Here is a 55,874-nt window from a genome sequence, read left to right as displayed (position 1 = left end):
GCCCTGTTTCGGCAAATGGAGGGCGGGCCGCACGGTCAGGCGCACAACAGCTTTGCCGCCCCCAGCCCGCTCAGGTACCCCGCCCTCGCCGTCTATGATCCTTTGTTCTTCCTGCTCCACTGCAATGTCGACCGGCTGTGGACGAAATGGCAGTGGATCAAGCACCGCACGGACAGCTCCGACCGGCTCGCCTACAGCGACGGCACGCGCGCCGGCACCAAGCGCGGCGACACGATGTGGCCGTGGAATGGCATCCACGGCAATCCGCGGCCGCCGACTGCACCGGGCGGACCGTTTCCTCCGACCAGTACCACGCCGGCGCCGGGCCGCACGCCAAGGGTCAGCGACATGCTCGATGCGATGGCGCTCAAGGCGCCCGATCCGCTCGGCTTCGCCTACGACGACGTGCCGTTCCAGCTGCCGCCGACCGTGGTTGCAGGTCATGCCTAGCCTGACTACGTGAACCGAAGACGGCCGAGCCGAAGCGCCTCGAACGCGGAGCCATTGCGATGGACGTCGAACAATATCGAAGGGACTACGAAGCCCGATTGGCGGCGGCCGAGGCCGACACCGCGGCGGATTCTCGCTTGTTCTCGCTGCGGACGGCTCTCCCTGGCGCGCCGGTCGTGGACGCCACCACCCAGGCGCGGGGCCCGGATCTCGGTGCCCAGCTCACGATCCTGAGGAACGCCGAGGCACCGGCTGCGGCGCGGATGAACGCCCTGGACGAATTGCAGATCGCGCGGTTCTCCAGCGAAGGGTTCGACGCGCATCGCGCCGAATTTCTGCAAACCCTGCGCGACATCGCGCGCCCGGAGACGCCGGCGGAATTGCGCGAGAGCGCGCTGGCGACGCTGTCGGCGGAAAACGACGCCAGCGCCGAGGAGAAACTGCGCGCCGGGCTTTTCGACGACAAGCTGGCGCTGGTGTCGCCGCTCCGAGCGCTGCAGATTCTCAGCCTCAACGATCACGCCGACGTCGCGCCGCTGGCGGAAATAGTGTTTCGCGACACCGACGACCTCTCCACCAAGGAGGCCGCGCTGCGGGTGCTGTCGACCGATCCCAAGTCGCAGGACCTGCTGCAGGACGTGCTGACCGACAAGGATCAAGCGCGCAGCCTGCGGGCGTTGAGCGCGACCGGGCTGAACGTCCTCAATCCGGCGCGGTTCGCCGATGTCGCCAAGACGCTCGTCACCGATACCTCCGACTTCGAGGATATCCGCGCCTCGGCGCTCGGCGCGCTCGCCAACACCGCGCACGAGCCGCTGCGCGAGGACAAATCGTTCGTCGACGAGATCAGGACGCTCGGCGCGCAGAACGAACTCGGCAATCTCAACGCCGCCGCCAACCGCTTCCTGCAGCGATGACGGTGGCCGCGACGCCACCGATCGCGTCGAGCGAGGCGGGGTCGCTCGACGCCGGCTACGCGGCGATCGACCGGCTCCGCGCCGACCCGTCCGGACGCGACGCGTTGGTCGCGCTGCTGGCGGAGCAGTCGCCGCTGTTCGCCGGCCGCAGCAGCAACCAGGCGGCGCGGCTGCGCGGCTATGTGCTCGCCGCCTTCGAGACCTGCGGATTGCCGGACGCGGCGATGAGCATCGTCTGCGAGGAGCTGGAGAGCGGCATAGATCCGTTCGTCGTGGCCGCCGCCGCCCGGGCGGTCCGCTGCGCATCCACGACTCCGGCTGAACTGCCCGCGCTGCTGCTCGCGGCAATCCGCAGGCTGCGCGGCGCCGACGACGTCGTCACGCTCGCGCCGGCCGATGCGGCTGCGCCCGTGACCGTTTTGACCGAGCTGTTCCGGACGCTGCGCTGGCTCGGTCCGCGCGCCGCGGGGGTCGCGGCACCATTCGCCGAACTCTTGTCGCACGATCAGGCGATGCTGTCAGACACCGTGCGGCGCGAAGGCCGGCTCGCGCTCGGCGCGATCCGCAGCGCGGCGGAGTCGGCGCCGCCATCTTGCTGCGGCGCGCCGGCGCCGCTCGTGCTGCCGCACGACAACAGCGTACCCGCTGATGCCGACATCGATGTCGCCGCCATCGCATTACAGGACCAAGATGGCTCGGTCGCAAGCTTCGGCGAGATATTTCGCGGCCGGCCGAGCGTGCTGACGTTCTTCTACACGCGTTGCGCCAATCCCAACAAATGCTCGCTGACGATCCAAAAGCTTGCGCAACTGCAGACGCTGATCGCAGAGGCCGGCCTCCCCGAGGTCGTCAACGTCGCCGCGATCAGCTATGATGGCGCGTTCGATCTGCCGCATCGGTTGCGCACCTATGGCGAGGCGCGTGGAATGCGCTTCGACCGGTTCAACCGCATGCTGCGGACCATCGGCGATTTCGAGCCGGTGCGGCGATGGCTCGATCTCGGCGTCGGCTACGGCGCCACCACGGTCAATCATCATCGGCTCGATCTCGTTGTACTCGACCGCAGCATGCGCTGTGTCGAGCGGATAGCACGCAGGCAATGGAACGAGCACGAATTGTTTGACATAATCCGTCGCGCGCTTCGTAACGACGGAAATGTGCAGACCTGATCGAGAGGCGATCGCCGCTTTGGTCGACGAGGCGACGCCGCCGGACGTGCGGCGGATGCGAGCGCAGGCGGCGTAATCGCGACGCGCCGGCCTCAGGCCGCCTCGCCTGCGCCCAAGTCGCGCGCGGCTTCAAGCGTTGCGGTCGACCGTGGCCGATTGCGCGACGGCCTTCTGCATCGCGGCGATGGCGGCGTCGAGTTCGGCGCGGGTGTATTGCGGCGTGGCGCCGGAGCGCGGCGTCCATTCGCTTTGCGTCTTGGCGGTGTCGGCGATCTCGACCTTGCCGCCGAGCAGCCTGGCGTAGGTCTCCGCCCGCCATTGCGCCAGCGCCGGGCCGGCCAGCGACGGCTCTTCGAGACCGCTGACGGCGGATGCGGCGGCGCCGCTCATCTCGGCGATGCCGCCATTGTAAAGCTTCGCCACCACCTGATTGCCGACCTTGACGGTGGCGTAGACGTCGTCCGGCTCGTTGTCGGAGCGGCCGTGCGGCGCCGTCTCCTGCTGCTGCAGCCAGATCCGGGCGACGTCATCGACTTCGGCGGACGTCGCCTTCCGGACCGCTTCCGGATGCGCCTTCATCAGATCGGCGAAGCTGTACACGTCGCCTTCGAAGCTGATGCCGCTGCTGGCGGTGGACCTCTCCGACACCGCCTTCGTCACATGCGCATACGGCGTCAGCACATGGCCCTGTCGGTCGGTGATGTTGTTCATGGTGCGCGCCCCATCGCAGATTCGCTCTGGAAATGAATTGCAAACTTCGCGCCACGAAGAAGCCTTGTCCGATCAACACGATCGCGTGGCGCTCCCGGCCGGCATCGCGGCGCAAATTGCCGGTGGCGGCAAGCTTTTCCTATTCCTATGGCGAAGCGCGATGGTCGCGCGCCGGATTGGTATGGTTCTGATCGAACCTTGCGCCGACATGCGATAGATTGCCGGCACCAAGCGAGCGCCCGCGGATCGCCGCCGCGGGCGGCGCCGGAACAGATGGAGAGCAGCCATTTCCGACCCGATCGACTTCCTCAAGACCCGCCGTTCCGTGAAGCCGCGCGAGATGACCGGGCCCGGCCCCTCGCCCGAGGAGCTGGAGACCATCCTCACCATCGGCGCCCGGGTGCCGGATCACGGCAAGATCGCGCCGTGGCGCTTCATCGTGTTCGAAGGCGAGGCGCGGGCGCGCGCCGGCGAAGTGATCGCGCAGGCGTTCGCGCGCAACAAGACGGACGCGACGCCGGAGGAGATCGCGGCGGAGCGCGGCCGGCTCAGCGAAGCGCCGCTGGTGATCGCGGTCGTGAGCGCGCCGAAGCCGCATCCCAAGGTGCCGGCCTGGGAGCAGGAACTGTCCGCCGGCGCGAGCTGCATGAACATCGTCGCCGCAGCGACCGCGCTCGGGTACGGCGCCAACTGGCTCTCGGGCTGGATCGCCTATGACCGCGACGTGCTCGCCGGCCTCGGATTGAAAGACAACGAGAAGCTCGCCGGCTTCATCCACATCGGCACCCGCACCCGGGCGAACGAAGACCGCCCGCGGCCGGCGCTGGCGGAGATCGTGACGCGGTTCTGACATTTCGCCGACGCGCGCAGCAGGATTGATCGGATCGCGCTTCGTCCGTGCGCGACCGATCTGCGATCAGCCGATCCGCGCCGATCAATCCCGCACCGCCGATCAATCCCGCACCGTTGCGAAGGCGCCGGTCGCGGCATCGACCATGCAGCAGGCCGAGGCCCAGCCGGCGCGCCCGCCCCATTCGACCTCGCACCACGGCGCGCCCACACCGTCTTCGGAGCTGCGGCAGCGCCCGAGCTGGATGCCGGACGCACCGGCCGGAATGGAGAACAAGGCCGGGTGACCCGTGCCCGGGCCGGCGCGCACATAGAGGATGCCTTGCGACACGCTGCCGAGCACGCGGAACACAGGCCGCGCACGCGACTTTGCTTGAGGCGGTGCGGCCTCGTCGCGGCGTGTCTCGACGATCGATCGGCTCGAGACCCAGCCGGTGCGGCCGCGCCATTCGACCTCGCACCAAGGATGGCGGCCGCCATCATCCGGCGCACGGCAGTTCCCCTTGGAGTCGCCCGTGCTGCCAGCCGGAATCGCAACCACGATCGGATGACCCGTGCCGGGCCCGGAGCGCATGTTGAGGATGCCTTCGGAGACGCTATCGAGCACGCGGAAACCCCGGCGCGGCGGCGGCGACGACGAGATCGAGGGCGACGGATTCGGCGCCGTGACCGGCTCGGCCGGCCTCGCGGGTGAAAGCCCGGGTGACTCCGGCGGCGCGACCGCGGCTGTCTGAGGAGACGTCGGCGCGGCGGCCGCAGCGGCAGCCTGGCCGGAGAAATAGAAGTCGCCCTGGATCGGCGACGACGACAGCCACGGCTGCTGAGCGCTGGCGGTCGCCTTTTTCACGGCCAACCCGACGCGGTTGAAGGTCTGAAAGATGTCGAGCCCCGGCCGCGTCATGATCTCGGCCAGGGCCCGCGTATAGGGACTGTGGCCGTCGTCGCCGTCCTGGGCGACGTTGCCGGGCTGGGTCGCGTAAGAAATCAGCGTGCCCTCGGGCGCCTGCATCTGCGCCAAACCGCCGCCGGCGGCGCGCAGCCCCCGACCACCGAACGGGTTGTTGCGGCAGGCGTCGAGCAGGACGATGTTGAGCCGCGTGCCGGCACTCTCCATCTGCCGCAGCACCAGCCCGACATCGAGCATCTGGAAATCGACGTCGGCCTCGCGCGTCGGGTTGGCGCCGACCGGCACCAGATAATTGACGCCACGAATCTGCACGCCATGGCCCGCATAGTAGAACAGCCCGACATCGGCGCCGGCGGCGTCGCGGCCGAACTGCTGCACCAGCGTGTCGAACCGCGCCTTGTCGACGTCGAGCTGCGCGCCGCCACCGACAAGCCTGAAGCCGAGACGCCTCAACGTCTCGACCATCAGAGCGGCGTCCTTGATCGGATTGTCGAGGGCGGTGACGTGACGATAGGCAGAATTGCCGACGACCAGCGCAACCCGGGTCTCGGCCCAGGCCGCCGAACACGACGCCATCATGAAAAGCGCCAGCAGCAGCCGCACTGCCCGTTCCATCGCCGCGATCTCTCCTCACCGCCGGTGCGACGATAGACCGAACAGGGCCGGGCCGCCAATGCCCGCTCACGCCGCCTTTGATGCGGCGTGGCCGAACTTCATCAGCAGGCCGGCGATCTCCGCGGCCGGCCTTGCCGGGCTGAACAGGAAGCCCTGCACTTCGTGGCAGCCCTCGGCGCGCAGCGCGTCGAGCTGCTCGACGGTTTCGACGCCTTCGGCCAGCGTGGTGATGTTCAGGCTGCGGCCGAGGCCGGCGATGGCGCGCACGATGGCGAGGCAATCCGGGCGCTCGGTGAGATCCTTGACGAAGGAGCGGTCGATCTTGATCTTGTCGAACGGGAAGCTGCGCAAGTAACTGAGCGACGAATAGCCGGTGCCGAAATCGTCCATCGAGATCCGCACGCCGAGGCTGCGGAGCTGATGCAGCGTCGCCAGATTGGCCTCGCTGTCGGCGAGGAACAGCGACTCGGTGATCTCGAGCTCGAGCCGGCGCGGCGACAGCCCGGACTGCGCCAGCGCCGAGATCACCACCTGCACCAGATTGCGGCTGCGGAACTGCACCGGCGACAGATTGACCGCGATCTTGACGTCGTTCGGCCAGCGCGCCGCCTCGAGGCAGGCCTGCCGCAGCACCCATTCGCCGAGGCCGACGATCAGGCCGATGTCCTCGGCGATCGGAATGAAATCGGCCGGCGAGACCATGCCGCGCTCGGGATGGTGCCAGCGCAGCAGCGCTTCGAAGCCGCTGACGCGGTCCTCGGCGAGATCGATCAGCGGCTGATAGTGCAGATCGAACTCGCCGCGCGCGAAGGCGTGGCGCAGGTCCCGCTCCATGTCGCGGCGGCGCTGCGCCTGGCGGTCCATCTCCTTTTCGAAGAAATGATGGCAACCGCCGCCCGCCGCCTTGGCGCGATACAGCGCCATGTCGGCGCTGCGCATCAGCACGTCGCAATCGTCGCCGTCGCCCGGCGCCAGCGCGATGCCGATCGAGGCGCCGATCACCACTTCGAGCCCGTCCATGTCGTAGGGCGCGCTGACGAGCTCGATCAGGCGCGCGGCGACATCGCTGGCCTCGTTCGGCGAGGCCACCGACGCCAGCACCACGGCGAATTCGTCGCCGCCGAGCCGCGCCACCAGATCGTTGCCGCCGATCTGCGCGCGCAGCCGGTCGGCGACGCAGCGCAGCAGCCGGTCGCCCATCGGATGGCCGAACGAATCGTTGACGTTCTTGAACAGGTCGAGATCGATGCACAGCACCGCGACGCGTCCGCCGCCGCCGCGCGCCTGCTCCAGGGCCTGCTGCAGCCGCTCCTGATACAGCGCGCGGTTGGGCAGATTGGTGAGGCCGTCATGATGCGCCATATGGGCGATCTTGGCCTCGGCCTTGCGCCGCTCGGTGACGTCGACGACGGCGACCAGAAAGCCCTCGCGATCGTTGAAGACGACGCGGCGGCCGAAGGTCATCACCTGGATCTCGGTGCCGTCGGCCTTGAGGTGGCGCCAATTGCCGCCGGACTGATAGCTGTCGCCGACCTGCAGCAGGGCCAGACTGTGCGCGGCCCATTCGTCGCGCGGCCAGATCTCGCGCAACGTCATCCGCAGGAAGGCGTCGCGATCGTAGCCGTAATGCTGCACGGCGGCGTCGTTGACGTTGAGGAATTCGGTGGTGGCCGCGTCGAACACCCACATCGGCATCGGATTGCCGTCGAATAGCAGGCGGAACGATTCCTCGCGCTTCTTCAGCGAGGTGATGTCGGAAATCGTCAACGAGACGATGTCGCCGAACGCGGTGACGCCGAGGCTGAGATTGCGGTTGTCGGTGTCGATCGACAGCGAATCCTGGCCGCCGCTGTCGACCAGCGCCAGCAGGCGCGCCATCACCGCCGGCTCGCACAGGAAGTTCCGCCCGCCCGACAGCAGGCTCCATTGCAGCGCATTGACCGACTGCTGCAGCAGCGCCGAGGCGCCTTCGTTCAGATGCACGATCTGGAAATCGAACGGCCGGCCGTCGGAGCCGCGGATCGCGGTCAGCGACACGATGCCGTCGTCGGTCGACGAGAAGATCGCGTCGAGCAGATTGTAGCGCAGGCCGTCCTCGTTGACGTAGACGCCGACCAGCGTGTTGCCCCAGCGCGAGGCGGTCGGCAGCGCCAGCAGCACGTATTTCTGCACGATGCCGTCGCGCACGAAATGCGCCGTGCTGAGATAAGGCCGCTTGTTCTGCAGCGCGCTCGACGCCACCTGCACCAGCGCCATCGCGCAATCCGGCGACAGCGTGTCGAGCGGAATGTCCCAGCGCTCGTCGCCCAGCCATTGCTGGACGTAGCGGCCGGTGCGCGTCACACCCGGCCTCGCCACCGAGAGTTCCAGCAGCGCCATGTTGTCGGCGAGCCGGCCGAGGCTGCCGAGCATGACCTCCTCGTAGCTCGGCAACGCCTGCCCGGACTGGACCGCCGCATGCCATTTCCGCTGAAGCACAGCGAGGTCTGCGGAGAGCTGACTGGCCAGCTTCTCCCGTTTCATTCTGACGGCCGTCACGTATCGCGTCCCCGCGCCTCGAACATTCGGCCGCACTCGACGTGTTCCCGATTAAGACGATGTAAACGCCGCGCCGATTGGCCGCAAAACCGAGTATTATGAAGGTTTTATGTCGTCTGATGGTTAGTTCTCGTTAGGCTTTGACGGATGTGTCGCATTACCTGAAATCGAATCGCATTTTATTAGTTCTGATCGCAGAGCGATCCGGGACCGGTCGATAGCAATTGCAATTCGCGAGCCGGAGGCAATACACTCGCGGATGGCACAGACCGAGGGATCGCACGAACTCCTGCGCCGGCCGCTCGCCCGAGCGGCGCCCGAGGATCTGTTGTCCGCCGAGAACGACAGCCTCCGGCTGTTGCTGTCCCAGGCCAGGCTCGATGCCTGGGACTTGTATTCGCAGTCCAACGCCGATGCCAAGGCGAGCGCAGACGCTGACCAGCTTCACAAGCTGATCGTCGGCGAACTACATCACCGCATCAAGAACATGCTGGCGACCGTGCTCGCCATCGTCTCGCAAAGCCTGCGCGGCGTCACCGAGGCGGAGCACGCCCGCCAGGCGATCGAGGGGCGATTGATGGCGCTCGGCAAGGCGCACGATCTGCTGCTGCAGGAGCGCTGGAGCAACGCCGATCTCGGTCAGATCGTGCGCGGCGCCATCATGCCGTTCGACAATCCGCAGGCATCCCGGATCGCGATCGAGGGCCCGGATCTCAGGATGGCCTCCGGCGCCGTCATTGCGATTGCGATTGCGATGACGCTGAACGAACTCTGCACCAACGCGATGAAATACGGGGCGCTGTCGGCCGCGGACGGGCGTGTCGAGATCACCTGGACGCTCGATCCCGCGACGCAGGCGATGCAATTGAGCTGGTGCGAACGAAACGGGCCGCCGGCGCGCGTTCCGGACCATCAAGGCTTCGGCACGCGTCTGATCGAAATGCTGGGCAAGCAACTCAACGGCAAAGTGGCGCTCAGCTACGAGACCGCCGGTTTCGCCTATCGGCTGGATGCGCCGCTGGCGTCGCTGATGGCGACGCCGCAGGACTAGAACAATTCTGCTTTTGATGGAATCGGAGTTGGCTGTCCGAGGTCGCCGTCATCCTGAGGTGCCCGCTGGGCCGCGCTGTGCGCGGCGGCCGGATCTCACCACCGGACCCATGCGGCGACGCCGACCATCAGCATCAGAAACACCGGGACGAGAACCGGCGGCACCAGCCATTCGGCGAACGTTCGGTTCATGTCGTCTGTCCTTCGGGTTGAGCGCTGTCGGCGAATGTTTTCCAGGAGCGGCCGCAGGCGGTGCAATGCCACTCGTTGACCACCGCGGAGGCGGAATAGTTGGAGCGGCTGGGCGCGACCACGGCCTGGCCGCACACACAGGAATCGGTTCCGAGCGGATTGGAGCGTCGCGGATCGTTCACACGCCCACCCGGACGGCGGGACGACGATACAGGCTTCGCGACACGCGAACGGGGGCGATCATGGCACGCACGGGGCTTCTCCTTTGGGGCGGGAGCGCGATCGCGTCTCTCAGCCGCCGATGCCCGGGACAACCGTGTGCGACGATAGGTGTCAGATAGGGATCGGACGCATGAATTACCAGGTGGCGGCCGGCGTCTTCACGACGCATCGAGCTCGTGCAGGCCGGCACGATCGAGGAACCGCACAGTCCGTCGTTTGCTCATGACGATGATGCGCGACGCTTGAAGCTTGGTCAGGCAGCGCGAGACTGTTTCGCTGCTCAGCCCGAGATAATCGGCCATGTCGTGCTCGCACATCGGCAGACTCATGCCCCCCTTGCTCATGGCGCCCGTGGTTGCGAGGCGGCGATCCATCTCGAGCAGGAACGCGGCGACCCGTTCCAGCGCCGACTTGCGTCCCAGCAACACCATGTGCTCACGGGCCTTCCGCAACTCGGCGGCGACGAGGTTGCAGAGCCCCCAGGCCAAGCCGGGATCGATACCGGCCTCCCGGTCGAGATCATCGAGCCGCACCGCCAGCGTGGTCGTCTTCACCAGGGCTTCGGTCTCGTGACTGCGCAATGCGCCGGAGTCGAGCCCGAAGATTTCCCCCGGAAGATGAAACGCACTCAGATGACGGCGTCCATCGGGCAGACAATGCGAGGCCCGAACCGCACCTTCAAGGACAGCGTGAGCGTGATGCGCCGTCTCGTTCCTGGTGTAGATTCGTTCGCCTTTCGCGAAACTCTGCGTGTTCGATCGAATCGCAGCGGCGTTCCCCAGCAAATCGAAATGCGTCTCCAGCCACGAACTGCAGTCGTCCGTCGGCACAATGATCGCGTCCGCTAGCGCCATGTCGGCAGCCAATCCAATGCAGGAGACCGGATATCACCGCACCGCGCGAAGATGCGGCGTCGGCGGACGGATCAGACGCTTCGATCGGGGGCGAGCGCTGCTTGCTGCGGACGGCCGCCGGCCTGGGACGGCTTGTCGCCGAGCAGCCCGAGCAACTCCCGCAACACTCTGCGCTGATCTTCGTCGGTGCTCTGCGCCAAGGCTGCGCGGTAAAGCTTCAGGTTCTCATCGCGGATGAAATTTTGCATGAGCATCTCCCCTGCGGAACCAGGCGGGAGCAAACCGCGCTCTCAGTCACCCGTCGATGCCGATGGCAGCAAGGTGATGCGCGAGACTGCACACAAATACCGTCGAATGTCGATTGAGAATCGATCGCGGGATGATTGAAAGCGCAACGACATGGGGCTCGCGTATGGAACCGAGCGATTAGTTCCGATAATGGAACTCGCACCGGCGGCTGTGCCGCGCCGACGCCGTCAGCGCGCCAGCACTTCGACTTCGCCGTCGACGCCGTTGACGACGTTGAAGCCGCGCTCGAACACCTTGCCTTCGTTCTTGGCGATGGCGCGGTATTCACCCTCGGACAGAACCACTTTCGGGAACGCGCCGATCGATTCCTTGATGACGTCGCCACCGGGCGTCAGCACCGACCAAGCGGTGTTGGCGAGCGCCTCGCCGCCTCTGTCGGAGACGAGCTTCAGCGTGATCACGGCGGCGCGGTGGGTGACGGTGACGTCGGTCAGCTTGCCGGCCGTGACGCGGATGTCGGAGCGCACCACCGAATTGGCGTCGCCGTAATTCGACACGATGTAGTAGGTGCCTTCGGGCACCAGCGCGACGTCGCCGGCGGCGGCGTTCGGCACCAGCGGCGGGCGCTGCGAATTCTCGAACTGGCTGCCCTTGTAGATCGAGAACGAAATCTGGTTCTGCGGAATCCGCGTGCCGCCGACGCGGCCTTCGATCCGCAACCCGCCGGCCGGCAGGATGAAGGCCTCGCGGTCGGTGTCGGTCTTGAGCGTCACCGGGCGCACCGCGCTGACCAGGCCGTGGGCGACATGGACCACGTAATTGCCGGGCGGCAACACGATGTTCGGCGTGGCGCCGTGCTCCTCGCGGATCAGCTTGATCGCGCCGCTGTCGTCCGGCCGGTCGGAATAGACCCGCCACACCAGCCCGGCGTTGATCGCCGGCAGGTCCTTGCCGTAACGCGCGGTCAGCGCCAGCACGCCCTGGGCCGGCGCGGGCGATGCGGCCGGCGGCAGCGGCGACACCACCGGCGGGGTGACGGCGGCCACCGGCGGCTGGGTCAACGGCGCCGGCAGGGTCGGCACCGCGGCCGGGCCGGTCGACGGCGCCAGGCTGATGGCACCGCCCGCGGGCGGCTCCGGCACCGAGGCCGGCGGTACCGGCGGCGGCCGATCGCTGAAGAACTGCGCCGAGGCCGGCTGCGCCAGCACCACGGCCAGCCACACCGACGCGCAGGCGAGCGTCAGCCTCCCGCGTGGCCCTGCCCGGCCGGTTTTACCCCTGCAAATCATGGCTGTTGGTTTTCACTGAAAACGCGGCGAATTCAAGCCTGCGCGTCGCGCGACCGGAGCGACGCCGGGCCGCGGCGAGATCACGATGATTTTCGCGGCATTGTCACGATTTTCCCCTAGTCGGGGCATCCGCAGACATTAATCATGCACTGCGAAGCGATTTGGGCAGATCGTTTGATCGCGCTTCAATCGCCACTGGGCTACACCGCGCAGGCACCGGCCGCGTCAGCCAGGCCGGAGCGGTTCGAGGAGGCAACCATGCTGGAAAATCTGATCGGTCGCGGGCAGAGCAGCCCGCCCAACCAAGGACCGCTTCAAGCCAAGGTCGGCCTCGACACCATCCGGCGGCCGGTGATCGGCCTGGCGCTCGGCGGCGGCGCGGCGCGCGGCTTCGCCCATATCGGCATCCTGCGCACCCTGCTGGACCACGGCATCACCCCGGACGTGGTGGTCGGCACCTCGATCGGCGCGGTGGTCGGCGGCGCCTATGTGGCGGGCCATCTCGACACGCTGGAAGAATGGGCGCGCGGACTGCAGCCGCGCAACATCATCGGCTATCTCGACATCCGCCTCAACGGCTCGGGCCTGATCGGCGGCAGCAAGCTCGCCGCCCAGCTCGAAGCCACGCTCGGCCAGACCCTGATCCAGGACCTCAAGCAGAAATTCGCCTCGGTGGCGACCGAAGTGCGCACCGGCCACGAGATCTGGCTGACGCATGGCCGCATCGTCGACGCGGTGCGGGCCTCCTATGCCCTGCCCGGCATCTTCTCGCCGGTGCTGATCGGCGACCGCTGGCTGGTCGACGGCGCGCTGGTCAATCCGGTGCCGGTGTCGGCGGCGCGCGCGCTCGGCGCCGAGATCGTGATCGCCGCCAACGTCTCGAGCGACGTGTTCGGCCACGGCACCACGATCTTCTCGCACGGCGCGGTCGACGAGGTGATCGAGCCGGCGCCGGAGCCCGAGCCGAAACGCGGCTTCGGACGATTCTTCTCGCCGGAGAAGCTGATCAAGCAGGAGATCTTCGGCAGCGGCAACCGTCCCGGCATCTCCAAGGTGATGGTCGACGCCTTCAACATCATGCAGGACCGCATCACCCGCGCAAGGCTCGCCGGCGATCCGCCGGACATGCTGATCTCGCCGCGGGTCGGTCGGATCGGCTGGTTCGACTTCCACCGCGCCGACGAGATGATCGCCCACGGCGCGCGCGCCGCCGAACGCGCCATCGACTCGATCCGCGAAGCGATCGAGGAAGCCGCCCCGCACGGCGCCAAGGTGGACGTGCCGGTCGAGACGTGAGGCGTTCGCGAGACGTGAGGCGCTCGTCGCAGGCGGTCCGCAAACCGTCGGCCATGACCGGCGTGCATGACCGGGGTGCATGACACCGAACTATCAACGAGTCATTCCGGGGCGCTCGCACCAGCGAGCGAACCCGGAATCTCGCCGCGGGGGATCGTCGGCAGTCGGCGGCCTGAATCTCGGGATTCCGGGTTCGCGCTGCGCGCGCCCCGGAATGACCGTGGCGTTGCAGGCGCGCATGACCGGCGTCCCATGACACCGAGCCAACAACGAGTCATTCCGGGGCGCTCGCGCAGCGGGCGAACCCGGAATCTCGCCGCGGGGGATCGTCGGCAGTCGGCGGCCTGAATCTCGGATTCCGGGTTCGCGCCTGCGGCGCGCCGGAATGACCGTGGAGCGTTGCAGGCGCGCATGACCGGCGTCCCGTGACACCGAGCCAACAACGAGTCATTCCGGGGCGCTCGCGCAGCGGGCGAACCCGGAATCTCGCCGCGGGGGATCGCCGACAATCGGCGGCCTGAATCTCGGGATCGTAAGTCTCGGGTGACCTCGGGATAGCCTAAGAGGTCTTGGGGCGGGCGTAACGAGTTCTCGGGAAGGTCGTTGGCGACCGTCGGAATCTCGTTCCCCGCCTCGTTTGGTCGGAAAGGCCGGACACCCGGACGGTAGTAAGTGCTGGCCGCACGATAGACGATCCAGGCGCCGGCCTTGCCTCGTGGAACAAGGCAGGGACATCATGACAGCCTCCCCCTCATCGGACAACATCTTCATCGGCATCGACGTCGGCGGCGCGAGCCTCGACGTGGCATGGCATCGAGGCGGTCGCGCTCATTACGCGAACCGCCCGGACGCGATCGCAGAGCTGGTTCAGCGTCTTGTCGCCGGGCCGCAGTTGACGCGGATCGCGGTCGAACCGACCGGCGGCTACGAGAAGCCGCTGGTCAAGGCGCTGCGCCAAGCGGGTCTGCCGGTCGAGATTGTGCACACCTCGCGGTTTGCGGCGTATCGCACGTTGATCGGTCAGAAGGCCAAATCGGATACGTCGGACGCGCGCCTGCTCGCTGCCTATGCGGCGAGTCCCGACGAAATCCGTGGTCGCAAGTCCGATCACGTCGAACTCGAGGAAAATCCAGTCCGAGAGGCGCTTCATGAATGCGCCAGCCGCCGTGACCAACTCAAACAGATGATCCACGCCGAGAGTTGCCGGCTGGCGACGACGCGGCTCGCCGAGATCCGGCAGGCGATCGAGCAGCACCTCGACATGCTTCGGGCCGAAGACAAACTGCTCCAGCAGAGGATGCAGACCCTGCTCCGCCAGAGCGCCGACCTGATCGCGGCCCAACGCCTCCTCACCACCATCAAGGGCATCGGCGTCACCTCGGCGACGACCCTGATCGCCATGGTGCCCGAGCTCGGCCGGGTCGACAACAAAGCCGCCGCAGCGCTGGTCGGCGTGGCGCCGTTCGTTCGCCAAAGCGGTACGATGACCGCTCCGGCCCGCATCCGCGGCGGCCGCGCGGCCGTCCGACACATCCTCTACATGGCGGCCGTCGCCGCCAGCCGGCACAACAAAATCCTGCGACCGTTCTACGAACGCCTGATCGCCGACGGCAAGCCAGTGAAGGTTGCGCTCATCGCCGTGCTCCGCCGGCTCGTCGTGTTCGCCAATGCCGTTCTGAGGTCCGGACAGCCATGGAAAGGCGCATCACTGACTTGACAGGAGACACGGTAGATTCCGGGTTCGCGCCTGCGGCGCGCCCCGGAATGACCGTGGAGCGTTGCAGGCGCCCCCCGGGATGCAGGCGCGCCCCGGAATGACGGGCGAAAAAAATCAGGCGCTCTTGATGTAATCGTGCAGAGCCTGCTGTTCGTGCTCGTATTCGTTGAGCCGCCATTTCACGATGTCGCCGATCGAGATCAGGCCGACGACGCGCTCGTTCTCGAGCACCGGCAGATGCCGGAACTTCTGCGACGTCATCACTTCCATGATTTCGCCGACGGTGTCGCCCTGCGCGCAGGTCACGACCTCGCGGGTCATCACCGCGTGCACCGGACCGTCCAGCGCATCGGCGCCGCGATCGGCCAGCACCTTGACGATGTCGCGCTCCGACAGAATGCCGTCGAGCCGGGCGCCACGCATCACCAGCACTGCGCCGACGCGCCGCTCGGCCAGCGTCCTGATCGCGGCGGACAATCGCTCGTCCGGCTCGACGCTGTAGATATAACGGCCCTTGGCTTCCAGGATTGCTCGCACTGTCATTGTCGCCTCCCGAATGGCGCGCCTCTGTTGGAAGGCGGCTCTGTTTGGTAACTCGATCAGCAGTCAGCGTGGTTCGATCACGACGGCATCGCCGACGTTGCGCCCGGCCCGAGCCAGTTGCAAATCATAACTAACAAATGAGGCGAATCCGCGCCGTGCTGCTTGCAGCGCAGCAAAGCGACCGCAGTGCAACGGTCGAGGGTCGCGGATGGACGATTAGTTCGGATCGATCACCGCCGGCGCGCGGCGCGGCACCGGGTCGAACAGCGAGAACAGCAGCAGGCCGGCGAAGAAGCCGCCGATATGCGCCTGCCAGGCGACGCTGGCGCCTTCGTTGCCGACCGCGATCGAGCCGACGCCGAAGATGATGTTGATGCCGAACCAGATCGCCAGGAAGGCGATCACCCGCGGATCGCGCAGCGCCCGCAGCAGCGGCTGCGCCGGCACCCGCGCCGCGGCGTCGGCGTCGCCGCTGCGGAACGACAGGAAGCTGCCGCGGGCGAAGGCGAAGCGGATCGCCGCGGCCATCGCGCCCGACACCGAAGCCGAGGCGCCGATCATCGGCGCGATCTCGTGGGCGTGAGTGAGAAGATGCGCCAGCGCGCCACCGATCGCGGTGACCGCCATGAACAGGAAGAACCGCGCCGCGCCGAACCGCCGCGCCAGCGCGCTGCCGAACGGCAGCAGCCACAGCACGTTGAAGAAGATGTGGCTGAGATTGGCGTGGAGCAGCGAATAGGTGACGAAGGTCCAGATCTTGGCGCCGGTGCCGCCCGGAAACGGCGCCGACAGCAGCGTGGCGTCGTAGCGCTTCGGGATGAAGCCGAACATCTCGATGGTCCAGTAGTCGATGTCCGGCGGCAGCAGCACGCGCAGATGGATCACCGCCAGCAGCGCCACATAGGCGGTCAGCGCGCGCGGCAGGTTGAGGATCGGTTCGCGCGGCGGCTCCGGCGGCGACGGCGGCAGCGGCTGCGTTTCGGGCGACGAATCCAACGTGAACGACCTGCTACGAGCGCCCGGCCGCGGCGCGGCCCGGAGGCGATGCGATCCCATAAGCGGCTTGGCCAGACGGTGCAAGCCGGGCGTCGCCGCGCCGCCGTCCGGCGGCCCTCGCCGGCGGGATCTGTCAGCCAGGACCTGTCAGCCGGGACTTGTGAGCCGGGACTTGCAGCCAGAACTCGGCAGCCAGGACTTGCAGCCAGCGCCACGAAAAAAGGGAGGGCCCGAGAAGCCCTCCCTTCGATCCTGCCGGTGCTGTCGGCGGTGATCCCCGCGACGACCGGTCTGTTTTGGCAGCCACCCCGTAACTCATCGCCCGGATGCCTGGAGAACACCCGCGCGCCAAGAACGTTCCCACTCTAGCCCGGCCGCCGCCGACCACAACCGCATAGTTAATTTAACCTTAACGCGACAAAGCGGGGGTTAACGGCGGCGCCGCCGGCTTCCGGCATGGACGCTGCACTGCCCCTCCTGCACAACAATTCAGGGGCCCGCGACGCGCGGCACCGGGACAGACCTGTCCCGGGACGCGCCCGGCGCGGGTCAGGGACAGGCATGAAGCATCCGTCGAGCCGCGCATTCTTTGCATATTGGGACAGCCAGCGCGGCGACGCGCCGGCGCCCGATCGCAGCGATGTCGAGCCCGGCGCCGTCCGCCAGTTGCTCGGCGACATCTTCGTGCTGTCCAGCGATGCCGCGGCCGGCTACCCGTTCCGCGTCGCCGGAACCCGGCTCAACGCCCTGCTCGGCCGCGATCTCAAAGGCGAAAGCCTGCCCGGCCTGTTCGGCGTCGACAGCCGTCGCGACTGCGAGGACATTCTCGGGGTCGTCGCCGACGAGTCGCTGGCGCTGGTCGCCGGCGTGACGTCGTCGTCGCCCACCGGCGCGGTCGCCCATCTCGAATTGCTGCTGCTGCCGTTCGCGCCCCGGCTGCACACGCCGCTGACCATGACCGGGCTGCTGGCGCCGCTCGGACCCCGGAGCGCCGGCGAACTCGGCGCGCTGCGGTTGACCACCTGGCGCACGCTCGGCCGGCAGTCCCGCCGGCTGCGGCCGCGGGTGCTGCGCAAATGGGAAGTGGCGCGCGGGCTGATCGTCTATGAAGGGCTGCGCTGAGCCTGGCCGAATTCGGACCCGGGTGCGGGCCGCTGCATCACCACCGTCGCGCTGCTCCGGAGCGGCAGGACCGCGACCGGCACCCGGTCCGCGCTTCGGCATTCGCACGAGCGTCGGATCAACCCCTCGACATCGAGGATCGCCATCCGGCCGCGGCTGTAACGGATCAGACCCTGCTGCTGCAGCCCATGCGCGATCAGCGAGATGGTGTTGCGCTTCACGCCGAGCATCTGCGCCATCAGATCCTGACTGAGCAGCATGCAGTCGCTGCCGGCCATCTCGCGGGACTGCAACAGCCGCCGACACAACCGCGCCTCCGCGGTGTGCGCGGCATTGCAGGCCGCGGTCTGCTCGGCCTTGATCGTGCGGCTCGACTGATCGCGCAACAACGCCTCGCGCAATGCGGGGCTGAGTTCGGCGACGGCGCGAAAATGGCTGGCGTCGATCGCCGAGGCCGCGCCGGAAAATCGCACGACCGCCGCGCACGACGACGGCACGCCGAACAGCGCACTGGTTGCGCCGACCACGCCGTCGCGCCCGACCACGCCGACTTCGATGGTCTCGCCGCGCTGCAGCCGGGCCAGCGTCGACACGATGCCACTGTGAGGAAAGATCACTTGCCTGACCGGAGCGCCGGCCTCGATCAGCACCTGACCGAAATCCAGCACCATCGTGCGCAGATACGGCCGCAGCAGATTGAACTGCGCCGACGGCAGCGCGGCCAGCAGATCGTTCGGTGATTGGAGACTTGTCACCATCACAGCCGCCCCGGCAAGGCCGAGACGCCGCGCTCGATCACACGGTCCGGCCGATGAGTTCCCAAGTTCCGCGCCGTCCCGTTCGGGGGGAGCAAGCCTGACAACTCTTCGAGCCGTTGAGCGGTAAAGTCCAGTTCGTACGACTACTCACGATGCCGCGCGAGCGCGCTTGACCGGAGAACCGAGGCCGCGCGACGCCATCGGCGGCGTCAGATGCCGCAGCGAGGTTCGGCCATCATCTCGACCACCGGCATCCTCGGCGACCATGATGCAGCCGATCAGAGCGGTGAGTACGCGCATTTCTTCTTCGGCATCGACCTGCTTGGCGAGGTCGGCGCGCGAGGATCCGCTGTCGTCGCTGTGTGCCATGAGGACTCTCCTAATTCGAGTGTGCAATATCGAACGAGCCAATGGCAGCGTTGATCTGGCTCAAGTCGAAAAAAAATCCGAACCGGCGACGCGGCATCGCGCCCTTCGGAACCGAGGGCCGGGCGCGGCCAGCACAGCTGTCCGCGGTCCGCGACGCCGCCGTCGCGCAATCGATTAGTCTTTCGATATCAGAGATTTGTAACAGTCCTGGCGGGGGCCGGGCAACCCTGCCCGGCACCGGCGATGGCGGTCGGCGCCACGTTTCCCGCGCCGCACGCCGCACATTGACGCGAGCCGTCCTGTGTCAGCGGCAGTTTGTCGCTGCCCACGCCTCGGCGCAGCAGCGGATGATCCGGGGTCTCGACCAGGACATGCAGGCGCCGATTGGTTCCGTTGTGCCAGGTTGTCGGCCGCGCCGGTGGTCCCGTTGCTGCAACGCAAACAACCCGCTGCGCGTGGATCACCGAAGCCGGGCCACCGTTCCGACGAGCGGGAACCGATCAGCGTCAAACCGACGCGCCTCACGCATCCTCGCCGTCTGATCCGCAATGCTCGCAAGTATCAACTTGCTCTCGTGACGATGCTGATATTCGCCGTTCTGATAACAATCGGGGATAGCAGCTTGCTTATTCCGCAATTGTGGCAGACATGTCTCGACAAGTGACGAAGTCTGTACCGAGACCAGATTCGTGCACGCAGCGGCGGCCGTGATTGCTGGTCGATATTTCCGACCCTCCGCGTCGACACGCAGGCGACGCTGTATTTTTTTATCGATTTGAACGAAGCGCCACCACAACGACGCGACATACACACGACGCGACACACACGACGCGATACGCACATGACGCCGACAAGCACGCAATGTCGCGAGACACGCGAAGTCCACCCGCACAGACGCGATGACGAAACGATGAGCTTCGACAATGCCAGTGCTTCACTCCTCAGGGCGCTGGTTCATGCGGCCCCCGACGGCATCTTCCTGGTCGATCGCCATCAGCGCATCGCGCTGTTCAACCCCGCTTGCGAGGGGCTGTTCGGCTGGTCGGCCCGCGAGGCGCTCGGCGAAGACGTCGCCACGCTGATTCCGGACTGGCGGCAGCAGCCGGCACTCCGGTCGCAGGTGCAGGCCCGGCGCCGGGACGGCACCACGTTGACCGTCACGCTGGCCACGGCCGCCTCGGCCGCCGATGCCGCGTCGATCGTTGCGACGGTGCGTGAACGCGACATCACCGAGCAGAGTCGCGCCGAACGCGCGATCCGCGAGGCCGACGCGCGCGTCGCGACGCTGATCCAGACCGTGGACAACGGCGTGATCCTCACCGACCGGCTCGGCCGGATCAAGACCTTCAACCTCGCCTGCCGCAGGCTGTTCGGCTACCAGGCCGACGAGGTGATCGACCGGCACATCTCGATGCTGGCCCCGGCGGCGAACGCCGACGCGATCCAATCGCTCCTTCGCCGCGGCAACCAGGCCGACGAGCACGGCCGGATCGGCACCGTCCGCGGCATGACCGGGCTGCGCCGCGACGGCGGGACGTTTCCGATGGAGCTGTCTGCCGGCACGACCGTGCAGGACGGCGAGCCGGTGTTCGTGGTCGCGATCCAAGACCTCACCGACCGCAAGCACACCGAAGAACGACTGGCGCAGGCGCAGAAGATGGAGATCGTCGGCCAGCTCTCCGGCGGCATCGCGCACGACTTCAACAACCTGCTGACCGTGATCGTCGGCAACGCCGAATTTCTCGCCGACCAGCTCAAGGCGCGGCAGGATCTGCGCGGGCTGGCCTGCGAGATCAGCCGCGCCGGCCAGCGCGGCGCCGAACTGACGCAGCGCCTGCTCGCGTTCAGCCGCCGGCAGACGCTGAAGCCGGTCGCGGTCGACTGCAACGAGCTGGTCTCGTCGATGCACGATCTGCTGCGCCGGACGCTGCGCGAAGACATCGTCATCGACATCGCGTTCGGGGCCGAGCTCTGCGCCGCCTTCGCCGATCCCGCGCAGCTCGAATCCGCGATCCTCAACCTGTCGCTGAACGCGCAGGACGCGATGCTCGGCGGCGGCCGGCTCAGCATCACCACCGCCAACGTCACGCTCGACGCCTCGTATCAATCGCTCAACCAGGACGTCCGTCCCGGCGACTACGTGCTGATCGCGATCACCGACAACGGCTCGGGAATGTCGAAGGAGGTGCTCGATCGCGTGTTCGAGCCGTTCTACACGACCAAGGAGGTCGGCAAGGGCTCCGGCCTCGGACTCAGCATGGTGTACGGTTTCGTCAAGCAGTCGAACGGCCACGTCTCGCTCTACAGCGAGCCCGGGCTCGGCACCACGGTGCGACTGTATCTCCCCGCGGTCGCCGCCGGCCGGCCGACCGGCCCGGAGCGGCCGGACTCCGTGGAGCGCCTCGCGTCGCGCGGCGAAGTCGTGCTGATCGTCGAGGACGATCCGTTCGTCCGGTCCTACGCGGTGATGTGCCTGCGCAGCCTGGGCTACGGCGTGATCGCCGCATCCGACGGCGCAGGCGCGCTGCAGACGCTCGACGACGACACCCATTTCGACATCCTGTTCACCGATGTCGTGATGCCCGGCGGCATCAGCGGCTGGGAGCTCGCCGAGACCGCGTCGCGCCGACGGCCGGATCTGAGGGTGCTGCTGACCTCCGGCTACGCGCTCGAGACGATCGCCGGGCGGAGCCACGGCCGCGAGCATCTGGCGATCCTGACCAAGCCGTACCGCAAGGCGGACCTCGCGCGAAAGCTGCGCGAGGTGGTCGAATCCTCGCCGCCGGCTGCCATCTGCCGCGAATGCTAACGGGTCGTTAACCCTGAGCATCCTACGGTTGCGGAATATTTCGTTTCCGGCCGGACAGCGGACTCCCGTGTTGTTGCAAAAGCAAACCATACAGCCGGCAACCGCCGAGCGGCGTCGATTCCAGCGCGTCAAAATCCACCTGCTGGGCCGCTACATGTTGCCGGACCGCCGTGAGTTCCCCTGTCAGGTGATCAACATGTCGCCGGGAGGGCTGGCGATGCTGGCGCCCGGCATCGGCAATGTCGGCGATCGCGTCATCGCCTATCTCGACCATATCGGCCGCGTCGAGGGCAAGATCACGCGAATCATCGACAACGGCTTCGCGATGACCGTCGGCGCCACGCCGCGCAAGCGCGACAAGCTCGCGGCGCAGCTCACCTGGCTCGCCAATCGCGACATCCTCAATCTGCCGGAGGACCGCCGCCACGACCGCATCGTGCCGCGCAACCCGATCTCCGTGCTCACGCTCGAAGACGGCAGCCGCATGACCTGCCGGATCATCGACATGTCGCGCTCGGGAGCTGCGATCGCCGCCGAGCAGCGGCCGCCGACCGACACGCAGGTGCTGCTCGGCCGGGTCGCGGCCCGCGTCGTCCGCCACCTCGACGACGGCTTCGCGCTGGAGTTCGTCCACGAGCAGAACGAAGACACGCTCGAAGACAGCGTTACTACGCAGTGAACGCCCGCGGCGCTCCGGCCGCCCCCTGATCGCCCGCCACCGCCTCCCAACGCGGCTTTCGCCGCCGTACGCCTGCGCACGCCGGCGCGCCGCGATGGTTAATCCGCCGCCATGCCGATCGCGAAAACCCCGGCGCCGCGGCGACTTCCGGCTTAATCGTTCAAATTTGAATCAATTGCAGTCGTGTCGAATTTTATACAAATTCGATTCAAGTATAAATCGAATACGCCCTCAGTTTGATTAGTATTCGCCTCGACTTTACTTAGTTGATTTAGCGGCCCCGCAAATCGTTTGTGGAAAAGATGGTCCCAACAAGAAAACGGGGGCCACAATGTTTGTTAGCAGGGGATTGCGGACGGGACTGATCATTGCCGCGGCGGTCGTCACCATGACGGCAGCGGCACAAGCGGGAGACAAGGTTCGCTACGCCAGCATCGGCGATACGACGCGCGCACCGATCGGCTGGATCGAATTCTGCGCCGACAATCCCGGCGACTGCCGCAGCGGACGCAGCCAGGCGCGCGACATCGTCCTGACGCAGACCGCGTGGCGGGATCTGCTCAAGGTCAACAGCTGGGTCAACGACACCATCAAGCCGCTGACCGACATGGACCATTGGGGCGTGATCGAGAAATGGTCGCTGCCCAGTGACGGCTACGGCGATTGCGAGGACTACGTGCTGCTGAAGCGCAAGATGCTGATCGCCGCCGGCTGGCCGCGCGAGGCACTGCTGATCACCGTGGTCCGCGACAAGAAGAACGAAGGCCACGCGGTGCTGACGGTGAAGACCGACAAGGGCGAGTTCGTCCTCGACAACCAGAACGAGGAGGTCGTCGCCTGGACCGAGACCGGCTACCGCTTCGTCAAGCGGCAGTCGCAGACCGACGCCAATGAATGGGTCGCACTCGGCGATTCCCGCCCGGCCGTCGCCACCGCCAGTTCGCAACGCTGAGGCGCCGACAGCAACAAGGCAACACCAACACAGGGACACACGATCCGGTCAAATCCCCACCCCTCCCCGTCCCAGATCGGATCGTGCGCGGCCAGCCTCCCCCAAGGCTGGCCGCAACTTTTTTGGGGGCGAGAATGGCTGCGTCGTCTCGCTCTGCGAGGCCCATGTCGAGACCGCCTGTACTCAGAGGCACCAAACGCAAAAAAGCCCCGGACGGATTGCCGGGGCTTTTCTGCAACAGAACGGCTGAATCTCAGTCGATGACCGACCTGCTCAGTCGATGACGGCTTGGCTCAGTATTTGGCGACCTCAGTACTTGGCCACCTCAGTACTTGGTCACCTCAGTACTTGGCGACGACCGGGCCACCCCAGTTGAAGTGATAGTTGATGCCGACCTTGACGGTGTGGAAGGTGTCCTTCCACTCCGAGCGGTTGGTCGGCGCGGCGGTGTACTGGATCGTGCTGCGGCCGAGATCGATGTAGTTGTATTCGAGCTTGGCCGACCAGCTCGGCGCGAACATGTATTCGACGCCGGCACCGACCGTGTAGCCCCATTTGGTCTTGTTCTGCACGAATGTGTTGGCAGCGCCACCGTCATAGCGGTGCTGGAGGTCGCCGACCGCGGCACCGCCGCTGACGAACCACAGCGCCGGACCGGCCGCATAGCCGAGACGGCCCTTGATGTCGCCGAAGCCGCGCAGCTTGGTGGAATAGGTGTCGCCGAGATTCGGCGGGCCGACATTGATCACGGACGACGTGCCGTTGATGTCCGCCCAGTGGTAATCGCCTTCGAGACCGAACACGACGGCGCCGCTCTGCCAGTTGTAGCCGACCACGCCGCCGGCGAAGCCGCCGCTGGTGTCGTACTTCTGGGAGCCGAAGAACGCCGGGGTGTTGGCGGCGGCGAAGACGGTCTCGTCGCTCGAGCCCCAGCCATAGCCGCCCTGACCGCCGATATAGAAGCCGTTCCAGGTCAACACCGGGGCCACGATCGGTGCCGCCTTGGTGTAGGGCCGGGCCGCCAGATCAGCCGCCGAGGCTGAACTCATCATCACGAGTGCCGCCGCCGTACCGAACAGAAACGTCTTCAATGCCAATTCCTCCTCCATCAGAACCAAGGGTCGAGTGATTCCATCTCGAGAAAACACTAGCTCATTTCGGCCCAACCGGCCGTACCCGGAACGCAACAGTCAATCGCAAAGCGACCGCAGGTTCGGTTCTGGTGAGGCCAACAGCGCCGATCCTGGTTTTCATAGGGGGCGGATGACGTGACGATCATCACCTCGACGAGCCGATCGTCGTCGGCAACGCCTGCGGATGCGAGCAATATGGACGCTCTGCGTGCGCTGCAAGCACACTCGTGCAGGATCGCAGCGCCCGCGCCCGTTCGACGGCGGTCGCAAGCGTCGTCACACACAAGATGTTCGGGGAAGTCACGACCGGTCGCTCATCACGCGCGGTGACGCGAACGCGACACGGCGGTGCAACGAGCGGAAGAGCTAATTGTCGTCCGCGACGCGCTGCATCGCGACCTTGGTGCGACGCTTCAGCATGTCGAGCTTGGCCTTGACGTCGTGCAGCGCCTCGGCGTCGAAGTCGCGGAAGATGTATTCGTGCAGCGCCTCCCAGCGCGGCTTCAGTTCGGTCATTTTGGTCTGCGCCGTCTCCGACAGCGACATCAGCACGACGCGGGCGTCGGTGGTCGAGCTGACGCGGTTGATCAGGCCGAGCCGCTCGAGGATCTTGGTCTGCGTCGTCACGAAGGTCGAGACCGCGTGGATCTTGTCGGAGACGTCGCCGACCGAAACGCCGTTGCCCTGATCGAGGTCGCTGATCGCCATCAGGATCAGCCATTGCGAGCCGCTGATGCCGAACAGCTTCGCCCAGGCGCGGCGCATGTCCTCGAGATTGTTGCTGATCGACACGAAGTCCCAGATCACCTGATAGGACAGGCGATGATCGTTCTCCGCTGTCGCCCGGGCGGGCGCCGCGTCAGCCGCTGCGAGCTTTCGAGCATTTTGCCGATTCGGCATTCGATGGACCTCCGATCGCGCGCCGTTTCCCCGTGCGTCTGTTTCGCCCCCACGCCTTTAGCGAAGGGAAGAATGTTATTTCATAAGGCATTCGCGGCGGATCACCACGACTAAAGTCGACCGGCTGCTGCAGACATTTGCAGGGGCCGCCCGGCGCTATCGCCTCGCGATGGCCATAACTGTTTCAGAGTTCAGCCAATTCACCGTCGTCCCTCGGTTTTGACCGAGTTGTATCTTGTCCGCCATGCCTGATCATACATCGTGACAGAATCATGACGTAGTGTTGCGACAAGGCCACATGTTTGCCGCAGCTGGGTCAACATCGTGGTTTGGTCCTTCCAATAGCTAACTTTGTTATGTATCGAGTCAGTCATCGACGGAGGGGGGCACCTCGAAGTCGTCCCTACCCGACGAGCGGCATCGCAGGATCAGCGGGCGCTCTCAGGGTGGTTCGCGGGCAGCGCCGTGGGGCCGATACTGGAAACCCCTCGGCATTGCCCAACCGGCAAACTTGGAGGTTTCACATGAATTTCGTTAAAGGCCTGATGCTGGGCAGCACGGCCGTCCTGATGGCGACTTCGGCGCAAGCCGCCGATCTTCCGCTCAAGGCGAAGGCGGTCGAATACGTGAAGGTCTGCTCGCTCTACGGCGCGGGCTTCTACTACATCCCGGGCACCGACACCTGCATCAAGCTCGGCGGCTACATCCGCGCCGAGTACGCGTTCAATGCCGGCGGCATGACCGAAACGCCCTCCTGGTCCGGTAACGCCGGTCAGGGCAACCGGCTGTCGAACAACACCATCATGCGTTCGCGCGCCGATGTGAACATCGACACCCGCACCGCGACCGAATACGGCGTCGTGCGCACCTTCTTCGATTCGACCTTCACCTGGACCACCGGCAGCGACAGCGTCGCCGGCGGCAGCCTCGGCGTCTACTTCGCCTTCATCCAGTTCGCCGGCTTCACCTTCGGTAAGGCGGTCTCGCAGTTCTCGACGCCGTGGCACGGCGGTCCGGGCAACATCACGTCGAACCTGCTCGGCGGCGACGACACCTCGACCGGCATCAACCAGGTCAGCTACACCGCCGAATTCGGCAACGGCGTGTCGGGCTCGGTCTCGCTCGAAGACCAGAGCGCCTACCGCACTTCGCAGCTCTACAACGTCAACGGCGCCACTCCGCTGATCTTCGCGGGCTCGGCCTCGACCTACTTCGCAGGCAACGGTTCGGGCCTGAACAACTACGCCGGCACGCAGATCCCCGACATCGTCGGCAAAATCCGCGTCGATCAGGCCTGGGGTCTGTTCCAGGTTTCGGCCGCCGCGCATCAGATCCGCGCCAGCTACTACGTCCCGACCCTCGAGACCTCCGGTCATCCGGACGACAAGTGGGGCTTCGCGGTCCTCGCCGCTCTGTCGCTCAAGAACCTGCCCACCGGCAAGGGTGACTCGATCAACCTCGATGCCACCTACGCTGACGGCGCGACCCGCTACGTGATCGGCGGTACCAGCCCGAACGCGTTCGCCATGTACGGCAGCAGCAGCGCCGTCGGCGCGTATCAGAGCGTCGCCTTCGCGTCCTCTCCGGACGGCGTCTTCGGCACCGGCGGTCAGATCCAGACCGTCAAGGCCTGGGGCATCCGCGGCGCGTTCAACCACAACTGGAACGCCAACTGGGCGAGCTCGCTGTTCGGTGCCTACTCGTCGGTCGATTTCGGCGGCGCCGGCGCAGCGCTCTACAATGCGGGCCTCAACGCAGCGGCTCCGGGCTTCGGCACCACCTACACCGGCAACCCGAACTTCAACATCGCTCAGATCGGCCTCCGCACCGTGTGGACTCCGGTCAAGAACCTGAGCTTCTCGGGCGAAGTGATGTGGATGCACCTCGACCAGAACTACTCCGGCGTGACCGCCGGCAACGTCTCGCCGGCCGCCACCAAGCCGTCGGCGCGTTATGAGTTCAAGGACCAGGACACTGTGGTGGGCGCCGTTCGCGTTCAGCGCACGTTCTAAGCCACAACTCAACGGTTGATGTAGACCTCCAGGAACCTCCGGCGATGCCCCGCCGGAGGTTCTCCTGTTTCAAGGGCTCGATCGAGCGACGCGCGATCACGGACCACGCACCGTCGCGGGCGATCGATCAGTAGCAGACCTGCACGCGCCGCAGCCGCCAGCCATAGGGCGTCCACACCCGCCGCGTCCTCAGATAGCAGTCGTCGTCATAGCCGACGGCGTAGGGATCGCTGTAGCCGTAGCCGTTGTAATAGGCCGGGTAGCCGTAGCCATAGCCGCCCCAGGCGTAGGGCGCTGCCAGCCCGAGTCCGAGACCGACGCCGACGGCCCCAATGCCAATGCCAAAGCCCGGCCCGCGCCAGCCGCCGCCGCGCCAGCCGCCGCCATGCCAGCCACCGCCGCCGTGCCAACCTCCGTGGAAACCACCGCCGCCATGGAAGCCGCCGCGCGCCGAAGCCGCGGTCGGCGCCGCCAGCGCCACCAACGCCGCAACAGAAAACGCAACGATCGCCTTGCCAAACATCGTTCACTCCATCCGGACAAAGTCGCCCCGGCCGCAGCATGCGCCCGGCTGTCGCAGGATGTTGGGCGATCGGCGATCGGCCGGATTCAAATCTGCGCGACTGAGGCGTGCGCGGCATCGGGGGAACGATCCGGGCCGGCGACGGGTTGTCTGCGCGGAGACATCGCGCCATGCGCAAGCTGATCCAATTCGACGACGACACCTTCGACAAGCTCAAGCAGCTCGGCCGCGATCGGATGGGCACGCTGCAGGAGCTCGCCGACGAGGCGTTCGCCGATCTGTTGAAGAAGCACGGCGTGCCGATCGATCTGAACGACGCGCTGCGCAAGAGCGCGGCAGCGTCGAATGCGCAACGCAAGCAGTGAAGGAGCAGCCAGATGGCAGACGATCCGTTCGACCAGGGCGAGCGCGCCGCGCAGCAGAACATCCCCGCCGAAGCCAATCCGTATCACGACGGCAGCGAGGAGTATGCGCTGTGGGCCGCCGGCCACGAACGCGTCGCCACGGCGATGCAGGCCCGCGAATCCGAGGGGACCTGACGTCGCCGCATCCGACCTCGCACGGCCGGATGCAGCGCAGCGTCAGCCGATCTTCTTGAGGCCCTTGGCGTAACGCGGGCCATTGGCCGCGTAGAACATCGCCGGCCGCTCCATCGCGGCCGCCTGCGCCGGATCGAGCGTCCGCGCCAGCTTGGCCGGCGCGCCGAGAATCAGCGAATTCTCCGGAAACGACTTGCCCTCGGTGACGATCGCGCCGGCACCGACGATCGAGCCGCGGCCGATGCGGGCGCCGTTCATCACGATCGCGCCCATCCCGATCAGGGCGCCGTCCTCGATGGTGCAGCCGTGCAGGATGACATTGTGGCCGATCGTGCAATTGCGGCCGACGGTCAGCGGAAACCCGGGATCGGTGTGGCAGGTCGAGCCGTCCTGCACGTTGGAGCCCTCGCCGATCTCGATCCACTCGTTGTCGCCGCGCAACACCGCGCCGAACCAGACGGTGGCCGACGGCTTCAGGCGCACCTTGCCGATCACCGTGGCGGTGTCGGCGATGAAGTAGTTTCCGTCCTGCGGAAGATCAGGGCGCTGCCCGTCCAGCTCGTAGATCGCCATGTCGGTCTCCTGTTGCCGCAGCTTTCATGGCAACGCGAGCGCGCAAGGGCAATGGCTTTCAGGCGATCACGCCGACGGCGTGCAGCGCCATCAGCAGCACCGTGCCGGACATCATGCTCCAGGTGCCGGCGAGCACGGTCGCCAGCATCACGAATTCGGCGCGGCGGCGTCCCTCGGTGCGCGGGCCGAGCAGAATGTTGCGCATGATGATGAACGGCGCGGCGAACACCAGGAACGGGATCGCGGCGAAACTCTGCGCCACCACGCCCTGCTGCAGCAGCCCGAAACCGGCCGGCCGCCGCAGCATCGCCTGATAGCCGCTGCTCAGTGCGCCGGCGACGGCGAAGCCGATCAAGAGCGAGAACAGATTGTTGAACGCATCCGGCGACATCGGCACTGTCTCACTCACGCAAACCCCACCGGAAAAGTGTCGCAAAATGCGGCCCCGGCCGCCAGCGCATCGTTAAGTTTGGGTTAACGCGACCGTGCGAGGGATAGCGCTCGCGCCGCGACAGCATTCGTCGCTGCGCTGCCACATGGCTCTCAATGTGATTTCGTTCGGGTTTTGATTGAAATGAGTTCGGTTTCGTCAGCTTCCTACCGCCGCCGCGCCTATCCCGCGGCTCGGCGCAGCCATCGCATCCCGGTCGCGATCGGCAGCACGATCTCGCTCCTCGCGATCACCGCGGTGGCGTATCTGTTGTGGCCGACCTGGCGCGCGCAGCCGGTCGGCGACCCCGACCGCACCCCGGTGAGCATCGGCGAGACGCTGTTCAACGTCCCCACCAAGGCGTTCCGGGTGAAGTTCCAGCGCCATTCCGGACCGCAGGAACGCGTCGATCTCGCCTTCCTGTATCCCTCGCTGGCGCCGCCGGAGCGGCCGAAGCGGGCGTCGCCGCAGGACGTCGAGGAGTTTCATCCGATCGACCGCATCTTCGTGTCGATCGCCGCGCATCGCGACACGCTCGACCCGCAGATGCGGCTGCGCACGATCTATCCGCGCTATCTGACGCCGTCGCCGCAGCCGGCCGACGACGGGCTGATGCTTCGTCCATTCGCCGAGGGCTCGCCCTATGGCAGTGAGGATCTGGTCACCGCCGAACAGCCGCCGCTCGCGGCGCGCTGCACCCGCGACCGGCAGACCCCGGGAATGTGTATCAGCGAGCGGCGGATCGACGGCGCCGACCTCACCTTCCGGTTTCCCCGGCAATGGCTGACGCAATGGCGCGACGTCGCCATCGCGATCGAGCGCCTCACCGCGCAGCTCCACGCCGTGCGCAATTAGCACCGTCCGCGCTCGTCATGGCGAGCGTAGCGAAGCAATCCAGTGCCGAGCACCGACCTGGATTGCTTCGTCGCTTCGCTCCTCGCAATGACGGAGTTGAGCGGCCTCCTGACAAATCGACTGCGCGAGCGCGCGCCGTAATCTCAGCCGAGGTCGGCGAGATCCTCTTCGAGGATCGCCATCTGGAACTGGAACGAGCGATCATCGTCCTCGTCGTCGACGAACAGCACGCCGACGAATTCCTCGCCGATATATACTTCGGCGGAATCGTCCTTCTTCGGCCGCGGCACCACGCGGATTTTCGGATTGCCGAACACCCGCTTGAGATAGGCATCGAGTTTTCTGACTTCCTGAACGTCCACGGTGATCTCCAATCCAGTCTAGACAACAAGGCGCGAGGGCGCGGCGGACACGCAGTCCGCCGCCGATCGCGGCAAGCAAGGCCGCCGTCAGTACGTTCTCGGGCCGCTCCCCGCAAGCCCCGACGTCGCGATTCGAACCGCAATCGCAGCGAGACGAAAGTCGCCGGGAGAACGCCCGCGGATCAGATCCCGATGGCGTTGAGCATCTGATCCATGGTGCGCGACGGCTCGGCGCAGCCGGCCTCGCCGACCACCTTGGCCGGCACGCCGGCGACCGTCATGTTGTGCGGCACCGACTTCAGCACCACCGAGCCCGCGGCGATTCGCGCGCAATGCCCGACCTCGATATTGCCGAGGATCTTGGCGCCGGCACCGATCATCACGCCGTGGCGGATCTTCGGGTGGCGATCCTCGTGCTCCTTGCCGGTGCCGCCGAGCGTCACGCCGTGCAGAATCGAGACGTCGTCCTCGATCACCGCGGTCTCGCCGACGACGAGCCCGGTCGCATGGTCGAGAAAAATCCCGCGGCCGATCGTGGCGGCGGGATTGATGTCGGTCTGGAACACCGCCGAGGCGCGGCTCTGCAGGTAGTAGGCGAAATCCTTGCGGCCGTGGCGCAGCAGCCAGTGCGCCAGCCGATGCGTCTGGATGGCGTGGTAGCCCTTGTAGTACAGCAGCGGATCGATGAAGCGCGCGGTCGCCGGATCGCGATCGAAGATCGCCACCATGTCGGCGCGGAACGCGTTGCCGATGTCCGGCGTATCGCGCAGCGCTTCCTCGAAGGTCTGGCGGATCAGATCGCCGGACAGCGCCGCATGATCGAGCCGCTCGGCGACACGATGCACCACCGCGTCTTCGAGCCGGTCGTGATGCAGCACGCTGGCGTAGATGAACGACGCCAGCTCCGGTTCGCGGCGGACCACGTCCTCCGCCTCGGTGCGTACCCGCTCCCAGATCGGATCGAGCGTCGTCAGTTTCGCGGATTGCGGATTGATCTGATGCATCACCATGGCGGTTCTCTCGATCTGGTCTGCCGCGATCACTATAGCACGCCGGCGACGATGCTGTCCCGCCGCCTTGCGCGGCTGCAAGCGATCCCGGGCTCGGCCATTAACCCATTGTTACCAACGAACATTCATCCGGCCGGCGGCTGCCCTTGTCGGTGTTGCGACACTCGACATGGGGAGCGCATCGCCGGGTTCAAGCTGCCGGCGAAGCCACCGCCCGGCCGGTCACGGCCGGCGCCCGAGAAAATCGACGACGCCTTCCTTGAAAACGCGATCGCCGACCGCGCGCATGTGGTCGCGGCGCGGGATGTCGAGCACTTCGGAGCCGGGGATCATGCCGCTGAGCTGATGCGCCGAGCCGGCGACGTCGTCGACGGTGCCGACCGCGATCAGCACCGGCACCGCGATCTGCGCGACCTCGTCTTCGCTCATCAGCGTCCGCGAGCCGCGCAGGCAGGCGGCCAGCGCCTTGCGATCGGAGCGGGTCTGATCGGCGAAGGCGCGGAAGGTGCGGCCGACCGGATCGCTGACGTCGTCGAGCGACGGCGCCTCGAGCGCCAGCGCCACGGTCTCGCCCGGCCCGCCGCCGACCACCAGGCCGCTGCCGATACCGCCGAGGATCGCCGCGCGGACGCGCTCGGGATGCCGCCGCGCCAGCGTCGCGGTGATGCGGCCGCCGAGCGAGTAGCCCATGATATCGGCGCGATCGATCGCCAGATGATCCATCAGCGCGATCACGTCGCCGGCCATCGTGGTCAGCCCGTAATCGGCGGGATCGTACAGCTTGGACGATTCGCCGTGGCCGCGATTGTCGAGCGCGACGACGCGACGCCCGGCGCGCTTCAGCTCCGACAGCCACGACGGATACACCCAGTTGACGTTCTTGTTCGACGCGAAGCCGTGCACGAGCACGATCGGATCGCCCTCGCCGTCGTCGAGATACGCGATAGTGACTCCGCCGTGATCAAAGCTCGGCATCGACCGTCCGATGAGTTGTTGAAGGAGATGGTGAGGTCGTCGTGTGGACAGCGGCAGGATAGAGAGTCACGACGTCGCCCGACAACTACGAAACCGACAGGGCCGCTGCGACCGGAGACGGATTGACTTGCGCGCGTTGCGCCCGCTTCGCCTCGGCCAGCAGCCGCTTCGCGCGCCGCGCCTTGCCGCGATCGATCCAGCCTTGCGTCATCCGCTCGACGCCGGCCTTGAGCGAGGTGACGAGACCGAACAGCGTCATCAGCGCGCCGAAGATCCACCAGGCGAAATTCCATGCGCCGGTGGTGAGCAGCAGCGCGCCGCGGCCGAGGACCTTGAGGAAGGCGCGGGTCTGGCCGCCTTTGGCCTCGGCGAGTCGCGCCGCGCGGGCGACATCCTTCGGACCTTCGGCGATCTTCAACGTATCGAGCGCGCCGCGGGTGCCGGCCTTGTCGCCGATGCGGCCGACATTCTTGGCGAGCCGCATCAGCCCGCCGGCCTTCTCGGCGCGGAATGCCGCCTTGACCGCAGTCAGCGTCTCTGCCGGGCGGCTGAACGAGGAGCCCGCAACCGCGCGCTGCAGCGCCGGCGCATCGACCACCTCGCGCGCCGAGCGGCTGGTCCATGTCGCCAGCCCCCCGCCGAGCCGGCCGACCTTGCGCGCATCCTTGACCAGCGTCAGCCCGGCGCGCACCGGCGCCGCGCCGCCCAGCGTGACATAGGTCGCCGCGGTGATGGCGATCCCGGCGGCCGCGAGCCCGAGCACGACCCGGTCGGCGTCGGCGCCCGTCGCCAGATTGGTGCCCTCGCGGACCACGTCGCGGATGTCGCCGAACACGAACAGATCGCCCGCCACCGTGCCGGACAGGCTGGCGCCGTCCTTCGCCTCGCCGGTGACGAGGCCGGTCGCGAAGCGGGTGGCGATGCCGGCGGCCGATTGCTCAGCGGCCACCGCCGCGGCGACGCGCGTGGTGAGTTCGACGGGAAGCGTGATATTTCGTGCAGCGGCAAGTTGCACCAGGCTGTCGGCGAGATCCGGATCGCGGGCGTCCAGCGCATCGGTGATATGGCGCGTGATCAGGTCCGGGTCGCGCTGCAAGGCGGCCCCGATCTGCAGGTCCGACAGCCGGGCCGGATCGTCCTGTGCGGCGAGAAACGCCGCGCTCTGTCGGGCATGCGGCCACATCAGCACCAGCGCGACCGCGCAGAGTGCGATGCCCGCCTTGGCCATATTAGTCCTGGCCATATAACTCCTGGCCATGCCCAATTTCAGACGCATTCGGTGCGGCCCTTGTTGTGTCCTTAATGTGGGGTGTCATGACTTGGACACAACCGATGCAACGAAAGAAGGGCTTCTCCAACATCATGGGATTGTGTCGAATTTCGACAGGCAAAGCGTGTCTGCGCGCTCTAGGAATCAGGAGCCGACGCCGGTATGGTGCGCTGCACCGTGATGATTGCCCTCTCCGCCGCGAGTTAAGGTGAGCCGAATGTCCGACCACGTGGTTCCACATTTCCAGAACGAAGCCGGCGTTCCCATGATCGAGATCGGCTCGAAGGAATTCATGTGCGTGGGCGCCAATCCGCCGTTCGATCATCCGCACGTGTTTCTCGATCTCGGCAACGACAACGAGATCATCTGCCCGTATTGCTCGACGCTGTATCGCTACGCGCCGGACCTCGGTCCCGGCGAAGCGCGGCCGCCGGAATGCGTGCTGAAGGACAAGGTCGCCTGATCGCGCAGTGCCGGCTTCGCGCACCATCGTCATCGCGGGCGCGGGCATCGGCGGACTAACAGCTTCGCTCGCGCTCGCGGCGCGCGGCTTCCGCGTCGTCGTTCTGGAAAAGACCGAACGGCTCGAGGAAGCCGGCGCCGGATTGCAACTCTCCCCCAATGCCAGCCGCGTGCTGATCGATCTCGGCCTCGGCGCCAGGCTGGCGCAGCGCGCCGTGGTGCCCGACGCCGTGACGGTGATGAACGCGCGCAGCGGCCGTGCCACGGTGCGGCTGCCGCTCGGCGACTCCGCGGCGGCGCGCGCCGGGGCACCGTATTGGGTGATCCACCGCGCCGATCTGCAATCCGCGCTCGAGGCCGAGGTGAAGGCGCACCGCTCGATCGATCTGCAACTCGGCTCCGCATTCGAAAATCTCAGCAGCGACAGCGGCGGCGTCACGGTCGGCTATCGCCGCCGCAGCGAGCGCCGGCAGCAACAGGCACTGGCGCTGATCGGCGCCGACGGCATCTGGTCGACGGTGCGCGGGCAGATGTTTCCGTCGACGCAGCCGCGCTTCAGCGGGCTGATCGCGTGGCGCGGCACGGTCGACGCCCGGGCGCTGCCGCAAGCCGCGCCCCTGGGCGTGCAGCTGTGGATGGGACCGCAGGCGCATCTGGTGGTGTATCCGATCTCCGGCGGGCGGCGGATCAACCTGGTCGCGATCGTCTCCGACGACTGGCATCGCGAGGGCTGGAGCGCCCCTGGCGAGGCGCGCGAGATCAGGAGCCGGTTCGAGGCGGCCGGCTGGGCGACCCCGGCGCGCAAGCTGATCGGCGCGGTCGATATCTGGAAGCGCTGGGCGCTGTTCGCGATGCCCGACGGCGGCGCATGGAGCGCGGGCACGACGGCGCTGCTCGGCGATGCGTCGCACGGCATGCTGCCGTTCGCGGCCCAGGGCGCCGGCATGGCGATCGAGGACGCCGCGGTGCTGGCGCAATGCCTCGGCGACAGCCACCGCGCAGACGCCGGCGGTAGCGTGCCGGCGGCGCTGCAGCGCTATGCGCAGGCGCGCCGCGCGCGGGTGGCGAAGGTGCAGCGGCTGGCGCGGCAGAACGGCAAGATCTACCACCTCACCGGGCCGATGGCGCTGGCGCGCGATCTGGCGATGCAGGCGCTCGGCAGCCAGCGGCTGCTGGCGCGGCAAAGCTGGGTCTACGACTGGCGGCCGTGAAGCCGCGGCGCATTCCGACGACGCGTCAGCGCGCGCCGCGGCCCGGATGCGCCGGAGCGCGTGGGGCGGGTCCGAAGCCGGCCGGCGCGGGCGCCGCAGCCGGCGCCTCGACGCATTTGTTGTCGCGCCAGGTCTGCTCGGCCAGCCGCGACTGCGCCTTTAAATTGATGTAGTCGTTGCGATAGGCGACCTCGGACACCACCGCCCCGCCGACGCCGGTCTCGGCCTTGCGCATCAACCCGGTGAGTACGTCCAGTCGCTTGTCGAGCTCCTTGCGCTCGGTGCCGAGCTGCTCGCAATTGAACAGACTGTATTTGGCCGGATCGACGAAGGCCTGCGACATCGCGCTGTCGCCGATCGCGGCACAGCCCGACAGCCCGCCGGCCGCGACGACGAGCGCAGCAGCGGCGCCGAGGCGCAGACGGGACACGACAGCTTCACGATCGATCATGGCACTCGGAATAGCAGAACAACGTTGCGATTCCGGAAAGATCAGGCGGCGGTGGCGGGAATGAGGCGCGGTGCCCGGCGGCGCTATGGCCGCAATTCGGAAGCGCGCGAGCACACGCGGTTAAACGATTGCGGCAGCGCACGCGACTTGGCAAGATCGGCGATCTGAAACACGCGCCGAACGGCCCTCGGACTCGCGTTGCCGATATCGATGGGCCGGCCCGTGGGGGACGCCAATGCCGGATTTCAAGACGTGGTTGCGGGCGCCGTTCGTATGGCGCGCCCGGGCGCTCGATCGTGCCGTCGCCGGGCGCGACGTGCCGACGCTGGCGGTGGTCGCGATCTTTCGCGAGGAAGCGCCGTTCCTCGACGAGTGGTTGCGGTTTCACGAGGGCGTCGGTGTCGGCCACTTCTATCTCTACAACAATTTCAGCACCGACGATTTCCGCGAGGTGCTGGCGCCGTGGATCGCGCGCGGGCTGGTGACGCTGACGGACTGGCCGGTCGAGGTCGGGCAATTGCCGGCGTATCGCCATTGCATCAGGCGGCACCGGCTGGATGCGAAGTGGATGGCGTTCATCGACATCGACGAGTTTCTGTTCTCGCCCGCCGCCGACAAGGTCACCGACGTGCTCGGCCGGTTCGCGGGCGCGCCGGCGGTCGGCGTGTTCTCGCCCTATTTCGGCTCGGCCGGGCACGAGCAGCGCCCGCCGGTGCCGATCACCCGCGCCTTCACCCGGCGATCGCCGCTGTCGAAAATCTCCGCCAAGACCATCGCCAATCCGCGCTGGATCCGCGCCATCCGCAACGTGCATCTCTACAAATACTGGCACGGCGAAACCATCGATACGCAGGGCCGCCCGTTCGACGGCGACCGCCCGGTGCTCGACCTGTTGCGCCTCAACCATTACTGGTCGCGCTCGCTGTCCGACCTGCAAACCAAGATCCAGCGCGGCGACGCCTCGACGCCGGTGCCGCGCGACAGCGACTGGCATTTCGCCGCGGAGAAAGACATGAATGCGGAGGAAGACACCTCGATCCTGCCGGTGCTGGAGAAGGTGTTCGGGACGGCGGAGCGCTCGGCGGCGACTCCGGCCGCACGATGAGTTGCACCCGGCGAAAGGCATCGCATGTCCGACCTGATCCGGCGCGCCACCGACGATGACGTGGCGGCGATCACCGATCTCACCATGCGCGCCTATGCCAAATGGGAGGCACTGATCGGCTACGCGCCGCTGCCGATGCTCGCCGACTATGCGGTGGCAATCACGCAGCATCGCTTCGATCTGCTGGAGTCCGACGGTGTGCTGGCGGCGCTGATCGAGACCGAGCTGCGCGACGACGACCTCTTGATCGTCAACGTCGCGGTCTCCCCCGACGCCCAGAAGCGCGGCCACGGCCGCCGCCTGCTGGCGCTCGCCGAACAACTCGCCCGCGCCGCCGGCCGCGACACGCTGCGGCTCTACACCAACGAGCGCTTCGACGAGAACGTCCGGCTCTACGCGTCGCTCGGCTACGCACGGGAGCGGCTGGAGACCCGCGCCAACGGGGCAAGGGTGGTGCATATGGTGAAGGGGATCGGATAGCGAGCCGGAACGCGCTCGCTCGCCGGATGAGGCATAGAATGCCTTGCTATAACTCATTTTCCTTCCAATACTGGGCTATAGAAAGGAGTTCTATAGCTCATGCCCTGGAATTGGGAGGACCCGAACTGGCCCGTATTTTCTTACGAAGCCAGAGGGTTAGAGAAGTTTGAAAGCGATTTTCTCTTGCGCTCCGGAGAGTTTATCGGAGCCTTCAAACATGTCAGCCAGGATGAACAGACCAACCTCCGCATCGACTTGATCAGCGAGGAAGCCCTCAAGACCTCCGAGATCGAAGGGGAGATCCTGAGCCGCGATAGCGTGCAGTCCTCGCTTCGCTATCAGTTCGGCCTCGCGAAGGATCGACCTGACGTGCCAGCGGCCGAACGCGGCATCGCTGAGATGATGGCCGATCTGTATCGCAGATTCGCCGAGCCTCTCACCCATGAGACGCTGTTCGGGTGGCACCAGATGCTCATGGCGGGAACGAACTCGATTCGGGTGGTTGGCGCCTACAGGACTCACACCGATCCCATGCAGGTCGTGTCGGGACCGATCGCGCATCGTAGAGTCCACTTCGAAGCACCGCCGTCTGAGCGCGTGACGGAGGAGATGACGGCTTTCATCGATTGGTTCAACGAAACCGCTCCCGATGGCCCCCAAGCGCTGCCCGCGCTCACACGCGCCGGGCTTGCTCACCTCTACTTTGTCAGCATTCACCCGTTTGAAGATGGCAACGGACGGATCGGGCGTGCCTTGGCTGAAAAATCACTGGCCCAAAACCTCAACCAGCCGACGCTCATCGCCCTCGCCTACACCATCCAACGCAAGCGGAAAGCCTACTACGACGCGTTGGAGCACAATAACAAGTCGACCGAGGCCACCGACTGGCTGGTCTATTTCGGGAAGACGGTCCTTGAAGCTCAGGACAACACCAACAAGCGGGTCGATTTCTCCCTGGCCAAGACTCGATTCTACGAGCGCCTGCGCGGCCAATTGAACGACAGACAAGAGAAGGCCATCGCGCGCATGTTCGAGGAAGGGATCGAAGGCTTCAAAGGCGGCATGAGCGCCGAGAACTATATCACCATCACCAAGGCGACCCGCTCCACCGCCACGCGTGATCTGCAAGACCTCGTTGCAAAGGAAGCCCTCACCCGGACGGGTGAACTGCGCTATAGCCGTTATCACCTGAAGCTGGACTGATCACACCGCCATACGTCTTTGGTGCGGACGGCGGGGGTCGAACCCGCACGACGTTGCCATCGAGGGATTTTAAGTCCCTTGCGTCTACCAGTTTCGCCACGTCCGCTTTGGGCCGTTCGGGCTGCGAGGAACGCCGGCGACATCGTTCGCGGCGGGCGGCGTGACGCCGGTCCCGAACGTTCGACGCCGCAGCGCATCACGCCGAAGGCCTGCCCCGCGCGGTGGCCGCGATGCCTGCTTGCGCGCCAGAGCGCCGCATTCATAGTCGAGGGCGCGGCGCAACGCAAAGCGGGGTTGCAGCGGCGCCGTGGCTGCGCCGCCCTCGTGTTTTGACATTGCCCCGCATTATCGGCTGAGATGCCGGCCGTCGTCCCCCGCGCCGGGCCGGCGTCCCGCTTCGATTGCGGGACGCCTCCGGCGCTTTGCCCGATCCTTGCATGCAGGCCGCAGCCGCTCTCGGCCGCACGCTGCGCAGCAACCCGCGATTCACATCTGCGACCCCAAAGGTGACCCCCGACATGCCGACCATCGACCGTATCGATGCCTTCGCCGACGAACTGACCGCGATCCGCCGCGATCTCCACATGCATCCGGAAATCGGCTTCGAGGAGGTCCGCACCTCCAACATCGTCGCCGAAAAGCTCGACCAATGGGGCATCGAGGTGCATCGCGGGCTCGGCGGCACCGGCGTGGTCGGCGTGCTGAAGGGCAAAGGCTCGGCAGGCCGCCGCATCGGCCTGCGCGCCGACATGGATGCGCTGCCGATGGAGGAGCACACCAATCTGGCGTGGCGCTCGACCATTCCCGGCCGCTTCCACGGCTGCGGCCATGACGCCCACACCACCATGCTGCTCGGCACCGCGCGGTATCTCGCCGAGACCCGCAATTTCGACGGCACCGTGCATTTCATCTTCCAGCCGGCCGAGGAAGGCCTCGGCGGCGCGCGCGCGATGCTGAAGGACGGGCTGTTCCAGAAATTCCCCTGCGACGAACTCTACGGCCTGCACAACGCCCCCGACCTGGCCCATGGCGAGATCGCGATCCTGCCCGGGCCGGCAATGGCCGGAGCCGACTTCTTCGACATCACCATCTCGGGCTACGGCGCCCACGGCGCGATGCCGGAGCGCTCCAAGGACCCCGTGGTGATCGCGATGACGCTGGGGCAAGCGCTGCAGACCATCGTCAGCCGCAACGTCGATCCGTTGCAATCGGCGGTGCTGTCGATCACCCAGATCCATTCCGGCTCGGCCTATAACGTCATCCCCGGCGAAGCGCGGCTCGCCGGCACCGTCCGCGCCTTCTCCGACGACGTGCGCAAGCTGGTGCGCGAGCGGATGCGGGCGCTGGCCGCCGGCATCGCGGCGGCGTTCGACGTCGAAATCAAGGTCGAGATCCGCGACATCTTCAGCGTGCTGGTGAATCAGCAGGCGCAGAGCGAGGTGGTCGCCGAAGTCGCGCGCAGCGTGGTCGGCGAGGCCAATGTCATCACCCGCTCGCAGCCGAAGATGGGCAGCGAGGATTTCGCCGACATGCTGCAGGCGATCCCCGGCGCTTACTTCTGGGTCGGCCATGACGGCGACGTGCCGGTGCACAATCCCGGCTACGTGCTCGACGACAAGATCCTGCCGATCGGCGCATCGATGTTCGCGCGGATCATCGAAACCCGTCTGCCGGTGGCCGCCAATGTCTGACGGTTTGACGAGCAAGACCACCGCGCTGCACGACCTCAGCGCCACCGAACTGCTGGCCGGCTACTACGCCAAACAGTTCTCGCCGTCGGAGGTGATCGACGACGTCATCGCCCAGGCGCAGCGCTGGGAGCCGCATCTCAACGCGCTGTATGCGTTCGATCCGGACGGCGCCCGCGCCGCGGCGAAGCAATCGACCGAGCGCTGGCACAAGGGCGAACCGCAGGGCGTGCTCGACGGCGTGCCGGTGACGATCAAGGAGAACGTCGCGACCAAGGGCGTGCCGATTCCGCTCGGCGTGCCGGTCACCGCGCCGACGCCGGCGTCGGTCGATGCGCCACCGGCGGCGCGGCTGCGCGAGGCCGGTGCGATCCTCTGGACCAAGACGACGATGCCGGATTTCGGCATGCTGTCGTCCGGCCTGTCGAGCTTCCACGGCGTCACCCGCAATCCGTGGGACACCACGCAAAACACCGGCGGCTCGTCCTCCGGCGCGGGCGCAGCGGGGGCTGCGGGCTACGGGCCGCTGCATCTCGGCACCGACATCGGCGGCTCGGTGCGGCTGCCGGCGAACTGGTGCGGCCTGTTCGCGCTGAAGCCGTCGCTCGGCCGCGTGCCGATCGATCCGCCTTATGTCGGCCGCTGCGCCGGGCCGATGACACGCACCGTCGACGATTCCGCGCTGATGATGAGCGTGCTGTCGCTGCCCGATGCGCGCGACGGCATGAACCTGCCGCCGAACGATTTCGCCTGGCACGATCTGGCGACCGATCTGCGCGGCAAGACCATCGGCCTCGTCACCGATCTCGGCTTCGGCATGAAGCTCGACGACGAGGTGCGCCGCGTCGTCACCGATGCCGCGCGAACCTTCGAGGCGCAGGGCGCGATCGTGCGCGAGGTGTCGCTCGGCTTCACCCGCGAGATGATGGACGGGCTCGACAATTTCTGGCGGGCGCGGATGTGGGACGACGTCTCCAAGCTCAGCGAGGCGCAGCGCGCGCAGGTGCTGCCCTACATCGTGCGCTGGGCCGAGCGCGGCGCGACGCTCAGCGGCGTCGAGGTGATGCGCGGCTTCAACCAGACCATGGCGGTGCGGGCGATGGCGGCGAAACTGTTCGCCGAGATCGACTATTTGATCTCGCCGGTGGCGCCGGTGGTGAGCTTCCCTGCCGAGCTGCCCTCGCCGCTCGACGATCCGGAGATTCCGTTCGACCACATCCTCTATACCGTGCCGTGGAATATGTCGGAGAATCCGGCGGCGTCGATCAATGGCGGCTACAGTTCGAACGGCTTTCCGATCGGCGTGCAGATCGTCGGCCGACGCTTCGACGATCTCGGCGTGCTGCGGATGGCGAAGGCGTTCGAGGGCCTGCGCGAGGCGCAGAAGCCGTGGCCGACCGTGCCGCGCTAGGCACGCGTTTCGCCGCACGCACGGTGTCATGCGCGGGCTCGACCCGCGCATCCATCTCCTTCATAAAGGATGGATGGCCGGGTCAAGCCCGGCCATGACGATTCATAAACAAGAACACGCTGGAGGAAACCAGATGCCGTTCGAGACGATCAAATACGAGGTCGCCGAGCAGATTCTCACCATCACGCTGAACCGGCCGGAGAAGCTCAACGCGTTCAACCCGGCGATGCAGCGCGAGCTGATCGAGGCGTTCGACAGGGCCGATGCCGACGACGATATTCGCGCCGTGATCGTCACCGGCGAAGGCCGTGCGTTCTGTGCCGGCGCCGATCTGTCGTCCGGCGCCGACACCTTCGATCGCGACGCCCGCCGCGGCCCGGTGCGGCGCAATGCCGACGGTTCGGTCGACTACGCCGACCCGCAGGTGCGCGACGGCGGCGGCCAGGTGACGCTGCGGATCTTCAAATGCCTGAAGCCGGTGATCGCGGCCGTCAACGGCCCCGCGGTCGGCATCGGCGTCACCATGCAGCTGGCGATGGACATCCGCATTGCCTCCGAAGCCGCGCGGTTCGGCTTCGTGTTCTCGCAGCGTGGCATCGTGCCGGAGGCCGCCTCGAGCTGGTTCCTGCCGCGCATCGTCGGCATCGCTCAGGCTTTGGAGTGGTGCTACACCGGCCGCGTGTTCCCGGCGCAGGAAGCGCTCGACGGCAAGCTCGTCAGCCGCGTGGTGCCGGCCGATCAGTTACTCGCGACCGCGCGCACGCTGGCCAAGGAGATCGCCGCCAAGACCGCGCCGGTGTCGGTGGCACTGATCCGGCAGATGATGTGGCGGATGCTCGGCGCCGACGATCCGATGGAAGCCCACAAGATCGACAGCCGCGGCATCTACGAGCGCGGCCGCTCCGACGACGTCAAGGAAGGCGTCAGCTCGTTCCTGGAGAAACGCCCGGCGCAGTTCAAGAACAAGGTGACGAGCGACATGCCGGCGTATTTCCCGTGGTGGGACGAACGGGAATACAAGTAAGCGGCAAGCGCGCTCATCGAGCGGACCGGCAACAATCGCCGTCATTCCGGGGCGCGAGCGCCAGCTCGCGAACCCGGAATCTCGCCGTGCTAGTGACACCTCACCCCGTCATTCCGGGGCGCCGCGCAGCGGCGAGCCCGGAATCCATCCGCCGCAGCAGTGGCGGTGAGGCATGGCGGTGGCACACTTTGATCAAAACGATAGGATGGGGGTTATGGATTCCGGGCCTGCGCCCTGCGGGCGCATCCCGGAATGACGAACGAGAGTACGGTGCACGTACGCTCCGCCCTCACCCCTCCTGCGTCGGCGCGGCTTTCAACTCGGGGAAATCCTCTTCGCGAAACTCGACGCCGCGCAACGAGTCGGTCTGGTCGTGCTCGTGCTCGATGCGGCGCAGATGCACGCGGCGGATTTTGCCCGAGATCGTCTTCGGCAGTTCGGTGACCAGTTCGAGCTTGCGGATGCGCTTGAACGGCGCCATCCGCGCCTGCATGTGGCGGAAGATCGACAGCGCGGTGTCGCGCGAGCGCTCCGCGTCCGCCGTCAGCAGCACATAGGCCTTCGGGATCGCCAGCTTGATCGGGTCCGGGCTCGGCACCACCGCGGCTTCGGCGACGGCATCGTGTTCGAGCAGCACGCTCTCCAGTTCGAACGGCGAGATCCGATAGTCCGACGATTTGAACACGTCGTCGGTGCGGCCGACGAAGGTGAGATAGCCGTCGTCGTCGGCGAAGGCGACGTCGCCGGAGCGATAGATGTCGCCGTCGGCGCCCGAGAGCTTGCCGCCCTCGCTTTGATAACCCTGCATCAGGCCGGCCGGGCGCGCGTCGCCCAGCGCCAGCGTGATCTCGCCTTCCTTGGCCGGATGACCGTCCGCATCGGTGATCTTGACGACGTAGCCCGGCATCGGCCGGCCCATCGAGCCGATCTTCACTGCCTGCCCCGGCGAATTGCCAACCATCGCGGTGGTCTCGGTCTGGCCGTAGCCATCGCGGATGGTGAGGCCCCAGGCGGCCTTGACCTGATCGATCACTTCCGGATTGAGCGGCTCGCCGGCGCCGCAGACCTCGCGCAGCGACACTTGATAGTCCGCGAGCTTCTCCTGAATGAACATCCGCCACACCGTCGGCGGCGCGCACAGCGTGGTGACGCCGCAGCGGCCGATCGTCGCCAAGAGACTCTTGGCGTCGAACCGCGGCTGGTTGACGACGAACACGGTGGCGCCGGCGTTCCACGGCGCGAACAAGCAGCTCCAGGCGTGCTTGGCCCAGCCCGGCGACGAGATGTTGAGATGCACGTCGCCGGGCTGCAGCCCGAGCCAGAACATCGTCGACAGCGCGCCGACCGGATAGCTGCGCTGGCTGTGCCGCACCAGCTTCGGCTTCGCCGTGGTGCCGGAGGTGAAATACAGCAGCATCGGATCGTCAGCCTGCGTCGGCCCGTCCGGCGTGAAGACGTCGGGCTGCAGCGCGGTTCCGTCGTAATTGAGCCAGCCGTCCTGGGCGTCGCCGACCACGACGCGCAGCAGATCGTCGCCGCCGAGGCCCTTGAATTTGGCGATCTGGTCGGGCGCAGCGACCACCGCCTTGGCGCGGCCGCGCTCGAGCCGGTCGCGCAACTCGTCCGGCGTCAGCAGCGTGGTCGCCGGGATGGTGACGAGGCCGAGCTTGATCGCCGCCAGCATCACCTCCCACAACGGCACGACGTTGCCGAGCAGCAGCAGCAGGTGATCGCCGCGCTTCAGGCCCTTGGCACGCAGATAGTTCGCGACCTGGTTCGAGCGCTTCGACAGATGCGCGAAGCTCGGCTTCTCCTCCCGGCCGGTGGTGCCGTCGACGATCCACAGCGCGGGACGGTTACGGCTGCCGGACGTCGCCAACTCGGCATCGAACCAGTCGAGCGCCCAGTTGAACGGCACCGGATCGGGCCAGCGGAAACCCGCGACGGCGGCGGAGTAGTCGGTGCGATGGTCGAGCAGGAAGGAACGGGCCTGTTGGAATGTCGTCATGGCGCCCTCGTCGCAAGGAGACAGCATCTGCTACGCAAACCGGCGTCATCCTGAGGAGCCTGGCGTCGCTCGCAGAGCGAGGCCGGGCGTCTCGAAGGATGGGCCGCCTGCACTCTTCTCCGCATCCTTCGAGGCTCGCCCAAACGGGCTCGCACCTCAGGATGACGATTCAGTGGTAGCGGCAGCGACCAATTACTTCCGCCCCTGCTCGCGCAGGTAGTTGATGATCCCGGAAAAATCGGTGCCGCCGTTGCCGGCCTGTTCGAACGCGGCGTAGAGCTCGGCGGCGTGGGCGCCGAGCGGCGTCGCGGCGCCGGAGGTCTGCGCGGCCTCCTGCGCCAGCTTCAGATCCTTCAGCATCAAGGCCGCCGCGAAGCCGGGCTTGTAGCCGTTGTTGGCCGGCGAGGTCGGCACCGGGCCGGGCACCGGGCAATAGGTCGTCAGCGACCAGCACTGCCCCGAGGAGGTCGAGGCGACGTCGAACAGCGCCTGATGCGACAGGCCGAGCTTTTCGGCCAGCGTGAACGCCTCGCCGACCGCGATCATCGAAATGCCGAGGATCATGTTGTTGCAGATCTTCGCCGCCTGCCCGGCGCCGGCGCCGCCGCAATGCACGATCTTCTTGCCCATCTGTTCCAGCACCGGCTTGGCCGCGGCGAATGCCGCCTCGCTGCCGCCGGCCATGAAGGTCAGCGTCGCCGCCTTGGCGCCGCCGGTGCCGCCGGAGACCGGCGCGTCGATCGAGGCGATGCCGCCCTTCGCCGCCAGCGTATGCGCCTGCACGGCGCTTTCGACGTCGATGGTCGAGCAGTCGATGATCAGCGAGCCCGGGGCCGCATGCGGCAGGATTTCGTTCCAGACCGCGAGCACGTGCTTGCCGGCGGGCAGCATGGTGACGATCACGCTGGCGCCCTGCACCGCGTCGACCGCGGAATTCGCGATCGCGACGCCGTCGGCCTTGGCTGCGTCGCAGGAGTCGGCCGACAGATCGAAGCCGGTGACGGTGCGCCCGGCCTTGACCAGATTGGCGGCCATCGGCCCGCCCATATTGCCGAGACCGATGAATGCGATTGTCGTCATAGTCCTCCCCTTCTTGTTGTCGGCGGGCCCGGCTCTTCAGTCCGGCAATTTCAGCTCGTCGTCGCCGCGATCGTCAAAGTAGCGCGCCACGATGTCCGGCGTCACCTCCTCGATCGTCGCCGGCCGCCATTTCGGCGCGCGGTCCTTGTCGATCACCGCGGCGCGAATGCCCTCGACGAAATCATAGCTCACGAACACCTGCAGCGCGGCGCGATATTCGTGCACCAGGCAGTCTTCGAGCGACGCCGCGTCACGCGCGATCCGCAACAGCTTCAGCGCGACCTTGAGGCTGGTCGGCGACTTGGCCCGCAGCGCTTTCAGCGTCGCCTGCGCGAAGTCCGAGCGGTCGCGCTCGAGATCCGCGAAGATCGCCTCGACGGTATCGTGGGCGAACCATTGGTCGATCTGCTGCGCGTGACGCTGCGCCGGCCCGGCTTCGGGTGTCATCGTGAATCGCGCGAGAATGCCGCGGACATTGTCGGCGTGGGCGTCGGCCGACGCCGTCGTCAGCGCGGCGCGGAGTTCAGGCCATGCGGATGCCGGCACGAACGCATCCGCAAACCTCGTGTGGATCGCGTCGGCGCCGTTCATGGTCTCGCCGGTGAGGCCGAAATAGGTGCCGATCTCGCCGGGCGCGCGCGACAGCAGCCAGGTGCCGCCGACATCGGGGAAGAAGCCGATGCCGACTTCCGGCATTGCGATCTTGGTCTTGTCGGTGACGATGCGATGGCTGCCGTGACCAGCGATGCCGACGCCGCCGCCCATCACGAAGCCATCCATATAGGCGACATAGGGCTTGGGAAATTTCGCGATCCGCGCGTTCATGACGTATTCTTCGCGCCAGAACACTTTGCCGAGATCGCCGCCTTCGCGCGCGCTGTTGTACAGCCCGACGATGTCGCCGCCGGCGCACAGGCCGCGCTCACCGGCGCCTTCGATCAGGATCAACGCGATGGCCGGATCGGCCTCGAACTCGGTCAACGCGGCGTCGAGGCCGCGCGCCATCTCCAGCGTCAGCGCATTCAGCGCTTTCGGCCGGTTGAGGCGGACCACGCCGGCTGCGCCCTCGCGCCGGACGATCAGGTCCGGCTCAGTGACCGCTATATTCATCGGTTCTCCTCGAGCAGCTTGCGCGACACGATCAGCCGCATGATCTCGTTGGTGCCTTCGAGGATCTGGTGCACGCGCAGATCGCGCACGATCTTCTCGACGCCGTACTCGGCGAGATAGCCGTAGCCGCCGTGCATCTGCAGCGCGTCGTTGGCGACGTTGAAGCCGGTGTCGGTGGCGAAGCGCTTGGCCATCGCGCACAGCTTGGTGGCGTCGGCATCCTTGCGGTCGAGCGCGGCGGCGGCGCGCCACAGCAGCGTCCGCGCGGCTTCCAGCTCGGTCGCCATGTCGGCGAGCCGGAACTGCAGCGCCTGGAATTCGTCGAGACGTTTGCCGAAGGCTTTGCGCTCTTTCATGTAGTCCAGCGCCTTGGAGAGCGCCGCCTGGGCGCCGCCGAGCGAACAGGCGCCGATGTTGAGCCGTCCGCCGTCGAGCCCGGCCATCGCGATCTTGAAGCCGATGCCCTCGTCGCCGAGCCGGTTGGCGACCGGCACGCGGGCGTTCTCGAAGATCACCGCGCGCGTCGGCTGCGCGTTCCAGCCCATCTTGCGCTCGTTGGCGCCAAAGCTGAGACCGGGGGTGTCCTTGTCGACGACGAGCGTCGAGATCCCGCCCGGGCCGTCGCCGCCGGTGCGCACCATCACAACATAGAGATCGTTGGCGCCGGCGCCGGAGATGAACTGCTTCTGGCCGTTGAGCACGTAATGATCGCCGTCGATCACCGCGCGGGTGCGCAACGCCGCGGCGTCCGAGCCCGAGCCCGGCTCGGTCAGGCAATAGCTGGCGATCAGCTCCATGCTGCACAGCTTGGGCAGCCATTGCTGCCGCTGCGCCTCGGAGCCATAGCTGTCGATCATCCACGCCGCCATGTTGTGGATCGAGATGAAGGCGGAGATCGCCGGGCAGCCTTCCGCCAGCGCCTCGAAGATCAGCGCCGCGTCGAACCGCGTCATCGCGCTGCCGCCGACATCATCGCGGATGTAGATGCCGCCGATCCCGAGCGCCGCCGCCTGCCGGATCACGTCCAGCGGCAAGTGCTTGTCCTCGTCCCATTGCAGCGCGTGCGGCGCGATCTTCTCGGCCGCGAAATCCCGCGCCATGTCGCGGATGGCGCGTTGGTCTTCGTTGAGGTCGAACATTGTCATGCGGGTTGCCAGTCGGAGAGAAGAGTCACGTAGCGGGCGTGTTCGGTGCCGGCGAGCTTGGCGGCGAAGCGGCGGTCCGCGGTGACCAATTGGGCATCCAGCTTGCGCGCCGTTTCAAGATAGATCAGGTCGTAGATCGGATGCCGCAGAGCGCAGGCGTTGTTCAACGCTGGCGCGATCAGGTCGTCGACGGCGATCAGGTCGGGCAGCATGACCGCTAAGGTGTGATAGTGATACGCCGCCTCCTGACGATCGAGCAAACCTTGCATGGTTTTGCGGGCCAGCGCATTGGCCACCTCGGTCATGATCAGCCGAGGTGCGACGAGACGGTCCGGAACGCCGGACAGTTCTCTCGCCAGATCTGACCATTCTTCGGGGACAAGCCATTTGACGGCGACGCTGGCATCGACAACCAACGTCGTCACATCAAACCTTCCCTGATTTCGTCGAGCGTCAGGGACGGCTGAATGCCATTACACCGCGAATGCAGATAGCGAATGGTCGCGACGCGCTCCTCGGGCGTGAGCGGCTGCTGGCGTTCGATCAGAAATTCGACCTCCTGTTCGAACGTCCGTCCGTTGGCACGGGCGCGGCGTTCGAAGGCGGCTTCCATTTCAGCGACGCGACTACGCGTTTTGGCATCGGCCATCGCAGGTCTCCTCGAAACCCGACCGGATCGCGTTTGCGATCCAGCCGGAACCATACCTCACTTCATCAGCGGGATCGAGAACTCCGCGCCTTCCTTGACGCCGGAGGGCCAGCGCGAGGTCACGGTCTTGGTCTTGGTATAGAACCGCACCGAATCCGGGCCGTGCTGGTTGAGGTCGCCGAAGCCGGACTTCTTCCAGCCGCCGAACGTGTAGTAGGCGATCGGCACCGGGATCGGCACGTTGATGCCGACCATGCCGACATTCACCTTCGCGGCGAAGTCGCGCGCGGCGTCGCCGTCGCGGGTGAAGATCGCGACGCCGTTGCCGTAGTCGTGGTCGGACGGCAGCGCCAGCGCTTCGGCGTAGTCGTGGGCGCGGACCACGCTGAGCACCGGACCGAAGATCTCTTCCTTGTAGATCCGCATATCCTTCGTGACGTTGTCGAACAGACAGCCGCCCATGTAGAAGCCGTTCTCGTAGCCCTGCATCTTGAAGCCGCGACCGTCGACGGCGAGCGTGGCGCCTTCCTGGACGCCGATCTCGACGTAGGTCTTGACGCGCTCCAGCGCTTCCCTGGTGACCAGCGGGCCGAAATCGGCGGACGGATCGGTCGAGGGACCGATCTTCAGCGCCTCGACGCGCGGGATCAGTTTTTCCATCAGCCTGTCGGCGGTCGACTTGCCGACCGGCACCGCGACCGAGATCGCCATGCAGCGCTCGCCGGCCGAGCCGTAGCCGGCGCCGATCAGCGCGTCGACGGTCTGGTCCAGGTCGGCGTCGGGCATGATGATGGCGTGGTTCTTGGCGCCGCCGAAGCACTGCGCGCGCTTGCCGGTCGCCGCCGCGCGCTCGTAGATGTATTGCGCGATCGGCGACGAGCCGACGAAGCCGACGGCGCGGATGTCGGCGTCGTCGAGAATGGCGTCGACCGCTTCCTTGTCGCCGTTGACGACGTTGAGGATGCCCGGCGGCAGGCCGGCTTCGAGCATCAGGGCGGCCAGCGCCATCGGCACGCCGGGATCGCGCTCCGACGGCTTCAGGATGAAGGCGTTGCCGCAGGCGATGGCGGGCGCGAACTTCCACATCGGGATCATCGCCGGGAAGTTGAACGGGGTGATGCCGGCGACGACTCCCAGGGGTTGCCGCATCGAATAGATGTCGATGCCCGGGCCGGCGCCCTCGGTGTATTCACCCTTCATCAGATGCGGAATGCCGCAGGCGAATTCGGCGACTTCGAGGCCGCGCTGGATGTCGCCCTTGGCGTCGGGAATGGTCTTGCCGTGCTCGCGCGCCAGCAACTCGGCGAGCTTGTCGTAGTCGCGCTGCACCAGGTCGAGGAACTTCATCAGCACGCGGGCGCGGCGCTGCGGGTTGGTGGCGCCCCATTCCGGCTGCGCGGCCTTGGCGTTTTCGATCGCGGCGCGCATCTCCGCCTTGGTGGCGAGCGCGACCTTGGCCTTGACCTCGCCGGTCATCGGCTCGAACACGTCGGCGAAACGGCCCGACTTCCCCTCGACCTCTTTGCCGCCGATGAAGTGCCCGATGGTGCGCATCCATTCCTCCTGAAACGCTGTTTTCTGGACTTCCTTGAACAGGCTTTTTCGGGCTTTGGGAAGAGCCTGCGCGCGCCCGACGCCTGCCAAAATGCAACGCTTGCCGCGCCCGCACAGTGGCGGCATCCCGGTGCGGGACGGACGGCGATCAGCGCGGTGAAGCGGCTTTGCTGCGGGTTCGGGACACCGCCGTCGCCGCCGGCTTCCGCGCCGGGCGCGGTTTCGCCGGCGTCGCCCGGCCCAGCACGGCGTCACGGCCGGCTTCGAGGATCGCGTCGGACAGTTCCCCGGTGCCGGCGACACGGGACATCAGCAGCGCCCCCATCATGGTGGCGAGCGTCGCCATCGCCTGCTTGCGGGCAATTTTCGGCGGCACGTCGTCGAACCGCGTCGCCATCGTCGCGATCATCTGCTCGAGCTTGGCGGCGAAGGCGCGGCGCGTCTTCGGGCTCTCGCGGGCGATCTCGGCGCCCAGTGCCGGCACCGCGCAGCCGCGCCCGGGGTCGTCGCGATGTGCCGCAGAGAGGTAGTTGTTGACGACGATCGCCAGCATCTCGCGCGGTGGCGTGTCTTCGGCGAGCTTGCGCCAGCGCTCGTTGGCGCGGTCCATCGCGTAAGCGAACGCCTCGATCACCAATTGCTCGCGTGAAGCGAAATGCGCGTAGAACCCGCCATGGGTGAGGCCGGCGTCCTTCATCAGGTCGGCGACGCCGATGCCGTGGGCGCCCTTCTCGCGCAGCCGCACGGAGGCCTTCCGCACGATGCGGGCGTGGGTCTCGAGCTTGTGTTCCTTGGAATAGCGCATCGGGTCCGATCAGATGTTCCTGATCATATCATAGCGCGGTTCGGCGCAAACGCCACCGCCGAAACCGCCGACCGGGCGGCTGCGCTTGACAAACAGCCGGCTTCGCCGGGACATGCGCCTCGGGGAAACGTGAGAAGAGCCAAAAAGCCATGCGGATGATCAACTCCCATTGCGGCGTGGCCGCCGACGATCGCGGCGTCGTCCGGCTGACGATCTGCGACGCCGGGCCGCTCAACATCCTGAATTCGCAGGTGATCGACGCGGTGCGCCAGGGTGTCGCGCAACTCGCAGCCGATGCGTCGAACCGCGTGCTGATCCTCGCCGGCGAAAGCGGCCGCAGCATGATCGGCGGCGCCGACATCAAGGAAATGGCGACGCTGGATCAGGCCTCCGCCGAGCGTTTCATCACCGGGCTCGCCGATCTGTGCGAAACGATACGCACCGTGCCGTATCCGGTGATCGCGCGAATCCCGGGCTGGTGCCTCGGCGGCGGGCTGGAAGTCGCCGCCGCCTGCGACTTCCGCGTCGCCACCGCGGACGCGAAATTCGCCATGCCGGAGGTGCGGGTCGGGATTCCCTCGGTGATCCACGCCGCGCTGCTGCCGCGGCTGATCGGCTGGAGCCGCACCCGCTGGCTGCTGATGACCGGCGACACGATCGACGCGCCGACCGCGCTGGGCTGGGGCCTGATCGACAAGATCGCGCCGCCGGACGCGCTCGACGACGCCGTCGAGAGCCTGGTCGCCTCGCTGCTCGCCGGCGCGCCGCAGGCGCTTCGGGCGCAGAAGGCGCTGCTGACCGCGTGGCACGATATGCCACTGCGCGAGTCGGTCGAACTCTCGGTCAAGGTGTTCGGGGAATCCTACCTCACCGGCGAACCGCAGAGGCTGATGGGCGAATTCCTCAACCGGAAGCGGCGAGGCGGCGACGGCGGATCTTCAGCCGCTCGGTCTACGTCAGCCACCGCGCCCGATGAAGCGCAACAGTTGACGTAGGCGATCAGAACCGGATTCCTGCGCCTCGCATCGCACGCGTCGCGGATGATCGCAGCACATGAAACGTCATCGGTTCAGAACCTCAATCGGCCTGTCGGATACGTCCCGAGGCGCCCAAACGCGCGCGGTCATCTTGGCGCGCATCCCTGTTCAACTGAGAGGTCGCAGAGTTGAGCGCGCGGACTTGATTTTGATTGAGATTGGGCACCGTCTTGGCAAACTCCTGCAGAATCTCAGTCGGCAACTTGGTTCTTTCGGTCAAGAATAGGGTCCGGGCTGCCAGCTCGTCGAAAGGCGGAGCCGGTTTCCCAAACAGTTCGTTCAAGTTTTCGCAGCGGTCTGCCAGGAAAAAATCGGTGAGCAGCGGCGACAGTCGGCTTGTCTCATCGATATGAACGAAGCCGAGACTTCGAGGCCATACAATGGGCTTGTTATCGCTGCTCGTCCCGATTTGATCCGCCGGATTCGCCGGCTGCTTCGCCGAAAACTGATGACAGCCTCCGCACGATGTCGCGCCGACGCGGTTCATGACCTCATCGATACTGACCCCGGAGGCCGAGCCACCGGCCGTCGGCGGTTTCAACTCATCAATCTTATTCTTGACCGCTTCCCGAAAAGCGCCAGTACGGTTTTCGCTTTGGTTCGGATCATCGTTGCGTGGTGGCGGGCCAGCATCGCTGACAAAATCGTTGAAAGCGGCGATCAAATTGCCACGCACCCCATTGCGGTTGACGAGATGAGTCTGCTGCTCGTCTGCGGGCCGGTCGGCCAAACCTTGGTTCGATGCAACCGCATCTGCGACCACTCTCTTTACAAACACTTCCTGGAATGCCTTCTTCACTGCGGGATCAATCCCTGAAACATTCGTCTCCGGCGGGGTGTAGAACGCCGGCTGGGGATTGGTTCCCACCGGAGCCGGCAGGAACTTCCCGGTCGACAATTCCACGTGCCACTCTCGCAATTCCCAAGGGAGCTGCTTGAATGTGTTGCCGCGAACCTGCCCGAATGGATTGCCGTAGTGCCTTGCGTGGATCACCGGAGGAATAACGACGCCATTCGGCGCGCTGAGGCCCTTGAAATAGAACCGATGGAGCCGTTCGGCGACCTTGTGCGTATCGGTTCCTAACTGCTTCAAGCCTAACCAGAGATCCGCCGCCGGTCGACATCCCTCTTTCTGAAGATCCGGACGGGGATTGGCGACCGCCGCTTCGAAAATCAGAAAAAACCGATTGAGTGTGCCGAGCGGCCCCGTCAGCAGTCCATCAGCACCGCGCTGGCCCTGGGCGAACACGATGCGATGTTCGCCGCAATACTGCCAATCCTCAGGAGCCTGATCGAAACGGTTGAAAAGACCGATCGGATGCAGTCCTTCAGGACTGCTCTCGTCGAGCAGCTTTGCCGGATCGATCGAAGACTCCTTGAGTCGAGGTGATATCGCCACCTCGCGACTACCGAGCGGGTGCGGCGCTTTGGTGAGCTTGAAACTGTCGATCAGACTCTTGACGACGGCTACCCTGTTGGCCTTGCTGTCGGACTGATTGGCGGATCTCAAAATCTGTCCGATAGTTGCGCCGAAAGAGAAATCGAAATCCTCCGCTTTCTCGCCGGCCTTTAGCTTGTTCTTTTCAATGAAAATCGCGCGGTCGGTCCCGGCAATCACGACGTTGCGTTGCCATTCGGCAAGCTTTCCAACCTGGCAAGCTTTGTCCCCTGCTGCGACTGCGGCTGAGATGGAATTCACAAACATCACTGATACCGCAAAAACGGCAAATCTTTTCATTGCAACGCCTCCAATACTGAAATGCGTTCCTTAAAATATGAAAGAGATTATCTATTCGCGATTAAGTTGCAACAGGTTTTTAAACTAAGATTCTAGAGCAGCTTTACCCGCAAGCAGCAAACGCTGATGGCCTTTCTCGATCGGAAGCGGCAGAGCATGGTCCCGAAAAGTGACGACTGGATTCGGAAAAGATCGTGCCCGATGAGAAGCTGGAGCGGGATAAAGATTTGAAGATGAGCCATTCCGCTCCAACATTACGCAAACGCTGATCTCATCACGCCGTGTTGCGCGGTGACGCCTTGCAATGCGGGCGTGGGATTATATGATCCGCATCATACATTCGCCCGCGAGCCGCTGCAGCGCCTCCCATCCATCAGGACCCGACGCATGATCTCGACCTGGCTGTCCGCCGCCCTGGCCCGCCGCGACATTCATTACGGCTGGGTGATGGTCGGCGTGACCTTCCTCACGGCGCTGGTCTCGGCCGGCGCGGTCGGCGCGCCGGGCGTTTTCATTCTGCCGCTGCAGCAGGAATTCGGCTGGACCACCGCCGAGATTTCCTCGGCGCTGTCGATCCGTTTCATCCTGTTCGGGCTGATGGCGCCGTTCGCGGCGGCGCTGATGAACCGCTACGGCCTGCGCAATGTCGCGCTCGCCGGACAAGTGATCATCGCCGCGAGCCTGATCGGCTCGGTGGCGATGAGCCAGGTCTGGCAGCTGGTGCTGCTGTGGGGCGTCGCGGTCGGGATCGGCACCGGCCTGACGGCACTGGTGCTCGGCGCCACCGTGGCGGCACGCTGGTTCAATCATCGCCGCGGCCTCGTCGTCGGCATCCTCACCGCCAGCGTCGCCACCGGGCAATTGGTGTTCCTGCCGATGCTGGCGAGCCTCACCGAACGTTACGGATGGCGCGTCGCGCTGCTGCTGCTGTGCGGCGGCCTCGGCGTCGCCGCGATGGGCGTGCTGCTGATGATGCGCGACCGGCCGGGCGATCTCGGGCTGCGGCCGTTCGGCGATACCGGGAGCGAGCCGCTGCCGCCGCCGCCGCCCGCCAATGCCCCGATCATGGCGGCGGCGCTGGGCGCGCTGCGCGACGCCGCGAAGACCCGGGTGTTCTGGATCCTGTTCGCGACGTTCTTCATCTGCGGCGCATCGACCAACGGCCTGATCCAGGTGCACCTGATTCCGCTATGTGCCGATTTCGGCATCCCGCAGGTGCAGGCGGCCGGGCTGCTCGCGGCGATGGGAATCTTCGATTTCGTCGGCACCATCCTGTCGGGCTGGCTGTCGGACCGCTACGACAATCGCTGGCTGCTGTTCTGGTATTACGGCCTGCGCGGGCTGTCGTTGCTGTTCCTGCCGTTCAGCGATTTCACCTTCTACGGGCTGTCGCTGTTCGCGCTGTTCTACGGGCTCGACTGGATCGCCACGGTGCCGCCGACGGTGCGGCTCACCGCGCAGAAATTCGGCCCGGAGCGCGCCGGGATCGTGTTCGGCTGGATCTTCGCCGGCCATCAGCTCGGCGCCGCCACCGCGGCGTTCGGCGCCGGACTGTCCCGCACCGTCCTGCTCAGCTACCTGCCGGCGTTCTTCGTCGCCGGCGCGCTGTGCATCGTCGCGGCGCTGATCGTGCTGACGATCAGCAAGCACCCGCGGCCGGCGGCGGCCTGAGCGAGCAGCGCAAGGCCGCGCGGGCGCGCGCGAGCCTTGCCCGCGGCGCCCGAAGCCTGCCCGGCTATGCCGGTTGACCTTGCCGTCGGGGTTCCGCCGCGCCCAGTTCGCGCGCCCGGCCGGCGGGCCGGACGTCGGGCCGGACGTCGGCGGCCAGACTGCTCGCAGGCCGCGGCCGGCTGGTCGCCTTGCCGGCGGTGCCGACCG

At 66.5% G+C, this 55,874-nt stretch carries 56 protein-coding genes and 1 tRNA gene (2 of these 57 only partly in view); 26 read left to right on the top strand and 31 right to left on the bottom strand.

Going from position 1 to position 55,874, the window contains the following annotated elements:
* The 3 genes from RPB_RS10890 to RPB_RS10880 form a co-directional block, all read left to right on the top strand.
* Positions 1–450, top strand: the 3' end of a protein-coding gene (locus tag RPB_RS10890) for a tyrosinase family protein (RefSeq protein ID WP_198135167.1). Its footprint begins 888 nt before the window's first position; only the last 450 of its 1,338 coding nucleotides appear in the window; the start codon falls outside the window, past its left edge; its stop codon occupies positions 448–450.
* A gap of 59 nt (positions 451–509) precedes the next feature.
* On the top strand, positions 510–1,367 hold the full coding sequence (locus RPB_RS10885) for a hypothetical protein (RefSeq protein WP_011441059.1): 858 nt from the start codon (positions 510–512) through the stop codon (positions 1,365–1,367).
* Between the two features lie 272 nt (positions 1,368–1,639).
* On the top strand, positions 1,640–2,536 hold the full coding sequence (locus RPB_RS10880) for an SCO family protein (protein ID WP_157038803.1): 897 nt from the start codon (positions 1,640–1,642) through the stop codon (positions 2,534–2,536).
* A gap of 129 nt (positions 2,537–2,665) precedes the next feature.
* On the opposite strand, the gene RPB_RS10875 is transcribed toward RPB_RS10880, so the two are convergent.
* Positions 2,666–3,247, bottom strand: a complete 582-nt coding sequence (locus tag RPB_RS10875) for a hypothetical protein (RefSeq protein ID WP_011441057.1) — start codon at positions 3,245–3,247, stop codon at positions 2,666–2,668.
* Here RPB_RS10875 and RPB_RS24550 point away from each other — a divergent pair.
* Positions 3,246–3,464 (top strand): hypothetical protein, encoded by a 219-nt coding sequence (locus RPB_RS24550; RefSeq protein WP_157038802.1) that lies wholly within the window; start codon positions 3,246–3,248, stop codon positions 3,462–3,464. The two genes, RPB_RS10875 and RPB_RS24550, sit on opposite strands and share 2 nt — an antisense overlap.
* Positions 3,465–3,533: 69 nt before the next feature.
* On the top strand, positions 3,534–4,097 hold the full coding sequence (locus RPB_RS10870) for a nitroreductase family protein (protein ID WP_041798196.1): 564 nt from the start codon (positions 3,534–3,536) through the stop codon (positions 4,095–4,097).
* 102 nt (positions 4,098–4,199) lie between these two features.
* Here the strand turns inward: RPB_RS10870 and RPB_RS23795 are convergent, their stop codons facing one another.
* A complete protein-coding gene (locus RPB_RS23795; RefSeq protein WP_011441055.1) occupies positions 4,200–5,618 on the bottom strand; it encodes a caspase family protein in 1,419 nt (472 codons plus the stop codon).
* 66 nt (positions 5,619–5,684) lie between these two features.
* Positions 5,685–8,141, bottom strand: a complete 2,457-nt coding sequence (locus RPB_RS10860) for a putative bifunctional diguanylate cyclase/phosphodiesterase (RefSeq protein ID WP_011441054.1) — start codon at positions 8,139–8,141, stop codon at positions 5,685–5,687.
* 274 nt (positions 8,142–8,415) lie between these two features.
* Between RPB_RS10860 and RPB_RS10855 the strand changes: the two genes are divergently transcribed.
* The gene (locus RPB_RS10855) at positions 8,416–9,207 is read left to right on the top strand and encodes an HWE histidine kinase domain-containing protein (protein WP_011441053.1); all 792 of its coding nucleotides are present in this window, start codon (positions 8,416–8,418) and stop codon (positions 9,205–9,207) included.
* 571 nt (positions 9,208–9,778) lie between these two features.
* Here the strand turns inward: RPB_RS10855 and RPB_RS10850 are convergent.
* The 3 genes from RPB_RS10850 to RPB_RS10840 form a co-directional block, all read right to left on the bottom strand.
* Entirely contained in the window at positions 9,779–10,474 is a 696-nt protein-coding gene (locus tag RPB_RS10850; RefSeq protein WP_080507766.1) for a helix-turn-helix domain-containing protein, read from the bottom strand.
* A gap of 71 nt (positions 10,475–10,545) precedes the next feature.
* Positions 10,546–10,722 (bottom strand): hypothetical protein, encoded by a 177-nt coding sequence (locus RPB_RS10845; protein ID WP_157038801.1) that lies wholly within the window; start codon positions 10,720–10,722, stop codon positions 10,546–10,548.
* 228 nt (positions 10,723–10,950) lie between these two features.
* The gene (locus RPB_RS10840) at positions 10,951–12,012 is read right to left on the bottom strand and encodes a hypothetical protein (RefSeq protein ID WP_011441049.1); all 1,062 of its coding nucleotides are present in this window, start codon (positions 12,010–12,012) and stop codon (positions 10,951–10,953) included.
* A 258-nt stretch (positions 12,013–12,270) separates the two neighbouring features.
* Between RPB_RS10840 and RPB_RS10835 the strand changes: the two genes are divergently transcribed.
* Positions 12,271–13,308: a patatin-like phospholipase family protein gene (locus RPB_RS10835; RefSeq protein WP_011441048.1), complete on the top strand. Its 1,038-nt coding sequence runs from the start codon at positions 12,271–12,273 to the stop codon at positions 13,306–13,308.
* A 736-nt stretch (positions 13,309–14,044) separates the two neighbouring features.
* A complete protein-coding gene (locus RPB_RS10830; protein WP_011439741.1) occupies positions 14,045–15,025 on the top strand; it encodes an IS110 family transposase in 981 nt (326 codons plus the stop codon).
* A gap of 114 nt (positions 15,026–15,139) precedes the next feature.
* Here the strand turns inward: RPB_RS10830 and RPB_RS10825 are convergent, their stop codons facing one another.
* Together RPB_RS10825 and RPB_RS10820 are read right to left on the bottom strand one after the other, a co-directional pair.
* Positions 15,140–15,568: a CBS domain-containing protein gene (locus tag RPB_RS10825; RefSeq protein ID WP_011441047.1), complete on the bottom strand. Its 429-nt coding sequence runs from the start codon at positions 15,566–15,568 to the stop codon at positions 15,140–15,142.
* Between the two features lie 216 nt (positions 15,569–15,784).
* Positions 15,785–16,564, bottom strand: a complete 780-nt coding sequence (locus tag RPB_RS10820) for a rhomboid family intramembrane serine protease (protein ID WP_041798194.1) — start codon at positions 16,562–16,564, stop codon at positions 15,785–15,787.
* Positions 16,565–17,125: 561 nt separating this feature from the next.
* Between RPB_RS10820 and RPB_RS10815 the strand changes: the two genes are divergently transcribed.
* Positions 17,126–17,686 (top strand): PAS domain-containing protein, encoded by a 561-nt coding sequence (locus RPB_RS10815; RefSeq protein WP_011441045.1) that lies wholly within the window; start codon positions 17,126–17,128, stop codon positions 17,684–17,686.
* Here the strand turns inward: RPB_RS10815 and RPB_RS10810 are convergent.
* Positions 17,668–18,444: a Crp/Fnr family transcriptional regulator gene (locus RPB_RS10810; protein WP_011441044.1), complete on the bottom strand. Its 777-nt coding sequence runs from the start codon at positions 18,442–18,444 to the stop codon at positions 17,668–17,670. The genes RPB_RS10815 and RPB_RS10810 overlap by 19 nt on opposite strands.
* Positions 18,445–18,591: 147 nt before the next feature.
* Complete coding sequence (locus RPB_RS10805; RefSeq protein WP_011441043.1) at positions 18,592–18,813, bottom strand: hypothetical protein; 222 nt, start codon at positions 18,811–18,813, stop codon at positions 18,592–18,594.
* 910 nt (positions 18,814–19,723) lie between these two features.
* Between RPB_RS10805 and RPB_RS10800 the strand changes: the two genes are divergently transcribed.
* The 3 genes from RPB_RS10800 (at position 19,724) to RPB_RS10790 (ending at position 23,253) form a co-directional block, all read left to right on the top strand.
* Complete coding sequence (locus RPB_RS10800) at positions 19,724–21,622, top strand: hybrid sensor histidine kinase/response regulator (protein WP_041798193.1); 1,899 nt, start codon at positions 19,724–19,726, stop codon at positions 21,620–21,622.
* Positions 21,623–21,689: 67 nt separating this feature from the next.
* Positions 21,690–22,301 carry a PilZ domain-containing protein gene (locus RPB_RS10795; protein ID WP_011441041.1) on the top strand — a complete coding sequence of 204 codons (612 nt, stop codon included), beginning with the start codon at positions 21,690–21,692 and terminating at the stop codon, positions 22,299–22,301.
* 331 nt (positions 22,302–22,632) lie between these two features.
* On the top strand, positions 22,633–23,253 hold the full coding sequence (locus tag RPB_RS10790; protein WP_011441040.1) for a transglutaminase-like cysteine peptidase: 621 nt from the start codon (positions 22,633–22,635) through the stop codon (positions 23,251–23,253).
* Positions 23,254–23,594: 341 nt separating this feature from the next.
* Here RPB_RS10790 and RPB_RS10785 read toward each other — a convergent pair whose 3' ends face one another.
* Positions 23,595–24,344 carry an outer membrane beta-barrel protein gene (locus RPB_RS10785; protein ID WP_041798671.1) on the bottom strand — a complete coding sequence of 250 codons (750 nt, stop codon included), beginning with the start codon at positions 24,342–24,344 and terminating at the stop codon, positions 23,595–23,597.
* 408 nt (positions 24,345–24,752) lie between these two features.
* Positions 24,753–25,286, bottom strand: a complete 534-nt coding sequence (locus RPB_RS10780) for a MarR family winged helix-turn-helix transcriptional regulator (RefSeq protein WP_011441038.1) — start codon at positions 25,284–25,286, stop codon at positions 24,753–24,755.
* A gap of 524 nt (positions 25,287–25,810) precedes the next feature.
* Here RPB_RS10780 and RPB_RS10775 point away from each other — a divergent pair.
* Positions 25,811–27,298, top strand: a complete 1,488-nt coding sequence (locus tag RPB_RS10775; RefSeq protein WP_011441037.1) for a porin — start codon at positions 25,811–25,813, stop codon at positions 27,296–27,298.
* Between the two features lie 127 nt (positions 27,299–27,425).
* On the opposite strand, the gene RPB_RS10770 is transcribed toward RPB_RS10775, so the two are convergent.
* Positions 27,426–27,821 carry a hypothetical protein gene (locus tag RPB_RS10770; RefSeq protein WP_011441036.1) on the bottom strand — a complete coding sequence of 132 codons (396 nt, stop codon included), beginning with the start codon at positions 27,819–27,821 and terminating at the stop codon, positions 27,426–27,428.
* 170 nt (positions 27,822–27,991) lie between these two features.
* Here RPB_RS10770 and RPB_RS10765 point away from each other — a divergent pair, with 170 nt between their 5' ends.
* Together RPB_RS10765 and RPB_RS24875 are read left to right on the top strand one after the other, a co-directional pair.
* Complete coding sequence (locus tag RPB_RS10765; protein WP_011441035.1) at positions 27,992–28,186, top strand: hypothetical protein; 195 nt, start codon at positions 27,992–27,994, stop codon at positions 28,184–28,186.
* Positions 28,187–28,198: 12 nt separating this feature from the next.
* Positions 28,199–28,360, top strand: coding sequence for a hypothetical protein (locus tag RPB_RS24875; protein ID WP_011441034.1), 162 nt, complete (start codon positions 28,199–28,201; stop codon positions 28,358–28,360).
* 42 nt (positions 28,361–28,402) lie between these two features.
* Here RPB_RS24875 and RPB_RS10760 read toward each other — a convergent pair whose 3' ends face one another.
* Both RPB_RS10760 and RPB_RS10755 read right to left on the bottom strand, forming a co-directional pair.
* Positions 28,403–28,933 carry a gamma carbonic anhydrase family protein gene (locus RPB_RS10760; protein WP_011441033.1) on the bottom strand — a complete coding sequence of 177 codons (531 nt, stop codon included), beginning with the start codon at positions 28,931–28,933 and terminating at the stop codon, positions 28,403–28,405.
* A gap of 58 nt (positions 28,934–28,991) precedes the next feature.
* A complete protein-coding gene (locus RPB_RS10755) occupies positions 28,992–29,324 on the bottom strand; it encodes a DUF6949 family protein (protein WP_011441032.1) in 333 nt (110 codons plus the stop codon).
* Between the two features lie 183 nt (positions 29,325–29,507).
* Between RPB_RS10755 and RPB_RS10750 the strand changes: the two genes are divergently transcribed.
* Positions 29,508–30,218, top strand: a complete 711-nt coding sequence (locus RPB_RS10750) for a hypothetical protein (RefSeq protein ID WP_011441031.1) — start codon at positions 29,508–29,510, stop codon at positions 30,216–30,218.
* 143 nt (positions 30,219–30,361) lie between these two features.
* Here RPB_RS10750 and RPB_RS10745 read toward each other — a convergent pair whose 3' ends face one another.
* From RPB_RS10745 to RPB_RS10730, 4 genes are all read right to left on the bottom strand, one after another.
* Positions 30,362–30,580, bottom strand: coding sequence for a DUF3126 family protein (locus tag RPB_RS10745; protein WP_011441030.1), 219 nt, complete (start codon positions 30,578–30,580; stop codon positions 30,362–30,364).
* Between the two features lie 182 nt (positions 30,581–30,762).
* Complete coding sequence (gene cysE / locus RPB_RS10740; RefSeq protein WP_041798670.1) at positions 30,763–31,590, bottom strand: serine O-acetyltransferase; 828 nt, start codon at positions 31,588–31,590, stop codon at positions 30,763–30,765.
* A gap of 222 nt (positions 31,591–31,812) precedes the next feature.
* Positions 31,813–32,565, bottom strand: coding sequence for an alpha/beta fold hydrolase (locus tag RPB_RS10735; RefSeq protein ID WP_011441028.1), 753 nt, complete (start codon positions 32,563–32,565; stop codon positions 31,813–31,815).
* A gap of 85 nt (positions 32,566–32,650) precedes the next feature.
* A complete protein-coding gene (locus RPB_RS10730) occupies positions 32,651–33,841 on the bottom strand; it encodes a hypothetical protein (protein ID WP_011441027.1) in 1,191 nt (396 codons plus the stop codon).
* A gap of 211 nt (positions 33,842–34,052) precedes the next feature.
* Between RPB_RS10730 and RPB_RS10725 the strand changes: the two genes are divergently transcribed.
* Positions 34,053–34,298: a zinc-finger domain-containing protein gene (locus RPB_RS10725; RefSeq protein WP_011441026.1), complete on the top strand. Its 246-nt coding sequence runs from the start codon at positions 34,053–34,055 to the stop codon at positions 34,296–34,298.
* 7 nt (positions 34,299–34,305) lie between these two features.
* Positions 34,306–35,508, top strand: a complete 1,203-nt coding sequence (locus RPB_RS10720) for an FAD-dependent monooxygenase (protein WP_011441025.1) — start codon at positions 34,306–34,308, stop codon at positions 35,506–35,508.
* A gap of 25 nt (positions 35,509–35,533) precedes the next feature.
* Here RPB_RS10720 and RPB_RS10715 read toward each other — a convergent pair whose 3' ends face one another.
* A complete protein-coding gene (locus RPB_RS10715; protein ID WP_433993731.1) occupies positions 35,534–35,938 on the bottom strand; it encodes a twin-arginine translocation pathway signal in 405 nt (134 codons plus the stop codon).
* A gap of 256 nt (positions 35,939–36,194) precedes the next feature.
* Between RPB_RS10715 and RPB_RS10710 the strand changes: the two genes are divergently transcribed.
* The 3 genes from RPB_RS10710 to RPB_RS10700 all read left to right on the top strand — a co-directional run bounded on the left by RPB_RS10710 (position 36,195) and on the right by RPB_RS10700 (position 38,747).
* Positions 36,195–37,064, top strand: coding sequence for a glycosyltransferase family 92 protein (locus RPB_RS10710; RefSeq protein WP_011441023.1), 870 nt, complete (start codon positions 36,195–36,197; stop codon positions 37,062–37,064).
* Positions 37,065–37,088: 24 nt separating this feature from the next.
* Positions 37,089–37,544, top strand: a complete 456-nt coding sequence (locus RPB_RS10705; protein ID WP_011441022.1) for a GNAT family N-acetyltransferase — start codon at positions 37,089–37,091, stop codon at positions 37,542–37,544.
* 99 nt (positions 37,545–37,643) lie between these two features.
* Positions 37,644–38,747, top strand: a complete 1,104-nt coding sequence (locus RPB_RS10700) for a Fic family protein (protein WP_011441021.1) — start codon at positions 37,644–37,646, stop codon at positions 38,745–38,747.
* A 19-nt stretch (positions 38,748–38,766) separates the two neighbouring features.
* Here RPB_RS10700 and RPB_RS10695 read toward each other — a convergent pair.
* Positions 38,767–38,853 (bottom strand) — tRNA-Leu (locus RPB_RS10695).
* A 412-nt stretch (positions 38,854–39,265) separates the two neighbouring features.
* Between RPB_RS10695 and RPB_RS10690 the strand changes: the two genes are divergently transcribed.
* The 3 genes from RPB_RS10690 (at position 39,266) to RPB_RS10680 (ending at position 42,870) form a co-directional block, all read left to right on the top strand.
* Complete coding sequence (locus tag RPB_RS10690; RefSeq protein WP_011441020.1) at positions 39,266–40,438, top strand: M20 aminoacylase family protein; 1,173 nt, start codon at positions 39,266–39,268, stop codon at positions 40,436–40,438.
* Positions 40,431–41,846 (top strand): amidase, encoded by a 1,416-nt coding sequence (locus tag RPB_RS10685; RefSeq protein ID WP_011441019.1) that lies wholly within the window; start codon positions 40,431–40,433, stop codon positions 41,844–41,846. The genes RPB_RS10690 and RPB_RS10685 overlap by 8 nt, the downstream gene beginning before the upstream one ends.
* A 133-nt stretch (positions 41,847–41,979) precedes the next feature.
* Positions 41,980–42,870 carry a crotonase/enoyl-CoA hydratase family protein gene (locus tag RPB_RS10680; RefSeq protein ID WP_041798192.1) on the top strand — a complete coding sequence of 297 codons (891 nt, stop codon included), beginning with the start codon at positions 41,980–41,982 and terminating at the stop codon, positions 42,868–42,870.
* A 289-nt stretch (positions 42,871–43,159) separates the two neighbouring features.
* Here RPB_RS10680 and RPB_RS10675 read toward each other — a convergent pair whose 3' ends face one another.
* The 8 genes from RPB_RS10675 to RPB_RS10640 form a co-directional block, all read right to left on the bottom strand.
* Positions 43,160–44,878: an AMP-binding protein gene (locus tag RPB_RS10675; protein WP_011441017.1), complete on the bottom strand. Its 1,719-nt coding sequence runs from the start codon at positions 44,876–44,878 to the stop codon at positions 43,160–43,162.
* Between the two features lie 192 nt (positions 44,879–45,070).
* Complete coding sequence (gene mmsB / locus RPB_RS10670) at positions 45,071–45,958, bottom strand: 3-hydroxyisobutyrate dehydrogenase (RefSeq protein WP_011441016.1); 888 nt, start codon at positions 45,956–45,958, stop codon at positions 45,071–45,073.
* Between the two features lie 36 nt (positions 45,959–45,994).
* The gene (locus RPB_RS10665; protein ID WP_011441015.1) at positions 45,995–47,068 is read right to left on the bottom strand and encodes an enoyl-CoA hydratase/isomerase family protein; all 1,074 of its coding nucleotides are present in this window, start codon (positions 47,066–47,068) and stop codon (positions 45,995–45,997) included.
* Positions 47,065–48,213, bottom strand: a complete 1,149-nt coding sequence (locus RPB_RS10660) for an isobutyryl-CoA dehydrogenase (protein WP_011441014.1) — start codon at positions 48,211–48,213, stop codon at positions 47,065–47,067. Before RPB_RS10660 ends, RPB_RS10665 begins: the two co-directional genes overlap by 4 nt.
* Positions 48,210–48,638 (bottom strand): type II toxin-antitoxin system VapC family toxin, encoded by a 429-nt coding sequence (locus tag RPB_RS10655; protein WP_011441013.1) that lies wholly within the window; start codon positions 48,636–48,638, stop codon positions 48,210–48,212. The genes RPB_RS10660 and RPB_RS10655 overlap by 4 nt, the downstream gene beginning before the upstream one ends.
* Positions 48,635–48,862, bottom strand: a complete 228-nt coding sequence (locus RPB_RS10650; RefSeq protein WP_041798191.1) for a hypothetical protein — start codon at positions 48,860–48,862, stop codon at positions 48,635–48,637. The genes RPB_RS10655 and RPB_RS10650 overlap by 4 nt, the downstream gene beginning before the upstream one ends.
* A 57-nt stretch (positions 48,863–48,919) precedes the next feature.
* Complete coding sequence (locus RPB_RS10645; protein WP_011441011.1) at positions 48,920–50,416, bottom strand: CoA-acylating methylmalonate-semialdehyde dehydrogenase; 1,497 nt, start codon at positions 50,414–50,416, stop codon at positions 48,920–48,922.
* Positions 50,417–50,564: 148 nt separating this feature from the next.
* A complete protein-coding gene (locus RPB_RS10640; protein WP_011441010.1) occupies positions 50,565–51,221 on the bottom strand; it encodes a TetR/AcrR family transcriptional regulator in 657 nt (218 codons plus the stop codon).
* Between the two features lie 149 nt (positions 51,222–51,370).
* Between RPB_RS10640 and RPB_RS10635 the strand changes: the two genes are divergently transcribed.
* Complete coding sequence (locus RPB_RS10635; RefSeq protein WP_011441009.1) at positions 51,371–52,216, top strand: enoyl-CoA hydratase; 846 nt, start codon at positions 51,371–51,373, stop codon at positions 52,214–52,216.
* 82 nt (positions 52,217–52,298) lie between these two features.
* Here the strand turns inward: RPB_RS10635 and RPB_RS10630 are convergent, their stop codons facing one another.
* Positions 52,299–53,996 carry a hypothetical protein gene (locus tag RPB_RS10630; protein WP_011441008.1) on the bottom strand — a complete coding sequence of 566 codons (1,698 nt, stop codon included), beginning with the start codon at positions 53,994–53,996 and terminating at the stop codon, positions 52,299–52,301.
* Between the two features lie 387 nt (positions 53,997–54,383).
* Between RPB_RS10630 and RPB_RS10625 the strand changes: the two genes are divergently transcribed.
* Positions 54,384–55,667, top strand: coding sequence for an MFS transporter (locus tag RPB_RS10625; RefSeq protein WP_011441007.1), 1,284 nt, complete (start codon positions 54,384–54,386; stop codon positions 55,665–55,667).
* Between the two features lie 64 nt (positions 55,668–55,731).
* Here the strand turns inward: RPB_RS10625 and RPB_RS10620 are convergent, their stop codons facing one another.
* On the bottom strand, positions 55,732–55,874 hold the end of the coding sequence (locus tag RPB_RS10620; protein WP_011441006.1) for an IclR family transcriptional regulator. Its footprint extends 826 nt past the window's final position; only the last 143 of its 969 coding nucleotides appear in the window; its start codon lies off the right edge, out of view; it ends in the stop codon at positions 55,732–55,734.

The sequence above is a fragment of the Rhodopseudomonas palustris HaA2 genome (assembly GCF_000013365.1).
Lineage (GTDB): Bacteria > Pseudomonadota > Alphaproteobacteria > Rhizobiales > Xanthobacteraceae > Rhodopseudomonas > Rhodopseudomonas palustris_J.
Note: the sequence above shows the minus strand (reverse complement) of the source record. Positions and strands in the feature narration are given on the sequence as shown.

Excerpts from the sequence above, each read along its gene's own strand:
- RPB_RS10815 (WP_011441045.1), top strand. The coding sequence starts at position 17,126 with ATGAAGCATCCGTCGAGCCGCGCATTCTTTGCATATTGGGACAGCCAG.
- RPB_RS10725 (WP_011441026.1), top strand. The coding sequence starts at position 34,053 with ATGTCCGACCACGTGGTTCCACATTTCCAGAACGAAGCCGGCGTTCCC.
- RPB_RS10685 (WP_011441019.1), top strand. The coding sequence starts at position 40,431 with ATGTCTGACGGTTTGACGAGCAAGACCACCGCGCTGCACGACCTCAGC.
- RPB_RS10790 (WP_011441040.1), top strand. The coding sequence starts at position 22,633 with ATGTTTGTTAGCAGGGGATTGCGGACGGGACTGATCATTGCCGCGGCG.
- RPB_RS10885 (WP_011441059.1), top strand. The coding sequence starts at position 510 with ATGGACGTCGAACAATATCGAAGGGACTACGAAGCCCGATTGGCGGCG.
- cysE (WP_041798670.1), bottom strand. The coding sequence starts at position 31,590 with ATGGTGATGCATCAGATCAATCCGCAATCCGCGAAACTGACGACGCTC.
- RPB_RS10770 (WP_011441036.1), bottom strand. The coding sequence starts at position 27,821 with ATGTTTGGCAAGGCGATCGTTGCGTTTTCTGTTGCGGCGTTGGTGGCG.
- RPB_RS10825 (WP_011441047.1), bottom strand. The coding sequence starts at position 15,568 with ATGACAGTGCGAGCAATCCTGGAAGCCAAGGGCCGTTATATCTACAGC.
- RPB_RS10630 (WP_011441008.1), bottom strand. The coding sequence starts at position 53,996 with ATGAAAAGATTTGCCGTTTTTGCGGTATCAGTGATGTTTGTGAATTCC.
- RPB_RS10735 (WP_011441028.1), bottom strand. The coding sequence starts at position 32,565 with ATGCCGAGCTTTGATCACGGCGGAGTCACTATCGCGTATCTCGACGAC.
- RPB_RS10625 (WP_011441007.1), top strand. The coding sequence starts at position 54,384 with ATGATCTCGACCTGGCTGTCCGCCGCCCTGGCCCGCCGCGACATTCAT.
- RPB_RS24875 (WP_011441034.1), top strand. The coding sequence starts at position 28,199 with ATGGCAGACGATCCGTTCGACCAGGGCGAGCGCGCCGCGCAGCAGAAC.
- RPB_RS10635 (WP_011441009.1), top strand. The coding sequence starts at position 51,371 with ATGCGGATGATCAACTCCCATTGCGGCGTGGCCGCCGACGATCGCGGC.
- RPB_RS10645 (WP_011441011.1), bottom strand. The coding sequence starts at position 50,416 with ATGCGCACCATCGGGCACTTCATCGGCGGCAAAGAGGTCGAGGGGAAG.
- RPB_RS10845 (WP_157038801.1), bottom strand. The coding sequence starts at position 10,722 with ATGCAAAATTTCATCCGCGATGAGAACCTGAAGCTTTACCGCGCAGCC.
- RPB_RS10660 (WP_011441014.1), bottom strand. The coding sequence starts at position 48,213 with ATGACAATGTTCGACCTCAACGAAGACCAACGCGCCATCCGCGACATG.
- RPB_RS10730 (WP_011441027.1), bottom strand. The coding sequence starts at position 33,841 with ATGCGTCTGAAATTGGGCATGGCCAGGAGTTATATGGCCAGGACTAAT.
- RPB_RS23795 (WP_011441055.1), bottom strand. The coding sequence starts at position 5,618 with ATGGAACGGGCAGTGCGGCTGCTGCTGGCGCTTTTCATGATGGCGTCG.
- RPB_RS10675 (WP_011441017.1), bottom strand. The coding sequence starts at position 44,878 with ATGACGACATTCCAACAGGCCCGTTCCTTCCTGCTCGACCATCGCACC.
- RPB_RS10810 (WP_011441044.1), bottom strand. The coding sequence starts at position 18,444 with ATGGTGACAAGTCTCCAATCACCGAACGATCTGCTGGCCGCGCTGCCG.
- RPB_RS10830 (WP_011439741.1), top strand. The coding sequence starts at position 14,045 with ATGACAGCCTCCCCCTCATCGGACAACATCTTCATCGGCATCGACGTC.
- RPB_RS10710 (WP_011441023.1), top strand. The coding sequence starts at position 36,195 with ATGCCGGATTTCAAGACGTGGTTGCGGGCGCCGTTCGTATGGCGCGCC.
- RPB_RS10665 (WP_011441015.1), bottom strand. The coding sequence starts at position 47,068 with ATGAATATAGCGGTCACTGAGCCGGACCTGATCGTCCGGCGCGAGGGC.
- RPB_RS10705 (WP_011441022.1), top strand. The coding sequence starts at position 37,089 with ATGTCCGACCTGATCCGGCGCGCCACCGACGATGACGTGGCGGCGATC.
- RPB_RS10755 (WP_011441032.1), bottom strand. The coding sequence starts at position 29,324 with ATGTCGCCGGATGCGTTCAACAATCTGTTCTCGCTCTTGATCGGCTTC.
- RPB_RS10835 (WP_011441048.1), top strand. The coding sequence starts at position 12,271 with ATGCTGGAAAATCTGATCGGTCGCGGGCAGAGCAGCCCGCCCAACCAA.
- RPB_RS10840 (WP_011441049.1), bottom strand. The coding sequence starts at position 12,012 with ATGATTTGCAGGGGTAAAACCGGCCGGGCAGGGCCACGCGGGAGGCTG.
- RPB_RS10760 (WP_011441033.1), bottom strand. The coding sequence starts at position 28,933 with ATGGCGATCTACGAGCTGGACGGGCAGCGCCCTGATCTTCCGCAGGAC.
- RPB_RS10650 (WP_041798191.1), bottom strand. The coding sequence starts at position 48,862 with ATGGCCGATGCCAAAACGCGTAGTCGCGTCGCTGAAATGGAAGCCGCC.
- RPB_RS10850 (WP_080507766.1), bottom strand. The coding sequence starts at position 10,474 with ATGGCGCTAGCGGACGCGATCATTGTGCCGACGGACGACTGCAGTTCG.
- RPB_RS10765 (WP_011441035.1), top strand. The coding sequence starts at position 27,992 with ATGCGCAAGCTGATCCAATTCGACGACGACACCTTCGACAAGCTCAAG.
- RPB_RS10700 (WP_011441021.1), top strand. The coding sequence starts at position 37,644 with ATGCCCTGGAATTGGGAGGACCCGAACTGGCCCGTATTTTCTTACGAA.
- RPB_RS10800 (WP_041798193.1), top strand. The coding sequence starts at position 19,724 with ATGAGCTTCGACAATGCCAGTGCTTCACTCCTCAGGGCGCTGGTTCAT.
- RPB_RS10875 (WP_011441057.1), bottom strand. The coding sequence starts at position 3,247 with ATGAACAACATCACCGACCGACAGGGCCATGTGCTGACGCCGTATGCG.
- RPB_RS10680 (WP_041798192.1), top strand. The coding sequence starts at position 41,980 with ATGCCGTTCGAGACGATCAAATACGAGGTCGCCGAGCAGATTCTCACC.
- RPB_RS10860 (WP_011441054.1), bottom strand. The coding sequence starts at position 8,141 with ATGAAACGGGAGAAGCTGGCCAGTCAGCTCTCCGCAGACCTCGCTGTG.
- RPB_RS10805 (WP_011441043.1), bottom strand. The coding sequence starts at position 18,813 with ATGGCACACAGCGACGACAGCGGATCCTCGCGCGCCGACCTCGCCAAG.
- RPB_RS24550 (WP_157038802.1), top strand. The coding sequence starts at position 3,246 with ATGGTGCGCGCCCCATCGCAGATTCGCTCTGGAAATGAATTGCAAACT.
- mmsB (WP_011441016.1), bottom strand. The coding sequence starts at position 45,958 with ATGACGACAATCGCATTCATCGGTCTCGGCAATATGGGCGGGCCGATG.
- RPB_RS10855 (WP_011441053.1), top strand. The coding sequence starts at position 8,416 with ATGGCACAGACCGAGGGATCGCACGAACTCCTGCGCCGGCCGCTCGCC.
- RPB_RS10640 (WP_011441010.1), bottom strand. The coding sequence starts at position 51,221 with ATGCGCTATTCCAAGGAACACAAGCTCGAGACCCACGCCCGCATCGTG.
- RPB_RS10775 (WP_011441037.1), top strand. The coding sequence starts at position 25,811 with ATGAATTTCGTTAAAGGCCTGATGCTGGGCAGCACGGCCGTCCTGATG.
- RPB_RS10780 (WP_011441038.1), bottom strand. The coding sequence starts at position 25,286 with ATGCCGAATCGGCAAAATGCTCGAAAGCTCGCAGCGGCTGACGCGGCG.
- RPB_RS10750 (WP_011441031.1), top strand. The coding sequence starts at position 29,508 with ATGAGTTCGGTTTCGTCAGCTTCCTACCGCCGCCGCGCCTATCCCGCG.
- RPB_RS10690 (WP_011441020.1), top strand. The coding sequence starts at position 39,266 with ATGCCGACCATCGACCGTATCGATGCCTTCGCCGACGAACTGACCGCG.